The sequence below is a fragment of the Chelativorans sp. M5D2P16 genome (genome assembly GCF_034427935.1).
Classification (GTDB): Bacteria; Pseudomonadota; Alphaproteobacteria; order Rhizobiales; family Rhizobiaceae; genus Chelativorans.
In genome coordinates, this window is the sequence record NZ_JAXQNM010000038.1 from 1 (window position 1) to 56188 (window position 56188).

The window sequence follows — 56188 nt, forward strand, 5'->3', positions numbered from 1 at the left end:
CTAGGCCGCGTGGACAAACCCGGTTCCCATTTTATCTGACGCGTGATTCAAAGCTGCTCTTTGAGGAGGGCAGCTTTGATTCGAGGACTGATGAGTGATGCGGAATGGGCGTTCTTCGCGCCGTTCCTGATCGAGAACCGCTCTCGCGGCGGCCGGCGGCCGCAGGGCCACCGCAAGGTGCTGGACGGCATCTTCTGGATCACGCGGACGGGCTCGCCCTGGCGTGACCTGCCGGCCGATTTCGGCAACTGGAACTCAGTCCATCGCCAGTATCGCCGCTGGACGGAAGCCGGCGTCTGGGACGTGATGCTGGCAGCCCTTGCCGAAAGCGACGCGGCCGACACGGCGATGCAGATGATCGACAGCACGATCGTGAGGGCGCACCAGCACGCAGCTGGCGGAAAAGGGGGATTCAGAGAAATGCTGTTGGCCGTTCGCGCGGTGGGCTCACGACCAAGCTTCATACCCGAACGGATGCGCAGGGCCTCGCCATCGGCTTCTGCCTAACGCCCGGTCAGGCCTCGGACATGGCCGCCTACGAGGATCTGATGCAGGAGGAGGCGCCCGATCCGGCCGCGATGCTGGCCGACAAGGGGTATGACAGCGACGCCATTCGCGACGACCTTGAGCGGCGCGGCGCAGACCCGGTGATCCCGACAAAGTCGAACCGCAAAGTTCAGCGCCCGGTCGACAAAACCAAATACGCACTGCGCAACCGCATCGAGCGCTTCTTCAATCGCCTCAAGCACTCACGCCGCATCGCCACACGATACGACAAGCTGGCCGCAAGCTTCCTTGGGTTCGTTCAGATTGCTACGATCAGACAGTGGATCAGGTTTGTCCACGCGAACTAGATCGTTGCAGTACTATTTTTTCATAGGTTTAGTACCGATTAATTAGCTGTATTGTTGATTGATCGAAGCTGGAGCAACTTGGTCGACTCGTTTATTTGCAGTGCCCGATCTGTTTTGCATGCGGATGTCACTGGGTGATCACGACCTTCGTCCCCGGCTGGATCGGTGGTCCGGGCTTCGGCTCCGCGCGCGAGCCGAATTACCGCACGCTTGGCGGCGCGATGCAGGGTGTGCCGTCGGAGTATATCGTGCTCAATCAAGATTGGGCGGTGAAGGCGCCCGAGACCCTGAACAACGCTGACGCAAGACGCTGCCCTGCGCTGGCCTGACCGCGTGGATCGCGCTGGGTGTCGCACGGAGGTGCCCGGAATCGATCGGTCATACCAGATTGCGCGGGATTGCGGGGTTCCAGGCGACGTCCCTGATAAGGGTCTTGCCTTCCCAGGCACGCAAACGGGCATAGATGCGGAAATTTTCGGCGTCCCCGATAAGCCGTGTTTCGGTGACCGTCTTCACCGACCAGCCGTCACGCCGCATCTCGTGGGTCCACACCACTTCGCCTTCGGCGGAGGACGGGTCGCTCGGCAGGATGGAATAGCGTTCCTCTCCCTCCGACGAATGAAAGAATCCGTGCGGCACGATGTGCGCCGCGCCCTCATGGTCGCGGATTTCGACCGTTACGCGCCCCGTATCGCGGTCCTCGCGCACCTTCCATTCCGAACGGGGTGGCTCCTCGAAGGTCAATGGAAGCGGCGCGGCGGCGCGAGGCGGATCGAATTCCGGCTCTTCGCGCCCGTCGTCGGTGCGGATCGGCAGGATCAGGCGCGAGTCGGCCGGCCGGACCGTCATGCGCACCGGTTCGGGCGCGGGCCAGGCAAGCGGGAAATAGCTCGTCGAGAGTGCGAGCCTGATCCGGTGACCGGCCCGAAAAATCTGCGCCACATGCTTGAAGGGAACCTCGACCGTGTACAATCGGCCCGGTTCCATCGCCTCGGGCTGCTCGTGGCTGTCGCGATGCGTGAGGTTGAGCAGGCCGTAGCTAACGCGCGTCCCGGCGCCGTCCGGAGCCACGTCGACAAGCCGCGCGGCGATCTGTGCGATCGCGCGATCGACGCTGAATGTGAGTTTGAGCGACGCGTCGCCGACCATGTGCAGATCGTTTTGGAGCGGGACGGTCTCGAATGTCAGGCTGCCGGCATCTTCGCGCCTCTGATCGCCCGGTTGATCGCCGGGATGGGCATAAGAGCACCATTTGCCACCATGCACGCCGACCCAGAGCGGCGATGCGATGTCCATCGGTGCGTCCGGCAGATCGCCGTCGATCGCAAGCCGCCCGTCGGAGCCCAGCCTGAAGGTGGTTTTTGTCACGTTCGGGGATGGCCAGGACGGTTCGGTTATCCAGCGCCCTGCCCGCTCGGCATAGTGGGGTCGTGGTTCGGCGTGGTCCTGCAGGTAAAGCCGGAGGGGCGGCTCGTCCATAATGCCGGTGTCATGCCCTTTCAGCCAATGGTCCCACCATCGTGTCTCCTCGCTCAGCCAGTCGATCGCTGGCCCGGGCTTGGCAAGATGGGGGTATTTATGTGCCCATGGACCGACCAGTCCCTTGAACGGGGCTTTCAGGTTCTCCAACAGCCGGAACACTGATCGGCAGTAGCCGTCGGCCCAGCCGCTGACCGCGTAGACCGGAACATGAATATCGTCGAAGTTCTCGCAGACCGACCCATGTTTCCAGAAGGTGTCGCGCGTCTGGTGTCCGAGCCACTTTTCGAGCCACAGTCCGGACCCGTCCAGGCGTTCCTCCCACATCGCGCGCCAACGCTCCCCGACATGCGCCGGGTCGGGCGGCAGAGTGTTGATGCCGAACATGACGGACGCCCAGGAAAGCTGGTCGATCAGGAGGGTCCCGCCCATATAGTGGATATCGTCGGCATAGCGGTCATCGGTTGAGCAGATGGTCACGATGGCCTTCAGCGCCGGCGGGCGCAGTGCGGCGATCTGGAGGCCGTTGAACCCACCCCATGAAATGCCGACGATCCCCACGCCGCCATCGCACCACGACTGATCGGCGATCCAGGCAATGACGTCGCATCCGTCGCGCAGTTCGACCTCAGTGTACTCGTCCTCCAAAACACCTTCGGAGTCACCCGTTCCACGCAGATCGGCGCGCACATAGGCGTAGCCCTGTGCCGCCATCCAGGGCGCACGCGCATGGTCACGTTCCAGCGTCTTGTCGTTCTTGCGGTAGGGAATGTATTCGAGGATGGCTGGGACAGGGGTGGCTTCCGCATCGGCGGGTATCCAGATGCGTGCCGCGAGCCGTGTCCCGTCCGGCATCGGAATCTCGATATGCTCGATCTCCCGGACTGCTCGCGGCAGTATTTCGTCGATTACCATGGCGGGCACTGAGGCGTTTGAACGACAAGAATCTCGCACGGAATATCAGCGCCCGCGCGGGCGCTGTCCAGAGCCGGACTATTCTTCGATATCGGAAAACTCGTAGTTGAGCTTCTTGAGCACCTGTTCATAGTTCCAGAGCAGCTTCGACTGCTTGTTGGCGCCCATCCAGACAGAAGCGACAGCGTAGCTATAGGCGTCCTGCTCCGGCAGCTCCGACAGCCTCATGTTCTTCGACACGTGGGAGGTGATCCGTGTTCCATCCACCTGCTCGGCGGCGACCTCGATCTCGGCTCGCGAGGGCGCGCGTGCGACCGTCGCGTTTCGAAAGAAGACGCGATAGAAGAACTCTGCCGCAACCCTTTCCGGTCCCTCACCGCTTGGCATGTCCGGTTTGCGCCCGAGCCCGAGATCCACGGTCACCTGTTGATGGCTCACCCCGTCGACCATTTCGAACAGATCGCAATGGGACTGGGCGATGCGCGTGTTGATTTCCAGCAGCCAGATCCTGTTCTGGATTTCGTCCCAATAGAACTCGATGTTGAAACCTGCATTGTCGTAGCCGATATGCGCCATGATCAGGCGCGTGATCTCCCACATCGCGTTCTGCACACGGTCCGGCAGGGTCGACGGATAGAGGTAGTAAAAGAAGCTCAGTACCTGCGGGTAGCGAATGGAATCGACGGTGCCGTAGGGCACGACCGCGCCGTCGTGGACGTAACCCTCCACCGTGCATTGTCGCCCGCCGATGACCTGCTCGGCCATGCAGTAGTGGCCTTTGATGGCCTTGATGTCAGCGGGCAGATTGGCCTTGTCGAGAATAAAATTGAAGGGCTCCGAGATCTGGCCGATTTCCGCGCGCAATTTCTCGGTCGCGTAGTCGAAGTCCTCCGGGCTGTCGATCCGGAAACCCAGTCGCGAGCCGGAGGACTTGATTGGCTTGACGAAGAACGGAAAACGCAGGTCGGCTTCGCCGATCTTCGACAACGTGTCGTCGTCGAAGGGATCGAAGGCGGTGAACTTCGGAATGTGATCGGGAATCGCCTCGGCCATGACCTTGCGCGACCAGTACTTGTGCTCGCACTTAAGCAGACTCTCGAGCGAGGCGTTGCGCGTCCCGTACTTCTTGCAAAGCAGCGGCAGCATGGTCGACACGGGAAAGTCGATGTAGCCGACGATCGCGTCAATCGTGCCGTCGAAGGCGTCAAGCCCGGCTTCCGCCTCCTCCAGCATCGCCGGTATGTCGAATTCCTCGGTTTCGGAAACCTGCGCCGGTGTCAGGAGCTGGTGGAACTTGACATCCTCAACGCCCCGAAGCCGCTGCAGCCGTTCCGCGTTGTAATCGTTGAGCCCGACCACGAATACATTCTTGGTCATTCTCTCTCCCTGGTAAACCAACGTGCCAGGCGGGCGAATGGATCCATCCGCCCGTGCCGAAGCATCTTGCGGGGGTCAGCCCTGGGCGAGTTCGGCCCGTTTGGGAAAACTCCGTCCCTTGAGGCGCTCGGTCGTTCCCTCGATATCGTCGACCAGCAGGAGCAGGAAGTCGCCAGGCCCGGCCTCGTCGATGGCCCTGGCCACGGCTTCCTGCTCGCCCATGATGGTCTCGGCCTTGCAGGCTTCTCCTGCCCCTGCGGCGCCGTCATGGATGAGCTTGGCGGTCTCCCCCTCCGCTCGGCCCCGCGCATCGGTCTCGTAGACAAAGAGCGTGTCGCACATCTTCGCAAGTTGCGCGCCCAGCGCCACGAGGTCTTCCTCGCGCCGGTTGCCGGGGGCGGTCGCCACACCGATCTTGCGTTGCAGCCCGAGCCCGTTCACCAGTGGCTCCAGCGCCTGTAGCGCGGGTACGTTGTGGCCGTAGTCGATCAGGCACTTCACCCCGTCCGCCTCGAAATAATTGGTGCGGCCAGGCATCTGGGCCGGTGTGGGATGGAACGTCAGAAGGCCGGCGCGGATGTCGTCAATCTCGACGCCGTGGGCGATCGCTACCGCCGCAGCCGCCATGGCATTCTGGACATTGAAGGGTGCGTGCCCCTCAAACGCGATGGGCACATCATTGACCTCGACAATCTGGACGGTGACCTTGCCACGCAGCATGACGATCCACCCGTTCCTCACCGTCACTACCGTGCGGTGACGGGCCAGATGCTCGGCAAGCGCCGGGTTGTCCGGCTCCATGGTGAAATAGATGATCTCGCCACGGGCCCAGTATGTACCGTGCTCCATGACAAGCGGATCGTCCGCGTTGAGGACGCAGTGGCCGCCCTCCGGCTTCACCGCGTCGACGACGACCGTCTTGCAGCGGGCCAGTTCCTCCAGTGTGTGGATATCGCGCTCGCCCAGATGGTCCGAAGCGATGTTGAGCAGCACGCCGACATCGCATTCGTCAAAGCCGAGACCGCGGCGCATGATTCCGCCACGCGCAACCTCGAGAACAGCATGTTCCACCGTCGGTTCGCGCAGGACCGCCTGCGCCGCGGCCGGTCCGGAGTAATCCCCGCGCAGGATGATGTGGTTGTCGATCTCGACGGTGCCGGTACACCCCATGCCCACCGAATTGCCGGCTTGGCGCAAAATGTGCGTCGTCAACCGCGTGGTGGTGGTCTTGCCGTTGGTGCCGGTAATCGCGGTGATCGGGATACGCCCGTTGTCGGTCGGATCGGGAAAGAGCATGTCGACCACATGCTTGCCCACCGGCCGCGACGTGCCGTGGGTGGGCGACATGTGCATGCGGAACCCGGGTCCCGCGTTGACCTCGACGATACCTGCGGATTGCTGTTCGAGCGGGATCGACAGGTTCTCGGCCAAGAGGTCGATGCCGATCACGTCGAGACCGACAAGCCGGCCGATGCGCTCCATAGCGAACTTGACTTCCGGATGGACCTCGTCGGTCAGATCGGTCGCCGTGCCCCCGGTGGAGATGTTGGCGGTCGACTTCAGGAACGCGATCTCGCCCTTGGGCAGCACGGTATCCAGAGTATTGCCGGCCTGCTCCAGCATCCTATGGGTCTGTTCGTCCACCTTGATCTGGGTGAGCAGGTTTTCGTGGCCCACACCACGGCGCGGATCGGTGTTCTCCCTGTCGATGAGTTGCTGGATGGTGCTCTTGCCGTCACCTCTGACATGGGCGGGCCGTCGGCGTGCGGCGGCGACCAGCTTGCCGCCGATCACCAGCATTCGGTGATCCTCGCCCTTGAGGTAGCGCTCGACGATGACCGCCTGGGAATCCTCGCGCACGCGCGCAGACGCCGCGTCGTAACCGGACTTGAGATCCTCCATCGAGGCGATGCCTGTCGTCACGCCGCGCCCGTGGTTGCCCGAAAGTGGCTTGGTCACCACCGGCCAGCCTATCCATTCGGCAGCCGCCTGCGCATCCTCCCAGGAATAGCAGAGCTGCCCCTTCGGCACCGGGACGCCGGCGTCGTCGAGTATCTGCTTTGTCCATTCCTTGTCGTCGGCGATGGAATGGCCGATGATTCCCGATGCGTCGGTCACGGTCGCCTGGAAGCGGCGCTGCTTGATGCCGTGGCCGAGCTGGGTGTAGCTCGTGCCCTCGGTCAGGTTGTACCAGGGGATTTTGCGCGCCTTCGCGGCATCGACGATGGAGCCCGTCGAGGGGCCGAGCGCATTCGCGTCACGCACCTCTTTTAGGTGGTCGATATGCGCCTGGAGATCGATCTCCTCGCCGTCATAGAGCTTCTGGACGATGTCGACCGCCACCTCGCCGGCCGCCAGTCCTGTGGCTTCGTCGCGGTAGCGATAGACAATGTTGTAGATACCGCGCTCATAGCTGTCGACCGTCTTGCCGTACCCGACGGAGAAGCCAACCAAGTTCTGCAACTCAATGGCCACATGCTCGACCATATGGCCGGCCCAGGTTCCCGCACGGACCCGCTGCAGGAACCCGCCGGGCTCGCCGACCGAACAGCGATGGTCGTGGATGGACGGGATCAGATTTTCGAGTTCTTCGGCAATTCCGGAGACCTTGTCGCTCGGTCTCTTTTCCAGTTCGTCAATGTCAAGCCGCATGTAGATGGCCGGGTAGCGGCTGTAATAGTTCGGGCCCCGCAGGGCGCGGTGTTCAAGTATACGCAACCCTTTGCTCCAGGCTCTCGGCCCCGAGCTCTTCAGGCGTCAGGACCCGCCGGTCTTTGAGGCTGTAGCCGTAGCCTTCGACCAGCGCATGCATTTTGACGTTGTGGACGGTTACCGCCTCACCGTCTGCGAGGTCGAACACATTGGAGCCGGTTATCTCCGAACTGTCAACAATGATCACATGGCCCGGGCCGAAAGCATGAATCACCTCTTCAGCGAATAAAACGGCAGCATCCTCGCCTAGCCCGACGCCTAAATATTCGGGATTGGTCGCGCCGACTTCCATCAAACGAGAAAATCGCCCGCGCTGCAGAAAATGTGTGTCGATGATCACGCCTCCCATGAAGCCGAAACCCGCGCTCATCTTCACCGCGCCTTTCTTCAGCGAGTCGTCGGCTGGGCCACCATAAATCATGGTGGTCGCCTGGCAGGCGGCGCCTGCACTCGTGCCGGCGATGACCGCGCCCTCCTTGCGGCGTTCCCGAATTGCATCAAGTGCGCTCGATGCGCCGAGTATGTTCGTCAGACGCATCTGGTCGCCGCCCGAGAAAAAGACGACATCGCTGCGGCGGATCATGTCGAGTGCGTCCTGCGTCTCCGCGTCCTCGCGCTCGCGCATGCGCACGTCGAGCACCTCGCTCGCGCCAATCTTTGTAAAGACGTCGCGGTATCTCTCGAAGGTCTCCTCGGGAATGCTGCTGGCGGTGGTGACGACGCCGACGACAGGCGCCTCGCCCGGGGCCATCGATACGACCCTGCGAAGTATGCCCGCTCCCGCGGACTTGTCCTCGGCGCCGCCGATCGCGACAAGAGGCCCCAACAGCTTTGCTTTCAAAGTTCCATTCCCGCGCTTGGCGCAGACTCACCGCTACCATCGGCCAACATATCATCTATCCGCTCCGCGCAAACATTGTCTCGCACCCAATTGACGCCGAGGCCGCAGATCACACAAAATGCGGTCTCGTCGCGCGCACCCTCAGACGGGCAGTATGCCGGGATCTGACCGCCAAGTCTCTGAGTCGCGCTCCGTTGCAGCGAGCATGGATCTACGCCAGATCCAATGGCAGCTTTCAGGATGAGCGGATACCCGGCCAGCCGGCCAACTCGGGGCGCACAGCGGTCGTTCCTGAGGCATGGCGGGAACGACTGCACAGGGCTCGAACTGTGAACCACGCTCGCCGAACGAATTTCTGATCAAGATCGAGCTCTGCCCTTCCTGAGAGGCGGAAAAACCCTCGATCCCGCTCTTCATCGCATCGAGGCGATCGTGCGGTCGCAGGAGATAGGTCAGTAAGGTTGCCTCAAGGGCAAGATAGTGTCCAAAAAGGCAAAATAGCGTGGCAATTGACACCGGGTTTTTGTTGGCGATCCCGGCAGGATTCGAACCTGCGACCCTCAGATTAGGAATCTGATGCTCTATCCTGCTGAGCTACGGGACCGGAAACACGCCACTCATAACGCTTCATGGCCGTTTCGCCAAGCCGAAATGGCTCAGCCGGAAAGGGCTGTTTCCGCCAGCCGTACCCAATAGCTCACCCCGTGCGGTATGGCGTCGTCGTTGAAGTCGTATTGCGGACTGTGGAGGGGAGCGCTGTCGCCGTTGCCCAGGAAAATGAAAGCGCCGGGGCGCGATTCGAGCATATAGGAGAAATCCTCCGCAGCCATCAAAGGGCGTGCGTCGGTATCGACCCGCCCCTCACCGGCGATCTCCCGCGCCACATCGGCGGCGAACGCCGTTTCACCGGCGTGGTTGAAGGTGACGGGATAGTTGTTCCGGTAGCTTACCTCCACCTCGGCGCCATGGGCCGCGGCGACGCCCGCGCAAATGGCGCGCATCCTCTCCTCGGCGCGCGTGTTCGAGGTGCTGTCGAGCGTGCGCACGGTGCCGCCGAGTTCCACCTTGTCGGGGATGACGTTGTGCGTCTCGCCGCCATGGACCTGCGTCACCGATACCACGAGCGCGCCCAGCGGGTCGGCATTTCGCGAAGCGATCGTCTGCAGGGCGACGATGATCTGCCCGGCCGCCACGACCGGATCAACGGTTGTGTGCGGCATCGCCGCGTGGCCGCCCCGGCCATGGACAGTGATCGCGAATTCGGCAGTGGCCGCCATGATGGGCCCGGGCCGGATGGCGAACTGGCCGACCGGCAGGCCCGGCAGGTTGTGCATGCCGAAGACGCGCTCGATCGCAAAGCGCTCCATCAGGCCGTCCTTCACCATCTCGCGACCGCCGCCTCCACCCTCTTCCGCGGGCTGGAAAATGACCGCGACCGTCCCGGAAAAATTACGCGTTTCGGCAAGATAACCCGCCGCCCCGAGAAGCATGGCCATATGTCCGTCGTGACCGCAGGCGTGCATGCGGCCTAAGACGGTGGAGCGATAGGCAAACCCGGTCTCCTCCTCCATCGGTAGGGCATCCATGTCGGCGCGCAGACCGATGCACGGGCCTTGGCCGCGCTTTCCGCGGATCAGCCCGACGACACCCGTCCGGCCGATCCCGGAGATCACCTCGTCGCAGCCGAGCGCGCGGAGCTTCGCCTCGACGAAGGCCGCCGTCTCGTGCACGGCGAACAGGAGCTCGGGCGTGCGGTGCAGGTCCCGGCGCCACTCCCTGATCTCCCCATGCAGCTCGCCAGCGCGGTTCAGGATCGGCATGGAAAGTTTCTCCTTACTTGAAAATCACGGAAGAAGTGCAGCGCAATCGAAGCGGCGGCTTTGCCATCGTCGCGACATATGCGCTAGATATCGAAGCGGCCGGAAAGCCGGACGTCCGCGGCGGCCCGCCCGGCCATCTTACGGATATCGGCACCACACAGGCAACACATGGAATCGGGATAACCCCATGCGCTCTTGGCACAGCGGAAAACTGTTCATAGCGGCAGCGTTCATGCTGGCGCTCTCCTCAATGCACGCTCTCGCCGGTCCCTATCTGCTTTTCGATGTCGGCAGCGGGCGGGTCCTTGCTGAGGAGGATGCGTTCAAGCGCTGGTATCCCGCCTCGCTCACCAAGCTGATGACCGCCTATGTCGCCTTCCAGGCGGTCAGGAACGGCGAGATGCAGATGAACTCACCCGTGCGCATCTCGCAGAATGCGGCCAAGGAGCCGCCAAGCAAGATGGGCTACAAGCCCGGCTCGGCCCTCACACTGGACAACGCGCTGAAGATCATCATGGTGAAGTCGGCCAACGACATCGCCACGGCAATTGCCGAAAGCGTCGGCGGTTCGGAACAGGCTTTCGTCGCCCGCATGAATGCCTATGCCGAGCGGCTCGGCATGACCGGTACCCACTACGTCAACGCGCATGGCCTGCATTCCACCGGGCAATACTCGACCGCGCGCGACCTGGCGCTTCTGGTGCGTGCCATCCGCACCGAGTTCCCCGCCTATGCCGGCTATTTCTCCATCGAGGGCGTGCGCGACGGCGAGAGGGAGTTCACCAACTACAACTACCTGATCGGCCGCTTCCAGGGCGCCGACGGCATGAAGACCGGCTATGTCTGCGCCTCCGGGTTCAATCTCATCGCTACGGCCACCCGCGGCCGGCGCACGCTGGCAGCCATCGTCCTGGGCACCCGTTCGCAGGTGGAACGGGCTGAAAGGGCGGCCGACCTGCTGGCGCAGGGCTTCGAAAAACGCAGTTTCGCCGCGCAGACGCTGGCAAGCCTCCGCCCGTCTTCCCCCGATCGGCATGTCGCAACCGACATGCGGCCGGAAATCTGTTCTGCCGAAGCCGTCGCAAAACGCCGCGAGCACCGCGACGAGCAGGGTCGCCTCGTCTTCGGTTCGCCCCTGATCAGGCCGATGACGCGCGAGCCGCAGATCGTGGCAGTGGGCCTGGGCGGCGCCGACGGGCCGGAATCGACGGCGCCGCGCTATGCCGACGTGCCGATACCGACGCCGCGCCCGCCCTATCCTGCGCGGCAAGCCGTCGCCAGCGAAGGCGACTGAGATGGCTTTGCGCGCACCGATCGCTCTGACCGTTTTGACCGGCTTCCTCGGCGCCGGCAAGACGACGCTTCTCAACCGGCTTCTGAAGGACCCGTCGCTGGCCGGAACGGCGGTGATCGTCAACGAGTTCGGCGAGATCTCCCTCGACCATCTGCTGGTGGAGCGAGCCTCGGACGGGATCATCGAACTGGGCGACGGCTGCCTGTGCTGCACGGTGCGCGGAGCGCTCGTCGACACGTTGTCCGCGGTGGCCGAGCGGGGTGGGACCTTGCGCCGGGTCATTGTGGAAACGACCGGGCTGGCCGACCCGCTTCCCGTCCTGCAGGCGATCATGGCCCATCCGGCGCTTTCCCACCTCTACCGGATCGAGAGCGTGGTGACGGTGGTGGACGCCGTCAACGGCGCCGCCACGCTGGCCGCGCACGAGGAGGCACGTCGGCAGGTCGCCGTCGCCGATCGCCTGGTGCTGACCAAGTCCGACCTCGCCGATGCGGGCGAGCGGCAAGATCTCGTCCGCGCGTTGAGAGCCCTCAATGGCGAGGGCCCCCTTCTCGATGCGCAGGCCCCCGAGACGGTGTCCGCGGCCCTCCTGGCGGCAACGGGCCGAGACCGGGGAACTGACCTCGCGTCGGGCCATGGCGAAGACGGTCACGAACACCATCATCACGATGATCACGCGCACGAGACCGCCTTCCAGATGGTTTCGCTCAGGCACGACCGCCCGCTGCCGCGCGCGGCGGTCGAAAACTTTCTCGACCTCTTGGCCACCCAGCAGGGCGACCGCATCCTGCGCATCAAGGGACTGGTCGAGACGGCGGAAGATCCGGCGCACCCCATGGTGATACAGGGTGCGCAGAGGCTGCTCCACCGGCCCGAGTTCCTGGAGAGCTGGCCCGACGGCGACCGCGGCACACGGATCGTCGTCATCGGCCACGCGCTGGACACAACCTATGTCGAGCGCATCTTCGCCGCCTTCGCGGGGCAAGCGGCGGTCGATACGCCCGACCGTGCCGCCCTCGAGCAGAACCCGCTGTCGGTCCCTGGTGCCCGTTTCTGACCGACGCTTGCAGCCAAACGCACAGACTCCACGGCCGTGAGGCCGGACCTAGGCGATCCCGCGCCTTCGCCGCGTCGCCGCGACGGTGAAGGCGGTGAGCGATGCGGCCATGATTGTCGCTGCGCCGAAGCCGAAAGCGCTGGCGTAACCGCCCTGAGCCGAGAGCGGCTGGCTGATCAGCGGCGAGATGAACTGCCCGAAGAAGATGCTGGCCGTCAGCATGCCGGCCACCCGCCCGCGATGACGCTCGTCCGCGAGCCCCATCGCCGCCGAGTTGAGATTGGGCATGACGAGGCCGATGGCGCATCCCGCCAGCAGAGCGCCGGGCAGGACCGCCGTATAATCTTCTGCCAGCGCGACAATCCCGAGGCCGCCCGCCAGCAAGGCAAAGCCCACCGCAAACACCCCCGCCACGCTCACATGCCGGCGCACGCGGCCGTAATAGAAGGACATCAGCGCCGATGCGAGCGTCATAAGTCCCAGCGCCATACCGGCCAGGATGGGTGCGGCGGTGCCGAGTTCGCGCAGGTGGAACGGCAGCTGCGTCGGCATCAGGTAGAAGACGATGCTGTTGAGAACTGCGGCGACAAAGACGGCCATCAGCGGGATCGTGAACAGTCCCGCCGAGGCGGCGCGCGGTGAGGCAGTGTCCGGCCGTCTGTCCAGCACGGGCTCCGGAATGAAAAGGGCGATCGCCGGCAGGAGGCCAAATGCGATGGCGTAAATGAGGAAGGGTGCGCGCCAGTGCAGCTCCGCCAGGAGCCCGCCGCCGGTCAGGAAGACGAGCCCGCCCATGCCGATGAAAGCCGCCTGAAGGCCCATGAAGCGGTCCCGGCCGGCACCGCTGAAGAAGTCGCCCACCAGCGCGGTCGCGACCGTCATGACGCCGGCCACGGCGACGCCGAGCAGCGCCCGCCCGATGAGCAGCCCCGGAAGGCTGTCGGCGACGAGACCGGAACTGCCGGCGAGCCCATAGAGGACCACCGCCGCGATCGCCACCGGGCGGCGACCGTATCGGTCGGCCAGAACACCGGCGAAGGGCGCGCTCAAGGCGATGAAGAGCGCCGGAACGGTGAGAACGAGGCGGGTCAGAATGGCGGCTTGCGGACTGTCGGAGAAATGGGATTCGATCGCCGGCAGCGCCGGCGAGATCGTCGCGCCTGCCATAATGGTCAGTGCCGCGAGGAAGAGGATCGTGGCGTTGCGCGCCGCCGTTCCTTGCGGGTGTGACGCGAAGGCGGGGGAGATGTCGTCGACCGGCGTTCTCATGGAGAGACCTCCCGCCGCTCCACGGTTTCACGCCGCGGAAAATTCTTCGGCGCAAGGAGATTGCCTGTTCCTGGGAAAATCATATCGGATGGGCTCCTCATCAAACGGGAGCCACACCACTACAACCTCAAGGAAAGTTGAGGTCAACCGGAAAAGTCTGTTTCCGCCAGTCGGGCCGGGCCGCGCTCGATCAGGAAACTGTGGCCGCCCGAAACGGCCAGGGTTTCCAGTAACCTGTGTCCTTCCTGCGTACAGAAGGCCGGGATGTCTATTGCCGCGAGGGGATCCGTCGTTTCCACCCACAGACGGGCACCGGGGCGCATACCGGCAAGGCGCTTGCGCGCCTTCAGGACCGGTAGGGGGCAGTTGAGCCCTTTCAGATCGAAAGTATCCGCGGCGGTTTCCAAGGCGTGCGGGTCAGCGGTCGAAGAGGTTCATGAACCGGTCGACGACCTTCGGCCGGGAGGACGCTTCCGGTTCCTCCTGATTCTGGGTCCGGTTCGGATTCGGCGCGGGAACGGGCAGGGAGCCCGTGGTCAGCGGCGGTGCGCCCATCTGGCTTTGTGCACTGGATGCACCGAACGCCGAGGCATAGGCGGAAACCGGTGTCTGCTCCGCCGCGGGTTCCTCGCGCGCGGCCACGGCCACCGACGGCAGCGATGGCGGCTGCTGCGAGACCTTCTCACCCCTGGCCCGGCGCTGGCTCCAGTCTGCGACGAGCAGCGCCTCTTCCCGGCCCAGAATCGAGGGCAGCGGCTCCGGGTGTTTCTCGGTCTTCACGGCCTTGGCGAAGGCGATATCCTGCTGTGCCTTGTACTTCTGGTAGGCCCGCACCAGCGTCTCGGGCTGCGTGGAGGGCGGACACACCTCGTTCGCCTCGAAGGAATGTCCTTCCGCCGGCGCGCGGTTGAAGACGTAGCGCCTCTCGCAGACATCCACCCTCGGCGGCTGCTTCGTGATCTCGAAGTGGTCGTAGCCTTCCTTGAGCATCGTCCAGAACGGATAGTTCGGATCGTTGCGATAGCGCGCCATGTTCTGGGGCGTCATGCGGAAGGGAAAGGCCTGCACCTGGAACGCCTGCTGGCCGCCGCGGAAGGCATCACGCGCGAAGGCGTAGATCTCTTCCACCTGCTCGTCGGTCATCGAGTAGCACCCGGCCGAGGAGCAGGCGCCATGCACCATCAGGTGCTTGCCCGTCCGGCCGTTGACGCTGTCATAGGCGTTGGGAAAACCGATATTGAAGGACAGGTGATAGCTCGACCTCGGGTTCATTTGTGCCGGCCGCACCGAATAGAAGCCTTCCGGCGCCTGCCGGTCGCCTTCGGTGTATTTCGGCCCCAGCTCGCCCGACCATTTGCAGATGTCATAGCTGGTAACGAGGTCGTACCGGCCGTTCTGCTTCTGCTTCCAGACCTCCAGCACACCTTCTTCCTTGAAGATGCGCATCATGATGGGGGCGTCCTTGCGCATCCCCTTCGCCTTGATGGTCTGGACAAGTCTCGCCGGGAGCTCCCGCTCGGCCTTGGGAGCAATGTCTTCGAGCGACTGGCCACTGCAGGCGGCGAGCGCAAGTGTAGCGGTCAGCAGGGCAGCGCGTGCGATGCGGCTCATCATGCGAACGATCTCTGTTTCCCCTCCCTTGGCCGCAATGGCAAAGGGCGTCACCCCACAACTAAACACCCGTTAGGCTTGACAAAATGTTACCGGGAACGTGTGGACGCACAAATCGTGCTTACCATTGAAGCCGATGAGAAGGCAAGATTATGGCGTGGATGCGCCAAAGAAGGCCGTGCATTTAGAGATTGCGGCCGATGGCCAGGAACTTCTCGCGGCGGTGTTCACGATAGTCGCCGCCCCGCTCCGCCAACTCCCGGAAGCCTTTTTCGATGGTCTCTCCGGTCGCCGCGATGGCCGTTTCGCGCGCGCGGTGGGCGCCGCCCAGGGGCTCGGCGATGATGCCGTCGATCACCTTGAGCTGAAGAAGATCCTGGGCGGTGATCTTCATGTTGGTGGCCGCGTCCTTGGCACGGGTGGAATCGTGCCAGAGGATCGAGGCCGCCCCTTCGGGCGAGATCACCGAATAGATGGAATGCTCGAGCATGTAGACGAGATTGGCCGTGGCAATCGCGATGGCGCCGCCCGAGCCGCCCTCCCCGATGATGACGGAAATGTTCGGCACCGTCAGGCTCAGACACTTGGAGGTGGAGCGGGCGATGGCCTCGGCCTGGCCGCGTTCCTCCGCCCCGATGCCCGGATAGGCGCCTGCTGTGTCCACCAGGCTGACGACGGGGATTCCGTAGCGGTCGGCGAGATCCATCACGCGCACCGCCTTGCGGTATCCCTCGGGCCTGGCCATGCCGAAATTGTGCTTGAGCCGGCTCTGGGTGTCGTCGCCCTTTTCCTGGCCGATGACGGCGATCGGTTCGCCGTTGAAGCGCGCGAACCCGGTCACCACCGCCTGGTCCTCACCAAAGGCGCGATCGCCTGCCAGCGGTGTGAAGTCGGTGAAAAGCGCCTCCACATAGTCCATGCAATGCGGCCGGTCGGGATGGCGCGCGATCTGTGCCCTCTGCCAGGGGGTCAAGGCCTTGTAGATGTCGCGCAGCGCCTCTTTCGAGCGCTTCTCCAGCCGTGAAATCTCCTCGGCGACGTCGACGGCCTCGCCGCTGTCGGACAGCTTCTTCAGTTCCAGGATCTTGCCTTCGAGGTCGGCGACCGGCTTTTCGAAATCGAGATAGTTGTACATTCACCCGCCAAATCGACACGAGAACTCGGGTTCGGGCACTGAAAAGACAATGACGGCCCAGGATCGATGGCCTCACATAGCGGCCATAAGCCTAATCGGCAAGCGGATGATGCCTTTGCACCAGTTCCTGCAAGCGCTTTTCCAGAACGTGCGTGTAGATCTGGGTGGTCGAGATGTCCGAATGCCCGAGCAGTTGCTGCACGGCCCTGAGGTCCGCCCCGTTCTGCAGGAGATGGCTGGCGAAGGCGTGCCGCAGCACATGCGGTGAGACTTTCGAGACGGCAATGCCGGCGCGCGCGGCGAGCCCCTTGAGCTCACGCGCGAACACCTGCCGGGGCAGATGGCCGCTTTCCGATGCCGCCGGGAAAAGCCAGGGGCTTTCGGCGAGCTTCGGATGGCGCGCGCGTTCCTGAAGCCAAAGGGCGACCGCCGCCCGCGCCTTGGCCGATAGCGGCACGATGCGCTCCTTGCCGCCCTTGCCGCGGACGGTGAAGAAGCGCTCATCGCGCAAGGCCACCGTGACGGGCAGGCTCACCAGCTCCGAAACCCGCAGGCCCGAAGCATAGAGCACCTCGAGAAGCGTCGCGAGGCGCTGTGCAGCCAGCCTCTCGGGCGTGCCCTCGGGTGCGGCCTGCCCTTCCTCGGCCGCGCGCTCGAGCAGACGCTCCGTCTCCGCCTCGCTCAGCGTCTTCGGCAGCGGCCGGCCTTTCTTCGGGCTGTCGAGCACGCCCGTCGGGTCATCGCCGCGAAGACCTTCGGCATAAAGGAACTTGAAGAACTGCCGGAGCGCCGACAGCTTGCGCGCCTGGGTGGCGGCGGCGAAGCCGCGCGCCGTCATGTCGCTGATAAAGGCGCGGACACCCGCCGGGCTCGCGCCGGCAAGACCGCCTTCAACGCCGGTCAGAAAGGCATCCGCGTCCTCCAGGTCGCGGCGATAGGAGACAAGCGTGTTGTCGCTGGCCCCGCGCTCGGCGGCCATCATCTCGAGAAACGCTTCGATCTTCGCGCCGCTCGCCATGCCCGTTCAGCGCTGCTCAAGCCGGTCGGCCGGGACCTGGAGCATCATTTCCGCCCTGTTCGGTTCCACGAACGTAGCCAGCGCGAACATGGCACCGTAGACCATGCCGACCAGGATCGCGATCACCGTCAGAAGCCGAAAGAGGGTCGGCATGTCGCTCCCGCTTGCTCGTTGCCCAGCGGTTATGAAACGCGTCGAAGCGCAACGCAAGCCTCCGCTGTTTCGGTTCCAGCCGCTTGACGCGCCTTGTCTTTTGATGTCGAAACCTGCGCCATGACCATGTCCGGCAAGACAGATGCGCACGACGTCCCCGCCCTGCTCGAGCGGCTGGGGCGGCGCAGCATTGTCTTCGTCGGGCTGATGGGGGCCGGCAAGACCGTGATCGGACGCAAGGTGGCCGGACGGCTCGGCCTGCCTTTCATCGACAGCGATCACGAGATCGAGAATATTTCCCGCATGTCGATCCCCGACCTCTTCGCCAGCTACGGCGAGGCCGAGTTCCGCGCGCTGGAGCGCCGCGTGATCGACCGCCTTCTCGGGGAAGGTCCGCAGGTGCTGTCGACCGGCGGCGGCGCCTTCATGAACGGTCTCACGCGTGCCGCCATCGCCCATCACGGGGTGTCCGTATGGCTGAAAGCGGATCTGGACACGCTGATGCATCGGGTAGCGAAGCGGCAGAACCGGCCGCTCCTGAAGGCCGACGATCCGCGCGCCGTCATGCGGCACCTGATGGAGGAACGCTATCCGGTGTATGAAGAGGCCGACGTGATCGTGCAGACACGCGACGAATTGAAGGAAGTGATCGCCGCGGAGGTGATCGCCGGCCTGGCCGCATTCCTGGAGGACGGTGGAGAATGCAGGAAACCCGCACCATGAATGCCGAGGATGTCGTCACCGTACCCGTCGGCCTGGGCGAGCGCGCATACGATATTCTGATCGGTCCCGGGCTCCTTTCCCGCGCCGGGCGGGAAATCGCCGCCCGTCTTTCTGGCATCCGCGTCGCCGTCGTCACGGACGAGAACGTGTCCGCCACGCATCTGGACACGCTGCGAAGCGGTCTCGACGCCGCCGGGATCGAGAGCACCGTCGTCACCGTTGCCGCCGGCGAGCGGAGCAAGAGCTTCGAGACCCTTCAGGACGTGGTGGGTTCCGTCCTCGCCGCCCGCCTGGAGCGGCAGGACGCGGTGCTGGCGCTCGGCGGCGGGGTTGTCGGCGATCTGGCGGGCTTTGCCGCGGGAATTGTCCGCCGCGGCATGAACTTCGTCCAGATGCCGACCTCTCTTCTGGCACAGGTCGACTCTTCGGTCGGCGGCAAGACCGGCATCAACACCGCCCATGGGAAGAATCTCGTCGGCGTCTTCCACCAGCCGAGGCTGGTGCTGGCCGATACGGAGGCGCTCGACACACTGCCCCCGCGCGAGTTTCGTGCCGGTTACGCGGAGGTCGCGAAGTACGGCCTGATCGACCAGCCGGATTTCTTCGCCTGGCTGGAGGCCAACTGGCAGGCGGTCTTTTCCGGCGGCCCGGCGCGGGCGGAGGCGATCGCCCGCTCCTGCCGCGCCAAGGCGCAGATCGTCGAACGCGACGAGCATGAGGCGGGCGAGCGCGCACTGCTCAATCTCGGCCACACTTTCGGTCACGCGCTCGAGGCGGCGACCGCCTATGACAGCGCCCGCCTCGTCCATGGCGAGGGTGTGGCCATCGGCATGGTGCTGGCGCACCGCTTCTCCGCGCGCATGAACCTGGCGAGCCCCGACGATGCCGAGCGGGTGGAAGCACATCTGCGTGCCGTTGGCCTGCCGACACGGCTGGAGGATATCCCCGGCGATCTCCCCGACGCCGAGGCGCTGCTTTCCTATATCGCGCAGGACAAGAAGGTCTCGCGCGGCGCGCTCACCTTCATCCTCACCCGCGGCGTCGGACAATCCTTCATCGCCAGGGACGTGCCGGGCTCCGAGGTCCTCGCCTTTCTGAAGGAGTGCCAAGCGCAATGATGACAGAGATCCTGATCACCGGCGGCGTCATTCTGGCGCTGATCTTCCTGTCCTTCCTGTTTTCCGGCACCGAAACCGGCATGACCGCGGTTTCCCGGGCCAGGCTGCATACGCTGGAACGCGGCGGCGACAAGCGCGCCGGCGTGGTCGCCGAACTGATCACCCGGCGCGACCGCCTGGTGGGCGCGCTGCTGATCGGCAACAACCTCGTCAACATCCTTGCTTCGGCGCTGATGACAAGCCTCTTCCTGACGCTGTTCGGGGAGGCCGGGGTGGCTTACGCCACGCTCGTCATGACCGTCATGCTCGTCATCTTCGCCGAGATCCTGCCGAAGTCCTGGGCGCTCGCGCGGCCCGAGGGGTTTGCCCTTGTCGTGTCTCCCTTCGCACGTTTCGTCGTTCTCCTTTTCGGGGCGCTGTCCACGGCGGCGAACGTGACCGTGCGCTTCCTCCTGTCGATTTTCGGCGTCAATCTGGCCAGCGACACCCTGCTTCTGTCCGCGCACGAGGAACTGCGCGGCACCGTCGAGGTGCTGCACCGCGAGGGTGCGGTGGTCAAGCAGGACCGCGACCGCGTCGGCGGGCTTCTCGACCTTCACGAACTGGAGGTCTCCGACGTCATGATCCACCGCACCAACATGCGCTCGATCAATGCCGACGATCCGCCGGAAACGGTCGTGGCGGAGATCCTGCGCAGCCCCTATACGCGCCTGCCGCTGTGGCGTGGCACGATGGAGAACATCGTCGGCGTGGTGCACGCCAAGGACCTTCTGCGCGCCCTCCACGACCTGAACAACGACGCCTCGCGCATCGACATCATGAAGGTCGCTTCGAAGCCGTGGTTCGTGCCCGACACCACCACGCTTCAGGATCAGCTCAACGCCTTCCTGCGCCGCAAGGCGCACATCGCCATCGTCGTCGACGAGTATGGCGAGGTGGAAGGGCTGGTCACGCTCGAGGACATCATCGAGGAGATCGTCGGCGAGATCGCCGACGAGCACGACGTGGAAATGCAGGGGGTGAGACAGGAAGCCGACGGCTCCATCGTCGTCGAGGGTTCCGTGCCCATCCGCGACCTCAACCGCGCGCTCGACTGGGACCTGCCGGACGACGAGGCCACCACGATTGCCGGCCTGGTGATCCACGAGACCCAGACCATCCCCGAGGAACGCCAGGCCTTCACTTTCTTCGGCAAGCGATTCATCGTCATGAAGCGCGAGAAGAACCGCATCACCCGCCTGCGCATCAGGCCCGCGGTGGAGGAGACGACGACGGGCGGCAAGGTACAATAGGCATGTCCCGCCTCACTCCGGCGGTCATCCCTTTACCACCGCGTCTTCTCGCCCGGCGCGGCGGGCTCGATCGCCAGCGCGTGGACGGCGCCCTTCAGTTCTTCGGCCAGAGCGTCGTTGACGGCCCGATGGCGCTCCACGCGGCTCATGCCAGCGAAGGCCGGGCTGACGATGCGCACGCGAAAATGCGTCTCGCCCGTGCCGTCGAAGGTTTCCTCCTGGCCGGCCGCCGTGTGGTGATGGCCGGCATGCAGGTGGCTTTCGTTGATGATCTCCAGTCGTTCGGGAGAAAACCGGTCTTTCAGCTTGGCTTCGATGGCGGATTCGATGGACAATTGAGGCTCCTGACACCATATGGGGAGTGTTCCCCGCGACGATTAAGCTTCCGCTAGGTCCATCGGCGACGAAATGTCAATTCTTGTTTCGCGGCGAGCAACCGCCATAATCCCATCTGATTTGCCGATTCAGGTTAGGTATGAAGCCGAACTCGAAATATTTCGAGAAGATACGCATCCGCCCGGACGCCAAGCCGGAGACCGATGCGCACGCGCCGCGCTGCCAGTGGGACGGCTGTGAGGAGCCGGGCCTGCACCGCGCTCCCGTGGGCCGGCACAGGGAGGGCGAGTATTTCCGCTTCTGCTTCGAGCACGTGCGGCAGTACAACAAGAACTACAATTATTTTTCCGGCTTGAAGGATACCGAGATCGCCCGCTTCCAGAAGGAGGCGATGACCGGCCATCGCCCCACCTGGAAAGTCGGCTCGGCCGGGACCGGCCAGGCGGCGGCGGACTTTGCCCCCTTCCGTTCCGGCCATGCGGCGTATTACCGCCGCCTCGGCGACCCCTTCAATCTGTTCGGGGGTGCGGACGCCAAGCCCCGCAAACCGGCGCGCAAGCCGCTGCGCCCCCTTGAGGCCAAGGCATTCGAAACGCTGGGCCTGGACGCGAATGCGACTGGCGCCGACATAAAGGCGCGCTATAAAACACTGGTGAAGCGTCACCACCCCGATGCCAATGGTGGCGACAGGGGCTCCGAGGCCCGCCTGCGCGACGTGCTACAGGCCTACAGGCTCCTCAAGCAGGCGGGTTTCTGTTAGTCCCGGTCTCTGTTAAGAGGCCCACGGTTTGAAGACAAGCGGCGCGGACGAGGTCCGCCGCACGCTGGAGGTATGATGAACAAGATCGACCGCGACATCGCCAATTTGCCCGATACCACCGTCTCGGTGAAGGAGACCTTCGGCTTCGATTCCGACATGGTCGTTCCCGCCTACACCGTGGCCGACAACCATGTGCCCGACATCGATCCGGACTATCTGTTCGACAAGCAGACGACGCTCGCGATCCTGGCCGGCTTCGCCTACAACCGCCGCGTCATGGTCGCCGGTTACCACGGCACGGGCAAATCCACCCACATCGAGCAGGTGGCCGCGCGTCTCAACTGGCCCTGCGTGCGCATCAATCTCGACAGCCATGTGAGCCGTATCGACCTCGTCGGCAAGGACGCCATCGTCGTCAAGGAGGGCATGCAGGTCACCGAATTCCGCGACGGTATCCTGCCCTGGGCCTACCAGCACAATGTTGCGCTCGTCTTCGACGAATACGACGCCGGCCGTCCGGACGTGATGTTCGTCATCCAGCGCGTGCTGGAATCTTCGGGTCGCCTGACGCTGCTCGACCAGAGCCGCGTCATTCGCCCGCACCCCTCCTTCCGCCTGTTTGCCACGGCAAATACCGTCGGTCTCGGCGACACGACTGGGCTCTACCACGGCACGCAGCAGATCAACCAGGCGCAGATGGACCGCTGGTCCATCGTCACCACGCTCAATTATCTGCCCCATGACGAGGAAGTCTCCATCGTCCAGGCGAAGGCCAAGCATTACCAGAACGAGAAGGGCCGCGAGATCGTCGCCCGCATGGTGCGCGTGGCCGACATGACGCGCTCGGCCTTCATGAACGGGGATCTCTCCACGGTCATGAGTCCGCGAACCGTCATCATGTGGGCCGAGAACGCCGAGATCTTCGGTGATGTCGGCTTTGCCTTCCGGCTCACCTTTCTCAACAAGTGCGATGAATTGGAACGCGCCATCGTGGCCGAGTTCTACCAGCGCGCGTTCGGCGAGGAACTGCCCGAATCGGCGGCCAACGTGGTGCTGAGCTGAGGAAGAAGCGATGCAGTATCAGGGCGGATGCCATTGTGGGGCGGTGCGTTTCGATGTCGATGTCGACGTGTCGAACCCGATCACCTGCAACTGCTCCTATTGTACGCAGCGCGGCAGCATACTCGCCTTCACCCCGGCCGAAGCGTTGACGCTGGAACGAGGTGAGGAAAAGCTGACCGAGTACCGGTTCAACACCGGGCAGATCCGGCATCTTTTCTGCTCCCTCTGCGGCATGGAATCCTTCGCCCGAGGTGCGATGCCCGACGGAACGAAGATGGTTGCGGTCAACCTGCGCTGCCTTGAAGGCGTCGACCTCGACGATCTTGAGCCCGCGCAGGTCGACGGGCGCTCCCGCTGAGGACCAAGGACGACCGTGAGCCAGACGAACCGCAAACCAGGCCAGCCCTACGAGGCACCGCTCGATCCGTTCAAGCGGGCGGTGACGAGTTGCGTGCGCGCCATCGCCGGGAATCACGAGCTCGAGGTCACCTTCTCCAAGGACAAGCCGGCGCTGGCGGGAAACCGCGTGCGCCTGCCGGAGCCGTCGCGAAAGCCCACCGCCGAAGCCCTTCAGGTGACCCGCGGCCTGGGCGATTCCATGGCCCTGCGCCACGCCTGCCACGATGTGCGCCTGCATAGCCGCCTGGCCCCGCATGGCCAGCAGGCCCGCGCCATCTTCGACGCCGTGGAGCAGGCGCGCGTGGAAGCCATCGGCGCCCGCTCCATGCAGGGTGTTTCCGATAATCTCGCCGCCATGCTGGAGGACAAGTTCGCTCGCGCCAACCTCTCCGAGGTCAGCGACAGGGCCGACGCTCCGCTCGAAGAAGCGATCGCCCTCATGGTGCGCGAGAAGCTGACGGGCCGTGCCGCGCCGGAAAGCGCGGAGCGGGTGGTCGATCTGTGGCGTGCGTGGGTGGAGGAAAAGGCCGGCACCGATCTCGAAGCCCTTCTGCCCAATATCGAAGATCAGGACGCCTTTGCCCGCACGGTGCGCGATCTGCTCGGCTCCATCGAGCTGGGCGAGGAATACGAGGAGGAGGAACAGGCGGAGGAAAACGAGGAAGACGGCGACCAGCCGCAGGGCGAGGAGTCTTCCGAGGACGGCGGCGAGGACGAATCGGAGGGCGAACGCAGCCAGGCCGACGATGCCGACGAGGCCGGTGACGAGAACGAGGCGGGCGAAAGCGACGCCGCCGCCACGACCGCCGAGGAGGTCTCCGAGCAGGAGGACCTCGATACCGAGACGCCGGGCGAGGCACGCCGACCGGAGAGCCCCTTCGACCAGGGCCTGCACGATATCGACTACCATGTCTACACCGCCACCTTCGACGAGGTGGTGAGTGCGGAAGACCTTTGCGACGAGGAGGAATTGAACCGGCTGCGCGCCTTTCTGGACAAGCAGCTCGCCAACCTCCAGGGCGTCGTCGGCCGCCTGGCCAACCGCCTGCAGCGTCGTCTGATGGCGCAGCAGAACCGTTCCTGGGATTTCGATCTGGAGGAAGGCGTGCTCGACACGGCGCGCCTGCCCCGCCTTATCATCGACCCGATGCAGCCGCTCTCCTTCAAGCAGGAGCGCGACACCAATTTCCGCGACACCGTCGTCACGCTGCTGCTCGACAATTCCGGCTCCATGCGCGGGCGGCCGATTTCCGTCGCCGCCACCTGCGCCGACATCCTGGCACGCACGCTGGAGCGTTGCGGCGTGCGCGTGGAGATCCTCGGCTTCACCACCCGCGCCTGGAAGGGCGGGCAGGCGCGGGAGATGTGGCTTAAGGAAGGCAAGCCCGTAAGCCCCGGCCGACTCAACGATCTGCGCCACATCGTGTACAAGTCCGCCGACGCCCCCTGGCGCCGCGCGAGGCGCAATCTCGGCCTGATGATGCGCGAGGGGCTCTTGAAGGAGAACATCGACGGCGAGGCCCTCCTGTGGGCGCACCAGCGCCTGATCGCCCGTTCGGAACAGCGCAAGATCCTGATGATGATCTCAGACGGCGCGCCGGTCGACGATTCCACGCTGTCGGTCAACCCGGGCAACTATCTCGAGCGCCATCTGCGCGGCGTCATCGATCTCGTCGAAACGCGCTCTCCCGTCGAGCTTCTGGCCATCGGCATCGGCCACGACGTCACGCGCTACTACCGCCGGGCCGTGACCATCGTCGATGCGGAAGAACTGGCCGGTGCCATGACGGAACAGCTCGCCTCTCTCTTCGAGGAAGAGGGAAGCGGTCGCGGCCGGCAAGGCCGGCTGCGCCGGGCGGGCTGACAGGCCGTGCGAGCGACGGCCATCCTCCGGTCAGCCAGTCTGCTGCTCTTCCTGGGCTTCCTGCTGGCTCCGCCCACCCAGGCGGAGGAAGAAGAGTCCGCCGAAACCTACGAGATCGTTTCCCGCCCAATCACCGCGTTCCGCATCGGCTCCCCGGACAGGCAATTCGGGCCGCTGGAGTTCGTCGGCGGTCTGGAGATGACGTCACCTGGCCGCAATTTCGGAAGCCTGTCGTCATTCCGTTTTCTCACCCCCGGCGGCCACTTCATCGGCGTCGCCGACAGCGGCTTCTGGTTCTTCGGCACGCTGCGCCACGGCCCCGATGGCCGGCCGGCCGGGGTCGCCGATTTCACGATGGAGCCCATCCGCGACCCGGACGGCTCCTTGACCGGCGACAAGTCGACCACCGACGCGGAGGCCATTGCCGTCAGCGGCGAAGAGGTGACCGCCGGTTTCGAACGCGAGCACCGCCTCGCCACTTTCCGCCTCGCGCCGGGACGCATGGGCCCGGCCGTCGGCGAACTGGACTTCCTGGTTCCTGCCCGGGAGCTGCGCACCAATCGCGGCTTCGAGACCATCGCCTACGCGCCGGAGGAAAGCGCGCTCGCCGGCGCGCGCATCGCAGTTACCGAGCGCAGCCTCGACGGCCGACGCAACGTCTTCGCCGCCATTCTCGAGGGGCCGCTGAAGGGCATCTTCGCGATTGCGCGGCATGACGATTTCGACATCACCGACGGCGCTTTCCTGCCCGATGGCGACCTTTTGCTCCTGGAGCGGCGCTTTTCCCTGGCGAGCGGCGTCGCGATGCGCATCAGACGGATTCGCGCCGACGGGATCCGTCCCGACAGCCTTGCCGACGGACCGGTCCTCCTCGAGGCCGACATGGCCTACCAGATCGACAATATGGAAGCGCTCGATGTCTGGCAGCGCGCGGACGGCGCGGTCATGGTGTCGCTGATGTCCGACGACAACCATTCCATCCTGCAGCGCAACCTCTACCTGGAATTCCGTCTCCTCGAGGAATGAAGGCAGGCACCACCTGCCGGTCCGGGATCGAGGAGGGCTTTTACCGCACGGCCTCGGCCGGCCGCAGCACCGTGATCAGCGCACCGTAGGGCACGAGCATCGCCAGGCCGACCAGGAGCTTCACGACCAGGTCGCCCAGCGCCAGCGAAACCCACAGCGGCACGTCCATGTCCGAGCCGAACAGCGGGACGGCAAAGGCGAGCGAGCCGTCCTCGCGTCCCAGCCCCGTATCGAGGAAGGAGAAGACGGCGGCAAAGGCGAGCGAGAAGAAGATGACGGTGTCGAGCGTGGAGCCAATGACCGTCGAGATCAGCGGCGCCCGCCACCAGGCGCTGCGGCGCAGGCGGTCGAAAATGGAAATGTCGAGCAGCTGCGCCAGGAGAAAGGCCGACCCCGAGGCGAGCGCGATGCGCGGGCTGGCCAGCCAGACCGACAGCACCATCGCCATGACGAAGCCCACCACCACCACGCGGCGTGCGGCCTGCGGCCCGAAGCGGCGGTTCGTCAGGTCGTTGACGAGAAAGGCGATCGGATAGGTGAACGCACCCCAGGTGAGGATGTCACCGAGACCGAAATGGGCGAACGGGAACTGGACAAGCACGTTCGAGGCGGCGACGATCACCGCCATGGCGGCCACGAAAGGCCAGACTGCAAGGAAACGGTTCATTTTTTTAACCTGGGTGATGGAACCAGTGCGGCGGCCCGGTGACCGCCGCGCACGGGAGGTCTCAGGCGCTCGCCTGCTCGGCGAGCTTCTTGGCGACCTGCTTCTTCAGAAGACGCGCGCGCTGGGACAATTCGTTCGACTTCGCCTTCATGAGAAAGGCGTCGAGACCGCCGCGATGCTCCACCGTGCGCAGCGCCGCCGCTGAAACGCGCAGACGGAAATTCTGGCCGAGCGTCTCGGACATCAAGGTGACATCGCACAGGTTGGGCAGGAAGCGACGACGGGTCTTGTTGTTGGCGTGGCTCACATTGTTGCCGCTCATCACGGCCTTGCCGGTCAGTTCGCAAGCACGGGACATCTTTTTCTTACCTTATCTTTCGGGCCGAACCACTCGCCGCACCCGAACGGAACGGCGCGCAGTAGATCTCAGGCGGCCTCGTGGAAATTTGCCGTTCACATAAAGACATTTGTCCTTGCGGTCAAGCTGCGCCGCGCCCCTCCACACATCCGCCTGATTTAACGCTTTGCCTTCGGCTGAGAAGCGGCGGCGAGAAGGCTGCCGCCCGGAGGTGAGGCCATGGTCCGGTTCCGACCGCTTGCGCTTGCCGTCGCTCTTGCCTCGGCTGCCAACGCCGGCCTCTCCCCGGCGGCGGCGGAATCCTACCGCGTGCGCTACGATGCCTCCCTTTTCGGGCTGCCGATCGGCCGTGCGGTCATCGAGAGCCGCTTCGAAGGCCAGGGCTTTGCCATCGCCGGCCGTTTCGCCAGCGCCGGCATCGCACGCATCTTCGACCGCACCGACGGCACGGTGACGGTGAACGGCTGGCTGGGTCCCGATGCAAGCCGCCCGCATGCCTATACGCTCGCCTATGAGAGCGGCGAGGAAAAGAAGAAAACGGCGATCCGCTTCGAAAACGGCCGGGTGGCGGCGACGGAGAACCGGCCGGAGCCGAAGAAGCGCGGCGACGACTGGGTGCCGGTGGAACGGGAGCACCTGGCAGGCGTCGCCGATCCGCTTTCCGCCCTGCTCCTGCCGGCCAGGGACGCGTCGGAAGTCTGTCGGCGCAGGATCAGGGTCTATGACGGGGAGATGCGCACCGACCTCGTTCTCGAGCCCGCCGGCGACAGGAACGGTTTCCGGGATGCCACCGTCACATGCCGGGCGCGTTTCGTGCCCGTTTCCGGATACAGGAAAGACCGTTCCTCGATCCGGTATCTGCGCGACAGGTCCCGCATCTTTGTCGGGTTCGGGCCGGTGGAAGGCCGCAATCTCTATTCACCCGTCGAAGCCACTATTGCCACCAAGATCGGAACGGTGCACATCAAGGCGCGTCGCATCTGATTTCAACGGAGGGAACATGGCGCGCGCCACCCTGATCGGCTTTTCCGCCGTTGCCATGTGGGCGCTGCTGGCGCTTTTCACCGCCGCTTCGGGCCAGGTTCCGCCCTTTCAGCTTTCTGCCATGTCCTTTGCCGTGGGCACGGTGATCGGTCTTCTCGCCCAGAGCTTCTTCCCCACCTTCCGCCAGCGCGGATCCGTTCCCCCATCGGTCTGGCTGGTCGGCATCGGCGGGCTCTTCGGCTACCACTTCCTCTACTTCACCGCCCTGCGCAACGCGCCGGCCGTGGAGGCGAGCCTGATCGCCTATCTCTGGCCGCTGCTCATCGTCCTGGGCTCGGCCCTCATGCCAGGCGAACGGCTCGGCTGGCACCATGTCGCCGGTGCCTTTCTCGGCCTCTTCGGCACATTCCTCATCATCACCAAGGGAGGCGGCTTCGCCTTCGACAGCCGCTATACGGTGGGGTATGCGGCCGCCGGCGGCTGCGCCCTCTTCTGGTCCGGTTATTCGCTTCTGTCCCGCCGTTTCCAGGCCGTGCCGACCAGCATCGTCACCTGGTTCTGCGCCGCCGCGGCCGTCCTTTCCGCACTCTGCCATCTGGCACTGGAGCAGACCGTCTGGCCGGCCGGCACCGGCGAGTGGCTCGCCGTCCTCGGCCTCGGGCTCCTGCCCGTGGGTGCCGCCTTCTACGCCTGGGACCACGGCGTCAAGCACGGCAACATCCAGGTGCTCGGTGCCTCGAGCTACGCCGCCCCGCTCCTGTCGACCCTCATCCTGATCGCCGCCGGCCAGGCCGAGCCCACCGCCAACATCCTCGCCGCCTGCCTCTTGATCACCGGCGGCGCGGCACTGGCGGCGAAGAACATGCTGCGGCGCAAACCGGCAGTAGCAGGTGACGCTGCTATCTGATCCGCTGTTGTCATCCTGGGAACGATGGTGCGGCCTTCCCCTCGCCCTTCGACAAGCTCAGGATGAGGGGAAGGCAAGCCAGCCTGCTTTAAGCTTCGACATACGCGAATGAGCGCAAACGCCGGCCCTCATCCTGAGCCTGTCGAAGGACGAGGGCGGCCTGCCGCCCGCTTCTCCTCAAGCGACGTCCTTGCGCTTACGGATTTCCGCGAACACCGCCTCGTCGGAGGCGTCTTCCATACCCAGGTTGCGGCGGATGACGGGATCGTGCCAGCGCAGGAACGGATTCGTCGCCATCTCCTGCTTAAGGGTGGTGGGCAGCGTCGGCTTGCCCTCCTGCCGCAGCGTGTCGACCCCCTTGGCCCGCTCCTTCAGGGCGGAGTTCGTCGGATCGACCGTCAGGGCGAACCGCGCATTGGCCTGGGTATATTCGTGCCCGCAATAGATCACCGTCTCTAGCGGCAACACGGCGATCTTCTTCAGCGATCGCAGCATGTCCGCGGGCGTGCCCTCGAACAGCCGGCCACAGCCGAGGGCGAAGAGCGTGTCGGCCGTGAAGGCGATCCCCGCATCGGCGAAATGATAGCTCACATGACCGGCCGTATGCCCCGGCGTCTCGATAACGCGGGCAGCCTGCCGGCCGACACGCACCGTATCCCCCTCCTTCACCGTGCGGTCGATGCCCGGGATCCGGTCAGCCTCGGCCGCCGGACCGACAATGGTGAGCCCGAAACGCTTCTTCAGCGCCAGATTGGCCGCCACGTGGTCCTGGTGGTGGTGTGTGGTCAGGATCATTGTCGGCGTCCAGCCGGTCCGCTCCACGGCCTCCAGGATCGGCTGCTCCTCCGGCGCGTCGATCAGCGCCGTCTCCCCGGTTTCGGTATCGCGGGCGAGAATGCCGAAATTGTCGCTGCGGCACATGAATTGTTCGATTTCGAGCGTCATGGGAACCTCCGTTCTGCCGGAACGATAGGACCGTGCGAGGCCCTTGTCACCCACCTGAAAACATCTTGCGGCAGGCGCGAAGGGGACGTACCGTGCTCTTCATGAACGGCGATATCGTCGACCTAAGGGCATTCTACGCCAGCCTGCTCGGGCGGCTCGCCGAGCGTTCCATCGCCATGGCGCTCTCCTCCATCTGGATCAAGCTGCCCGAGGAGCGTCTGGTCGGGCTCGGCTACGCCGTACCGTGGCTCGACCGATTCGGCGCCGATGCCGAACGCGTCTTCGCTTTCATGCCCGCACGCCAGGGCGCCGTGCACTGGCCGCCGGGCAAGGCCTCGGCGACTGCCCTTGTCTTCGAGGAAGAGTTGCCGCTGCCCGACTCCTCGGTCGACCGCATACTCCTCGTCCACGCGTTCGAACACACGGAAAACCCGCGCCAAACGCTTCTGGAGCTCTGGCGCGTCCTGGCGCCGGGCGGCCGCCTCGTCATCGTCGTGCCGAACCGGCGCGGCCTGTGGGCGCGCTTCGAGCATACGCCCTTCGGCACCGGACGCCCCTATTCGCGCAGCCAGCTGGTCGAGGCGCTCCGGGAGGCGAACTTCACCCCCGGCGCCTGGGCCGACACCCTGCACTTTCCGCCTGCCAGGCGGCGCTGGATCATGAAGCTGCACCAATGGCTGGAGCGCGCGGGCCGGCGCTTCTGGCCGCTTTTTGCGGGCGTCCTGGTGGTCGAGGCGGAAAAGCGGCTCCAGCAGGGCATTCCGGCCATGGCGCGCCGGTCGCGCCGGGTGCTCGTGCCGGTCCTGACACCGCAAGGGGCAACGGGGTTCGGTGCCGGAAGGGCCTTCCGCAACGCCAGGCGAGAGAATGGAGTGTGACATGTGGCGCGACCGCCGCATCCTTGACCTTTTCGGCATCGAACGACCGGTTCTCCTCGCGCCCATGGCCGGTTCCGGCGGGTCGGAACTTGCCATCGCGGTGAGCGAGGCCGGTGGCCTCGGCGCGCTGCCCTGCGCCATGCTGAGCCCCGAGCAGATCCACACCGAACTCGGCATTATCCGCCAGCGCACCGACAGGCCCATCAATCTCAATTTCTTCTGCCACAGTCAGCCGGCGCCGGACGCGGCGCGCGAAGCCGCCTGGCGGGCCCGGCTCGCGCCGTACTATGCTGCCCTCGGTCTCGAAGCGGAAACCGTCCCTTCCGGCCCCGGCCGCAATCCGTTCAACGCGGAAGCCTGCGCCGTGGTCGAGGAACACCGCCCGGAGGTCGTCAGCTTCCATTTCGGTTTGCCGGACGGGCCGCTTCTCGACCGCGTGCGCGCGACGGGCGCCAAGGTCATCGCCTCTGCAACGACGGTCGCCGAAGCGCGCTGGCTCGCCGACCGGGGATGCGACGCCATCATCGCCCAGGGCGCGGAGGCCGGCGGTCACCGGGGCGTCTTTCTGGAAGAGGACGTTTCGACCCAGCCCGGCACCATGGCGCTGGTTCCCCAGGTGGTCGACGCCGTCTCCGTGCCCGTAATCGCCGCCGGCGGCATCGCAGACGCGCGCGGGGTGGCCGCCGCATTCATGCTCGGCGCCGCCGCCGTGCAGGTCGGCACGGCCTACCTCAGGTGCCCGGAAGCGCTGACCGCGCCGGTGCATCGCGAAGCGCTCGCCGCTGCGCGCGACGACCGCACGGTGCTGACGAACGTCTTCACCGGCCGCCCGGCGCGCGGACTCATCAACCGCATCGTCCGCGAAGTCGGGCCGATGAGCCCCGATGCGCCCGCCTTTCCCCTCGCCACCGCCGCCGTCATGCCGCTGCGCAAGGCGGCGGAAGGCACCGGCTCCGGAGACTTTTCGCCCCTGTGGGCAGGTCAGGCGGCGGCCTTGGGAACGCCGATGCCCGCTCAGGATCTGACGCGCAGGCTCGCCGAGGAGGCACGGACCCTGCTCGGCGGATAGCAAGACCGGTCGGCACAGCCTCCTGCTAGATCGCCATCAGGACCGGCCGATCTTCTCCAGGTCATAGGCGGTGGTCTGATAGACTTGGTTGATCCAGTTGCCGAAGAGCAAATGGGCGTGCGAGCGCCAGCGGTTGAGCGGCCTGCGGCTTGGATCGTCGTCGGGATAATAGTCGTGCGGCACCTGCATCGGCACGCCGGCGGCGATATCCCTGTCGTACTCCTCCTTGAGCGAGGTGGAGTCGTATTCGATGTGGTTGAACATATAGAGGCGGTTGCCGATCGCTTCCGTGACCAGGCAGGGCCCGGTCCTGTCCGATTCCATCAGCACCTCAAGGCCCGAATCGGGCGGAATGTCGGCGGTACGGACTTCGGTCCAGCGGGAGACGGGGATGGCGAAATCGTCGGAGAAGCCGGCGAGGTAGGGCGAGGCCGGCGCGTGATTGCGGTGACGGAAGACACCGAACGCCTTCTTCTCCAGCGTGTGTTTCGGAATGCGGTGGAAATGCCAGGCAGCCGCCATCGCCCCCCAGCAGATGAAGAAGGAGGAATGCACGTTGGTGGCCGTCCAATCGAAGATGCGCGTCAACTCCTCCCAATAGGTAACGTCCTCGAAGGGCAGAAGTTCGACCGGCGCACCGGTGACGATGAAACCGTCGAACTTGCGCGCCGCCACTTCCTCCCAGGTCTGGTAGAAGGTGATGAGGTGGTCCTCGGGGGTGTTCTTGGCTCGGTGATTGCCGATGCGCACCAGCGTCAGTTCCACCTGAAGGGGGCTGGCCCCGATCAGGCGGGCAAACTGCGCTTCGGTGCGGATCTTGTTGGGCATCAGGTTCAAAAGCCCGATCTGCAGGGGGCGGATGTCCTGGCGCAACGCCGTCTGCTCGTCCATGACGGCCACGCCCTCGCGCGCAAGCACATCGCGGGCGGGAAGCTGGTCGGGGATTTTGATCGGCATTGGTGCAGGCTCCAAAAACAAAAAAGACCGGCAGCGAAATCGCGGCCGGTCTCAGCGGATTTTACATCGCTCGGCCTTTTAGCGACTTGTTTTACGTGGCTGCAAGCCGACCGGCCAAATCACCACGAGCGGACGTTCTTTTAAGACGGGAGGCCCTTTGCGTCAATGGAAGACATGAGCTAAAGCAGGCGGCCTCGACTTTATGGGACCCATTCCGATGCATTCGCCCAACCGTCCGCAGCCCAAGCCCGGCATCATGGACATCGCCGCCTATGTTCCCGGCCGCGAAAGCGCGCCCGGCGCAGCCAAGGTGTGGAAACTCTCCTCCAACGAGACGCCGCTCGGTCCCTCGCCGGCCGCTCTCGAGGCGGTCCAGGCGGCAAGCGGCCATCTGGAAGCCTACCCCGACGGGGCCGCCGCCAGGCTGCGCGAGGCGATTGCAGAGGTGCACGGCCTCAACCCGGGCAACATCCTGTGTTCCAACGGCTCGGACGAGCTTCTGGGTCTCCTCGCCCAGACTTACCTGAAACCGGGCGACGAAGGGATCTTCACCGAGCACGGCTTTCTCGTCTACCGGATCCAGATCCTGGCGGCCGGCGCCACGCCGGTGGTGGTGAAGGAGAAGGACGAGCGCGCCGACGTCGACGCGATCCTCGCGGCGATGACCGAGCGCACGAGGATCGTCTTCCTCGCCAATCCCAACAATCCCACCGGCACCTACCTGCCTGTCGAGGAAGTCCGCCGCCTGCATGCGGGGCTGCCGGGGCACGTGCTTCTGGTGCTCGACGCGGCCTATGCGGAATATGTGCGCCGCAACGACTACGAAGCGGGCATCGAATTGGTGTCGTCCTTCGAAAACGTGGTGATGACGCGCACCTTCTCGAAGATCTACGGCCTGGCCGGCCTGCGCATCGGCTGGATGTATGCGCCGGCGCATGTGGTCGACGCGGTGAACCGGGTGCGCGGCCCCTTCAACGTGAATGCGCTGGCCATCGCCGCGGGAGCGGCCGCCATCCGCGATCGCGCCCATGTGGAGCGTGCCGCCGCCCACAACGAGGCGTGGCGGGCCTGGCTCAACGAAGAACTGACGAAGCTCGGGCTGCGTGTCACCCCCAGCATCGGCAATTTCCTCCTCGTCCACTTTCCGCAAAACGGCGGCAAGACGGCCGAGGATGCCGATGCCTTCCTGGTCGCGCGCGGCTTCGTTCTGCGCCGGGTCACCGCCTACGGCTTTCCGAACGCGCTGCGTATGTCGGTCGGCACGGAGGAGGCCAATCGCGGAGTCGTGGCCGCGCTTTCAAAATTCCTGAACGGTTGAGACTGTGACCGAACCTCTCTTTGCCAAAATCGCCCTGATCGGCATCGGCCTCATCGGCTCCTCGCTTGCCCGCGTCATCCGCCGCGAGGGCCTGGCGGAGCGGATCGCCATCGCCACCCGAAGCACTGGGACGCTCGCCCGGGCGGAGGCTCTCGGGCTAGGCGACGAATACCATCTCGAAGCGGCCGAAGCGGTGCGCGGCGCCGATCTCGTCATCGTCTCGGTGCCCGTCGGCGCGTCGGGCAAGGTGGCCGCCGAGATCGTCGCCGACCTGAAGCCCGGCGCCATCGTCACCGACGTCGGCTCCACGAAGAGTTCCGTCATGCGGCAGATGGCGCCCCACATGCCGCAGGGCGTCCATTTCATCCCCGGCCATCCTATTGCCGGCACGGAGCATTCCGGCCCGGATGCGGGCTTCGCCGAGCTTTTCGAGGAGCGCTGGTGCATCCTCACGCCGCTTCCGGACACCGACGAAAAGGCATTGGCGAAGCTCACGCGCTTCTGGGAACGCTGCGGTTCGCTGGTCGACACGATGGACCCGGAGCACCACGACATGGTGCTGGCCATTGTCTCGCACCTGCCGCACATCATCGCCTACAACATCGTCGGCACGGCAGACGATCTCGAGACGGTGACGAAATCCGAGGTCATCAAATACTCTGCCTCCGGCTTCCGCGACTTCACCCGCCTCGCCGCCTCCGACCCGACCATGTGGCGCGACGTCTGCCTGCACAACCGCGAAGCCATTCTGGAGATGCTGGCCCGGTTCTCCGAGGATCTTTCGTCCCTGCAACGGGCGATCCGCTGGGGCGACGGCGACAAGCTGTTCGATCTGTTCACCCGCACGCGCGCCATCCGCCGCTCCATCATCGAAGCGGGTCAGGAAGTGGACGTGCCCGATTTCGGCCGCCACGTGCTCGCACACCCTCCGAAAGCGGAGAAGGCCTGACGCAAGGCCGTGGAAACGCGGATACCGGGTTTCCGGCCGCGATCCGTAGCGCAAACGGTCAGAGCGGCGGAATCCTGCCGAGCGGGATGAATCCGGCAAAGACACGCCCCCGCGCAATTCTGATCTGCAGCGGCGTATCGCCGAGACCGGAGAAGGCCGCGGCCGCCGTCATGATGTTCTGGCGCTCCTCGGGAAAGGCTTCGGCAAGGATCCGCCCCACCGCAGCCGGCTCTTTCACCCGAACGGAGAGTTCGGCATCGATGAGCCCGTCCTCTCCCACGGAGACGGGGCCGGAAACGGAAAGTTCCGCCGCCTCACCCGTAACCCCGACGATCAGCTGCTGAATGGTTCCCGATCGGCCGCGCGGATCGAATGTGTGCTCGGCAAGCAGGGCGACACCGTTGTCCACCGTCAGGCGCGCGCGGCCTTCCAGAGCCGGCAGGCCAGGAACGAAGGCTGCACCAAGACGAAGGCCGCTGAATGCCGCCGCCAGATCCAGATCGGCCTCCGCCTGGCGCGCGTGCAGTTGCACGTCGTCGGCCGTCGCGAGCGGTGCGCCGTCACCGTCACGCGCAGAAAGGGCGAGTTGCCCTATCTCCAGGGAGACCCGTTCCGGCAGCGGCCGGGCCAGTCTGACGCTTGTGCGCAGGTTATCCCACTCGGCTTCCAGCGCTTCACCGAAGGGCAATAGGACGGTGGCCGGCCCGTCGAGCTCGCCCACGGTGCGGAACGGCTGATAGATTTGCGCGGCGGACCGGAAGGCGCCGGCGCGGAAGGAAACACCGGTGCGCGCGTTCTCGTAGAAGACGCTGCGGCAGAACAGACCGATACGGAAGGGATAGCCACGCGCCTCGGGTTCTTCGCAATGGGCGCGGACACCGCCGCCGTTCAGGGCCGCAAGGGTGGCCTCCGCCCTCTCCTCGAGCGCGCGGGCGAGATAGAACCACAGCCCGGTATAGGCCAGGGCCGCCACGACGATGGCCACCGCCAGCCACAGGATGCGGCGGCCGGAACGCGATTCCCCCAGCATGCTTGACGCCATCACCATCCTCCAGCTACCCCGAATCATCTTCTGCCCGAGGGGCGCATGCACAAGTCAGGTGGAAATGGACGATTTTTGGGTCTTTGGCTATGGCTCGCTGATGTGGCGCCCCGGTTTTGCCCATACTGAAACACAAAAAGCCCGCCTTTTCGGTTATCGGCGCGCACTGTGCGTGCACTCGCACGTCCACCGCGGCACGCCCGACAGGCCGGGCCTCGTGCTCGGGCTCGACCGCGGCGGCTCCTGCCTCGGCCTCGCCTTCCGTGTCCCCGGCGAGTTGGCGGCGGAAGTAACAGCCTATCTGCGCGAGCGCGAACTGGTCACCCATGTCTATCTGGAACGGCGGTTGCCCGTTCGCCTGCGGGATGGAGCGGAGATCGAGGCGCTCACCTATGTGGTCGACCGCCGCCACCCGCAATATGCCGGCCGCCTCGACGCGGAGCACGCCGCGCAAAGGGTCTCCGGCGCCATCGGCCAGTCGGGACGCAACGAGGAATACGTCCTCAACACGGTCGAGCATTTGAAGGCACTCGGTATCCACGACCATTGGCTGGAGACGGTGGCGGCCAGGATCGGCGCTTAGGCAAAATCAGCCCTTCGCCGCGTGGCTTTCTGTCTTGTACCGGATTTCGGCCAGCCGCTTTCGGGCCGTCTCAGGCAACGGCGGCGGGTTCGGGCCTTCCGCCGCCTCGACGAGCAGTGCGTCGCAGGCAGCCTCCGTCTCGCGAATCAGGCGCTCCTGGAATTCCTCCCGCGAAAGGCCCGGCTCGATCGGAGGCAGGAAGCGGGCGTGAATGGTGCCGGGATAGCGCAGGAATCTGCGCCGCGGCCAGTAGAGTCCCGCCACATGGGCGATCGGCACCACCGGCACGTTGAGCTGCGCGTAGAGCTCGACGATGCCGTATTTGTAGGCCGGTTCGGCGCCAGGCGGGCGGCGCGTGCCCTCGGGATAGATGATGAGCTGCCGGTTCTCGCTCATGCGCTCGCCGGCCAGCTTCACCGCCTGCCGCAGCGCCTTCGAGCGGCTACCGCGGTCGATGGGAATCATCCGCATCTTGGCGACGTACCACCCGAAGAAGGGGATCCAGACCAGCTCGCGCTTGAGGATGTAGAGCGCGTCGGGGATGAAGGGTAGGAAGGCGATGGTGTCCCAGAACGACTGGTGCTTGGGCGCAACGATGCACGGCCCCTCGGGCATGTTCTCCAGCCCGGATATTTTCACCCTGGCGCCCACCAGCACACGGTGCAGCCACAGGCTGGAGGCCGCCCACACCTTGGGCACGAACCAGGCCTTCTTGCGCGGAAGCAGGAAATAGAGAGGTGTCCAGAAGATCATCTGGACGATCAGGTTCAGATAGAACGCGGTGTTGAATGCGAGGGAGCGGACAAGCAGCATAGAAGAGTTCCGGGTCGAAGGCGCGGGCCGCGCCCTTTCCGGCCCGTGGTTACCTCAACAGCAGCTCTTGGCAAAGACCGCATGCGGTCTATTTGCTCGCGATCGAACCCGGGATGTCGCCGACAGGTGACGTCGGCTCGCCCAAGCCTGTCACATGACCGCGTATGACGGCGGCGACGTATTTCAGATATTCGGTGAACAGGACGCGCAGGGCATCGAGGTCGGTCATCCATGTGCCGTCCGTCAGGGGCGTGTTGACCACCGGATAAGGCTGCAGGTCGGCCGCTGGCAGGATGCGACGCATCTCCAGGAGGCTGCGCGGCATGTGATAGTTGTTGGTCACCACGATGATGCTGCCGTAGGTGTTGGCGCTCGCCCATTTCGCGCTTTCCTCGGCATTGCCGATGGTGTTCAGCGCCGCCCGATCGATATCGATGCAGCAGTCGAACAGGACGGGATCGCCACCGGTCGCAACGCGCAGATCGTCGACCCTGGCGATCGGGTTGACGCCGCTGATGAGCAGCCGTTTGCCCTTGCCGGCCTTCAGAAGGTCTAGTCCGGTATCAATGCGCGACTGGCCGCCCGTCAGCACGACGATCCCGTCCGCCGGGTGAAGTTCCCGCGGCACGTCGATCCTTGCCACATGCTCGATGAAGGCCACAAAGCCGACGACGAAAGCAATCAGGGCCAGCGTCAGGGCCGCCATCGCAAGACGCAGCAACGGTCTCCGCCGCCGGCGCTGCGTGCAATCCCCGGCCGGCCTGTCCGCGATGTCGCTCATGAAACCCATGGTTATCGCTTAAATGCGGCGACGAACAGGCCGCCGGAGCAGATCGGTGCAAAAAGAATTACATCGCGACACGAAGCGTGAATATGCGCCACGGCCGGTCCAATCAGGTATCGATCTGCTTGAGATGCCCGATCGCGGTAATATGCGAGGTCGCCGCCGTGAGAGCTGCGATGAGGAGCACGACTACCCCCACCCCCGCATAACCGGAAGCGCCGATCGCGAAATTGCCGAACAGAGCGGCTGTCTGGTCACCCTCGGGCGTGGCCATGTTGCGCGAGGACCACCAGGAAAAAAGAAGGAAGACCATCACGGCGGCCGCGCCCCCGGCGGCAGCGCCGCGCGTACCCGCCAGTAGGAAGTGCCTGCGGAACTCGCGCGCGACGAAGGACGCCTCCGCGCCGACGAAGTGCAGAACCTCGATCACATGGCCGTTGCCCGACATGGCGCCGCGGGTGGCGAAGATCACCGTCAGTGCCGTGGCCGAGAGCATGAGCACCAGGACCGCCATGCCGATCGTGACGGTGGTCCGCGCCATGGCGACGAGCCGGTCGACCCAGGTCCGGTGGTCGTCGAGAACCGCGCTCGGCACCGCCGCCGCCAGCTCCGCGCGCATGGCGGCGAAATCGGGCCGCTCCACCGGATCGATGGCGACGATGATCAGCCTCGGTACCGGGAGTTCCTCAATATCGAGGCCGGCGCCCAGCCACGGCTCCAGAAGGCGCGCCGTTGCCTGACGGTCGACGATCTCGGCGCTGCGCACGCCGGCATGACCGGCGGCGATACCGCGCGCTCTGCTCAGCGCCTCCTCCATGTCGAGCCCCTCGGCGGGCTTGATCTGAATCGTGGCTTCGCGAGCGATCTGCGTCTGCCAGGTGGCGGCAGTGTCGCGCACCAGCGTCACCGCCCCCAGCGTCAGGCAGGAAAGGAAGGTCATGATGGCGATGACCAGCACCATGGCGCGGTTGGCGATGCTGTCCGGTGGCACGATGGGCGTCTGCTTGCGCGCCAGCCGTCTGGCGGCCTGCCGCTTCACCTGTTCGCTGAGCTTCGCCTTTGCAGTCCCGGCGAGGGTACCGGCCTGTTTGGTGGCTTTGGCGTGCGGGCTAGTCATAGATGGTCAGCCTCCCGCCCGACAGGACCATGCGACGCGCGTCGACCTGCTCCATCAGGCCGATGTCGTGGGTGGCGATCACCACCGCCGTCCCCATGCGATTGAGTTCGATGAGCAGGCGAAGCAGGCGACGGGCAAGCTGCGGGTCCACGTTGCCGGTCGGCTCGTCGGCGAGCAGGATGCGCGGCTGCTCCACGAGCGCCCGGGCGATCGCCGCGCGCTGCTTCTCGCCGCCCGACAGGACCGGCGGCAGCACATGCATGCGGTCGCCGAGCCCGACCCATTTCAGAAGCTCCACGACATCGGCCCGGTAGCTCGCCTCCTCCCGCCCGCGCACACGCAGGGGAAGGGCGACGTTCTCATAGGTGGTCAGATGATCGAGAAGCCGGAAATCCTGGAAGACGACGCCGATGCGTCGGCGCATCAGCGGCAATTCCTGCCTGGTGACGCGCGAACGGTCCTTGCCGAAGATCGTGATGAGGCCGCGCGTCGGCTTGAGCGCCATGAACAGGAGGCGCAGGAGCGTCGTCTTGCCGGTGCCGGACGGTCCGCTCAGGAACTGGAAGGACCGCTCCGGCAGATGGAACGAGACGTCGCGGAGCACTTCCGGGCCCATTCCGTATCTGAGACCAACATTCTCGAAACGAATCACCTGGATCGACCTTGCGTGTCATGCATGAAGCGGATGATCGCCACGCGCGCCCTGCCGCACCCTCGAACTGCAGGCGTTATGGTTAACGGCCGGTTAAGACGGCCGCCGAAAGCCGTGTGGCGAAGCATTAACCATTATGCTTTACCGCCGATAAGGCGTCGGCGAAAGAACGGTTCTGCCCGGATGGTTGAAAAACCGATCTACGCGCCCCTTTCGGGCGATCTGCTCCCGCGGAAGTACCGCGGAGCCGAAGGTGCCGTGCGCGAAACACCGCGCCCATCGGAGGACGCCGAGACCATCGATGCCGACTACATGGCACTGTCTGGCGTCCCGGAGCGCGCGCCGTCGGCCGGTCGGTTTTTCCCCGCGCCCACGCCAGCTCCGCCGGGGCTGGAGATGCTGCGCGGCGTCGCCAGGCCTGCGGCTCCGGGAAGGCGTGGTCCGTGGGCGCTCGCGGCCGCCGCCCTCCTGGCGGCCTTCTGGTTCTCCGGCGGGCACACGCTGCTCGAAAGAACCGGAAGACCGATGGCGGAAGGCACCGCACTCGGCATCGTCAATCTTAAAAGCCGCATCGAGCCCGCTGCCGGGGGAGACCTGCTGATCATCGAGGGCGAGGCGGTGAACGATGGCAGGACACCCGGCCCGCTGCCGGATCTTGCCATCAACATATTGGGTGCAGACGGGCACATTACGCACTATTTTCTGGGGACAAACGGTGCGGCGCTCTCCGCCGGCGAGCGCCTCGCCTTCTCCAGCCGGCTGGCCGTGCCTAAGGATGGGGTGAGGTCCGTCTCGGTGACGTTCAGGGAGTAGTTCACGTCATGCCCGTGGTCCGCGGCAAGAAAATCGAGGTCCTGTTTTCGGCCTCGGCGATCGCACAGCGCAATCTCGAGCTCGCCAAGCAGGTCGCCGCGCGCGATTACCGCGATCTCCTGGTGGTTTCCGTCCTGAAGGGCTCCTTCATCTTCGCCGCCGATCTCATCCGCGCCATGCATGACGCCGGCATTTCGCCGGAGGTGGAGTTCATCATGATCTCCAGCTACGGCGCCGGCACGACGAGCGGCGAGATCAAGGTGCTGCGCGACATCGACAACGACGTGAAGGGCCGCGACATCCTTTTGATCGACGACATCCTGGAATCGGGCCGAACACTGAAATTCGCCCGCGACCTGATGCTCTCCCGCGGCGCCAACTCCGTTTCCATCGCGGTACTGCTCGACAAGCGCGCGCGACGCAAGGCAAGCCTGGAAGCGGACTTCGTCGGCTTCGAATGCCCGGACTATTTCGTCGTCGGCTACGGCATGGATGTCGGACACGCCTTCCGCGAACTGCCCTTCGTCGGTGTGGTGAAGGGCGATACTTGAAGTGCACCATCCAGTCGATTTGTTCAGCGAACCGTAAGAAATGACCGCGAGAATAGAGTCATGGCAAAGCTCCTGATCGTCGAGGACGACCTGTCCGTCCGCTCCTTCACCGCCCGCGCCCTGAGCGCCGCCGGCCACTCGGTCGAAACGGCCGAGGACGGCATGGAAGGGCTTCAAAAGATCGAGGACGCCGCAGGCGAATACGACCTCGTGCTGTCCGACATCCGCATGCCCGCCATGGACGGCATCGAGATGGCCCGCGCCGCGGCCAACACCTTTCCGGCCCTGCGCCTTTTGTTGATGACCGGCTTCGCCGACCAGCGCGAGCGTGCGGCGGAACTGGAAGGCACGGTCAAGGGCGTGGTGAACAAGCCTTTCACGCTCGCGGAGATCAGGCAGCGCGTGGGCGAGGCCCTGGCGGCGTAATCGGTATATTCTCAAACAACAAAAAGGCGCGGCCGTCGCCGGCCGCGCCACTCGTCATACGCCTGGAGCCGACGGTCAGAAATCCATGCCGGCGCCCGCGGGCATGGCCGGCTGGCTCTCCTTCTTCGGCCGTTCGGCGACCATCGCCTCGGTGGTGATCAGGAGGCCGGCGACGGAGGCGGCATCCTGGAGCGCGGTGCGCACCACCTTCAGGGGATCGATGACACCCATGGCATACATGTCGCCATATTCGCCCGTCTGCGCATTCCAGCCATGGCCGAAGTCCGGTTTCTCGCGCAGCTTGCCGACGATGATGGAGCCTTCGGCACCGGCGTTCTCGGCGATCTGGCGTACCGGCGCCTCGATCGCGCGGCGCACGATGTTGACGCCCACCTTCTGGTCGTTGTTATCGACCTCGACCTGGTCGAGCGTACCCACCGCGCGCAGGAGGGCGACACCGCCGCCCGGCAGAAGCCCCTCCTCCACCGCGGCGCGGGTGGCGTGCATGGCGTCGTCCACACGGTCCTTGCGCTCTTTCACCTCGACCTCGGTCGAGCCACCGACGCGGATGACGGCGACGCCGCCGGCAAGCTTGGCCAGCCGCTCCTGCAGCTTCTCGCGGTCGTAATCGGAGGTGGTCTCCTCGATCTGCGCCTTGATCTGGCTGATGCGGCCCTGAATTTCGTCCTTGGAGCCTGCGCCGTCGACGATCGTGGTGTTTTCCTTGTCGATCACCACCTTCTTGGCGCGGCCCAGCATTTCAAGCGTGACGTTCTCCAGCTTGATGCCGAGGTCCTCGGAGATGGCGGTGCCGCCGGTCAGGATGGCGATGTCCTGCAGCATGGCCTTGCGGCGGTCGCCGAAACCCGGCGCCTTCACCGCGGCAACCTTCAGGCCGCCGCGCAGCTTGTTGACCACCAGGGTCGCCAGCGCCTCACCCTCCACGTCCTCGGCGATGATGAGCAGCGGCTTGGAGGACTGGACGACGCTTTCCAGAACAGGCAGCATCGCCTGCAGGTTGGACAGCTTCTTCTCGTGGATCAGGATATAGGGTTCATCAAGCTCCACGCGCATCTTGTCCTGGTCGGTGATGAAATAGGGGGAGAGATAGCCGCGGTCGAACTGCATGCCCTCGACCACCTCGAGCTCGGTCTCGGCGGTCTTGGCTTCCTCGACCGTAATCACGCCCTCATTACCCACCTTCTCCATCGCCTGGGCGAGGAAGCGGCCGATCTCCTGGTCGCCGTTGGCGGAAATCGTGCCGACCTGGGCGATTTCGTCGTTCTTGGTCACTTGGCGGGCGTTCTTCCTCAATTCCGCCACCACGGCGTCGACGGCCTTGTCGATCCCGCGCTTGAGGTCCATCGGATTCATGCCCGAGGCGACCGCCTTGGCACCCTCCCTGACGATGTGCTGAGCCAGCACCGTCGCCGTCGTGGTGCCGTCGCCGGCCGTGTCGCTGGTCTTGGACGCCACCTCGCGCACCATCTGCGCGCCCATGTTCTCGAACTTGTCCTCGAGCTCGATCTCCTTGGCGACGGTCACGCCGTCCTTGGTGATGCGGGGCGCCCCGAAGGACTTGTCGAGCACGACGTTGCGGCCCTTCGGGCCGAGCGTGACCTTCACCGCATTGGCGAGAATGTCGACGCCCCTGAGCATGCGCTCGCGTGCGTCCGAATGAAACTTCACATCTTTGGCAGCCATTTCAATACTCCTCGATTAGGCAGCATAAACGACTTCTGGAAAGGCCCTCGTCAGGCGGCCTTCTTTGCCGAGGCGTTGGCCTCGAGAACGCCGAGCACATCGCTCTCCTTCATGATCAGGAGATCCTCGCCCTCAAGGCGAATCTCCGTGCCCGACCACTTGCCGAAGAGGATGCGGTCGCCCGCCATCACCTCCAGCGGCACGAGTTCGCCGTTTTCGGCGCGTGCCCCCGGCCCCACGGCCAGCACCTCGCCTTCCTGCGGCTTCTCCTTCGCGGTGTCGGGAATGATGACTCCTCCGGCGGTTTTTTCCTCCGCTTCGATGCGGCGAACAAGCAAGCGGTCATGCAAAGGACGGAACTTCATGTCTTCCTCCTGGGACGGTCTGTGAAGCACCTCCCGCGCCGGTCCTTCCGGCGCGGTACGCGGCCCGTCGCGGCGCCGCGCGCGGATGATTTGGGCGTGCCGAATCCCGTGTTCAAGTAGCAGGACGTGAAAATTTAGCACTCTTCCCTTGAGAGTGCTAAAACATTTCTCCGAGAGCGGCTTTCTGCTTGCAAGCGCGCTAGTTCAGTCCACCGTTTGGACTGAACTAGCCATTTGATTCCACGCAAATTCCGGACGGAAAATCGGCTGCCACTTTTCCTGGAATTGCTTAAGCGATCCGGGAAAGCCGGCACCCCCTTCGCCGACGTGCCGAGCGCGATCTGCATTGACCTCAAGCGGCAGCTTCACTGCATATCCAGCAGGCGCTCCAGATATTCGCGCTCGAGCTCCGGGCTCAGCGCGTCGCCCAGCCGGCGGCGGATCGCTTCCAGAATCTCGCGCGCCCGCTGGGTGTCGATCTCGTCGGGGACATCCACGGAATCGCCGAAATCCGGCCCCGTCGTCGCCCGCGGCCGGCCGAGCGGGTCACGGCCCGTCCGGCCATCGCGCGCGCCGGTCTGCCCCTGGCCCTGCTGACCCTGCATGGCCTGCTGCATCTGGTTCATCATGTCCTGGGCGCCACGGCGCAGCGCCTCCAGCGCCCGACCCTGTTCGCCAACAGCACGGTCGCCACGGCCTTCGCCAAGTGCACCCTCGGCTTCGCCCATGGCTTCGCCGGCCTCGCCAAATCCTTCGCCCGGCCGGATACCGAGTCCCTCGAGGCCTTCCATCAAGCTCTCCAGATCACCGCGCAGGCCGCCCTGTCCTTCCTGTAGATTGCGCAGGGCCTCGGCCAATCCCTCAGGCGACATTCCCTGGCCCTGGCCCTGACCTTGGCCCTGGCCCTGGCCCTGGCCCTGCTGGTTCTGCCCTTGCTGGCCCTGCCCCTGCCGGCCCTGACCTTGCTGGCCTTGTTGACCTTGCTGGCCCTGCTGCTGCTGGTCGAGGCGGAAGGTCTCGTTCATCAACTCCTGCTGCCGGCGCATGATCTCGCCGAGCTGATCCATCTGCTGGCGCATCTCGGATTGTTGGCCGCCTTGCCCTTGCTGGGGGCGGCCTGCCTGCAGATTGTTCATCATGTCTTCGAGCTGCGAGAGAAGTTCCTGCGCCTGATCACGCGCCCCAGAGCGGGCCAGTTCCTCGATCTGGTCGAGCATGCGTTCGAGATCGCTCTGGCGCATCGTCTCGCCGTCCTGGTTCTCGGCGAAATTCTGGTTCTGCATGGCGCGCTCGGCGAATTCCCGCAGGAACTCCTGCATCGCCGTGCGCAACTCGTCCATCAGCCGCTCGATTTCCTCGTCGCTGGCGCCGTTCTCAAGTGCCTGCCGGAGTGCTTCCTGCGCCTGGCGCAACCGCCGTTCCGCCGCCGTCAGGTCGCCATCCTCGATGATCAGCGCGACCTCCCAGAGGTCGTCGACGACGCCGCGCAGCGCATCGTCCGTTCCGGCCATGTCGAGGCGCGCGCGCACGGCGGAGATGAGCAGGTAGTGCGAAGGTTCGTCGAACGTTTCCTCCGGCCACAGAAGCAGGGCATCCATCAGCTCCAGAATGCGATCCTGCTGGTTGGCGTCGAGCGCAAGTTCCCGCCGCTGCTCGATCAGCGCCCTGGCGAGCGGGTTCGTGAAGGGGCGCTCGGGGAGCACGAAAGTCTTGATATCGCTTTCGCCCGTCTGCCCGGCGCCGTCGGTGGCCGAGAGCCCGAGGTTCACCGATCGACCGGCCCAGGGATGCTCGGTCAGGTCGCGGGATGTCTTCGCCGCCTTGTCATCGCCGCGGCGCGGCAGGGTCAGCGGCATTTCCGGCGCCTCGAAAAGGGGGCGCGCCTCCGGATCCTGCTCCGCCGGAGCGAACGATGCCTCCGCGCCCGTGGCGCCGTAGTCGTCATCGATCTCGTAGGCGAGCTCCAGCGCCCCGTTCACCGCCCTTTTCGGATCCTCGGTAAAGCGGATCTGCGGGGGCTGGTCGGGAATGATGACGAAGCGCCAATTGGCGATCTCGCGCCCGCGGTCCGACAGGCTGATGGCGCCATCGCCGGAGAGGGTTTCGGAAAAGCCGAGTGCCGTGCCGGCGCCGTCTTCCGCCGCCGCCTCCGGCTCGATGGCGTGCGGCTGGCCGTCGAGATCGACGAAGGACAGGGTTTCCTCGCCCGAGCCACCGCTCACGCGCACCGAGACGGTGCTGTTCTGCGGCACGGTGAAGGCCTGGTTCTCGCGATTGGCCTCGGCCGTCAGGAAGATGGGCGCGCGGCCGGTATAGGGCGGCGGCGTCACCCAGGCGTCCAGCCGGGCGGGCGCTGTGTCGGGGCCGGCCGGCGGCTGAAGCGCATCGGCGATTCGCCCGCCATAGGGACCGGTCGAATAGGCGAGCGCGACCACGAACAAGAGGGCGGCGATCGCCCGCAATCCCCACGGGTCTCGCTCCGGGACCGTGGTCTGCGGCAGATCGCCATGCAGCCGCGAAAGCCGCTCGGCCATGCGCCTTTGATGCTCGCGCCAAAGCGCGGCGGCAAAGGCGTCGTCGCCATCGCCAGACAGGCGGTCCGTCTGCGCCGACACGGGCGCATGTTCGAGCAGGTTGGCCCGCTCGATGCGCCGGTCGACTTCCGTCCGGGTTGGCATGCGCAAGTGCCTGAAGGGCCAGAGCGATGAGAGCGCGGCCAGCCCGAGCACCGCCAGGAGGCCGAGCCGCCCCCAGTCGGGCAGGATGCGGAACACGCCAAGCCATGCGAAGCTGAGAAACAGGCTGGCCACCACCACCATCGGCAGGAGAAGCGGCCACAGGCGCTCCAGCACCATTGCGCCATGCACCACGGCCCGCGTTCGCCCGAGGCGCGCGAAAAGTCCGTACATCGATCGGTCTCTGGTTCGGTTCTCGGCCATCATCCGCCCAGATTGCGGGGCGTGCGACGGCATGCGGCACGCCTTGGCCCCTCAACATAGCAACAAAGACGGCGAAGGCGAGGCATGCGGACCAAAGAATTTCCCCGCCGCGCTCACGAATCCGTCAGCGCCGGCACACGACCCTATTTGCGGTCGACGGCGCCGACGTCGAGCAGCGGGGATGCGTCGATGGCGCCGGCGTTGAGCATGGCACCGACGCGTTCCAGGGCCGCCACGATCATCGCCTGCTCCCAGTCCGGCAGGGCTTCGAATTGCTCGGAAAAGGTCCGCTGCAGCGGGTTCGGGGCGGCTTCCAGCATATCCCGTCCCGCCTGTGTCGGCGCCACCCAGACGACGCGTCGGTCCTGCTCGCCGCGCGTGCGCGTCACCAGCCCCCTCGCCTCCAGCTTGTCGACCAGTGCCGTGGCGGTCGCCTGCCCGACGCCGGCCCGGGAGGCGATGTCCTTCGGCGTGAGCCGGCCGGCGGCGGCGGCGATCTCCAGCACGATGAGCTGTGGCGTGGTCAGTCCGGTCGCGCGCGCCAGCGTGCGGGCGTTGAGTTCGGTGGCACGCAGGATGCGCCTGAGCGCTATGAGGCTGGTTTGGGTGCGGTTTTCCATGAGCGAGCCGAATGCAGGAGGGATTATCACCTTGATAACAGAAAAAATATGATTTGATTAGCGAATAAATTCGTCCGCAAAATCAGGTGGAAAGCGGGCTTTGCGCGGCATCGAAGCCAAAAATTCCATCTCACCTGTTGAAATATCCTTCGTCCATCGTAATATTCCGACCCGCAGAGAGGAGTGTCATGCAAAGCAACAACATCCAGCTTGTTCGAAAACGATCAGGCGATATTACCTTTCGCACCCCGCGCACCGAGGATGGTGCGGATGTCTGGCGCCTGATCAGAGCCTGTGAGCCCCTCGACGAGAATTCCCTCTACTGCAACCTTTTGCAGTGCGACCATTTCAGCGACACCTGCGTGGTCGCCGAACGCAAGTCGGACGGAGCCGTCGTCGGCTGGATTTCCGGCTATCTGATGCCGGATGACCCGACGACGCTCTTCGTCTGGCAGGTCGCCGTCGACGAAAGCGCTCAGGGCCAGGGCGTCGCCAAGAGAATGCTTTCGGCCCTTCTGGCGCGCGAGATCTGCGCCGATGTCCGCGGCCTCAAGACCACGATCACCTCCGAAAATGCGGCGAGCTGGGCGCTCTTCAAGTCTTTCGCCCGCAGCCAGGGGGGCAAGCTGAAGAGCGCGCCCTATTTCCGCAGGGAAGACCATTTCGACGGGGCCCACGCCACCGAACACATGGTGATGATCACCCTGCCCGAGGAGGCGCGCAGCGCGGCCTGATAGAGGCTCAGCCACGACGCCCCGACAATTTAATCCGAAGGGAAAATCATGACGACCGTACGAACGGACGATAAAGCTATCTTCGAGCGCCGCGAATCCGCGGCGCGCAGTTACTGCCGCAGCTTTCCGGTCGTGTTCGAAAAGGCTTCCGGCGCGACGCTGACCGGCAACGACGGCCGCGACTATATCGACTTCCTCGCCGGCTGCTCGTCCTTGAACTACGGGCACAACGACCCGGATATGAAGGCCGCACTCATCGAGCACATGCAGGCCGACGGCCTGGCCCACGGGCTCGACATGTATACGGGCGCCAAGGCGGACTTCCTGGACGCCTTCGAACGCATCGTGCTGAAGCCGCGTGATATGGACTACCGCATGATGTTCATGGGCCCGACGGGCGCAAACGCGGTCGAGGCCGCGCTCAAGCTCGCCCGCAAGGTCACCGGCCGCACCAACGTCATCGCCTTCACCAACGGTTTCCACGGCGTCACGCTGGGCGCGTTGGCTGCCACCGGCAACGGCTATCATCGCGGCGGCGCCGGGGTGCCGCTCTCCGGCGTCACCCGCATGCCCTTCGAAGGCGCGATGGGCGGCGACCTCGACACGGCCGACTTCCTGAATCGCATGCTGTCGGAGCCTTCGAGCGGCGTCGAGCCGCCGGCGGCGATCATCCTGGAGACGGTCCAGGGCGAAGGCGGGCTGAACGCCGCCTCGCGTGAGTGGGTGCGCCGCGTGGCCGAGATCGCGCGCAACCACGGAGCCCTGCTCATCGTTGATGACATCCAGGCCGGCTGCGGCCGCACCGGCCCCTTCTTCTCGTTCGAGGAGATGGGTGTCGAGCCGGACATCATAACCATGGCGAAGTCGCTTTCCGGCCTCGGCCTGCCTTTCGCGACACTGCTGGTGAAGCCGGAGTACGACATCTTCGGCCCCGCCGAACACAACGGCACCTTCCGCGGCAACAATCACGCCTTCGTCACCGCGCGGGTCGCGCTGGAGAAATTCTGGGCCGACAGCACGCTGCAGGAGGCGGTACTGAAGAAGACCTCCTATCTGAAGTCGCGCCTGGCGAAGATCGCCGATCGGCTGTCCGCCGCACGCCTCAAGGGCCGCGGCATGATGCAGGGCGTCGACGTCGGCTCCGGCGAACTGGCGAGCGAGATCTGCGCCCGCTGCTTCGAGAACGGCCTAGTTATCGAGACCTCCGGCGCCCATGACGAGGTGGTGAAGGTGCTCGCGCCGCTCACCATCGACGAAGAGACCTTCGCCCGCGGCCTCGACATTCTCGAAGAGGCCGTGAGCGAGATTGCCCAGTCCACGAAAATTGCCGCGGAGTAACAGAATGATCGTGCGTGATCTGAACGAAGCCAAGAACACCGAGCGCCACGTTTTCTCGAAGGGCTGGGACAGCGTCCGGCTGCTTTTGAAGTCGGACAATATGGGCTTCAGCTTCCATATCACCACCATTCATGCCGGCGCCGAACTGCCCATGCATTACAAGAACCACCTCGAAAGCGTCTATTGCGTCGACGGAACAGGCTCGATCGAGGACTGTGCCACCGGAGAGATTCACAAGATTCGTCCTGGTGTCGTCTATGCGCTGGACAAGCACGACAAGCACATCCTGCGCGCCGACGCGGAAAAGCCCATGATCATGGCCTGCGTCTTCAACCCGCCCGTGACGGGCAACGAAGTTCACCAGGACGATGGCTCCTACGCACTGGAGGCCGAGTCGGCGTGATCCCACGCCGACAAAACCAAAAGAAGAAGGAGAATAACCATGTCTGCGATCAATCAAGCACATGAACGAAGACCGGATCCCTATCCGACCCGCCTGCCACAGGAGCGTTGGCTGCCGCGCGCGGACAGGACCGTGTGGAGCCAGTGGCGCCCCGATGCCCCGCTGACGGCCCAGCAGGCCGACCAGTTCGACCGCGACGGCTTCCTCGTGCTCAAGGACCTCTTCTCGGAGGAAGAAGTGAAGGCGCTGATGGCCGAGTCCGCGGCGCTGCGCGGCGGCGAGCGCAACCTGGAAGAAGACAGCGTCATCACCGAGCCGAACTCGGACGAGGTGCGCACCATCTTCAAACTGCCCGAGCAGAGCCCGCTCTTCAACCGCCTCGCCTGCGACCGCCGTCTGGCCGGCATCGTCAGCTTCCTTCTGGGTGACAGCGTTTACGTCCACCAGTCGCGGCTGAACTACAAGCCGGGCTTCACCGGCAAGGAATTCTACTGGCACTCCGATTTCGAGACCTGGCACGCCGAGGACGGCATGCCGCGCATGCGCGCTGTCTCCGCTTCCCTGCTGTTGACGGACAACGACGCGCTCAACGGCCCGCTCATGCTGATGCCGGGCTCCCACAAGCATTTTATCGCCTGCGCTGGCGAGACGCCCGAGGACAACCACAAATCCTCGCTGAAAAAGCAGGAGGTCGGCGTCCCATCGCATGAGGCACTGAAGAAGCTCGCGGGCGAGCACGGCATCCACGCCGCCACCGGGAAGGCCGGCACGCTGGTGCTGTTCGACTGCAACACGATGCACGGTTCCAACGGCAACATCACGCCGTTCCCCCGCTCGAACGCGTTCTTCGTCTTCAATGCCATGTCCAACCAACTCGAGGAGCCTTTTGGCGCCAAGAAGCCGCGCCCGGATTTCCTGGCTCAGCGCGGCGAGGCCAAGGCCGTCGAGGTGGTGACCGGCAAGCTGGTTTGACCGAGGAGGCAAGGCCCCAAGCCATGACACGACTGCAAGAGGCAAGCGCCGCGCTGGATCGCGGCGCCCCGAAGGACGCGCGACCCGGCCATACCGTCGAGAAGATCGGCGGTACGTCCATGAGCCGGGCGCGCGAGCTCATCGACACCATTCTCATCGGCAAGCGCGAAGGCGAGGCGCTCTATCGCCGCGTCTTCGTCGTCTCCGCCTTCGGCGGCATCACCGACAAGCTGCTGGAGCACAAGAAATCCGGCGAGCCGGGCGTCTATGCGCTGTTTGCCCACGCGGACAACGAGCATGGCTGGATGGACGCGCTGAGCGATGCCAGCCGCGCCATGCGTGAGATCAACGCCGAAATGTTCGACGATGCCGGCGACCGGCACGCCGCGGACGATTTCGTGCGCGAGCGCATTGAGGGCGCGCGCGGCTGTTTGATCGACTTGCAGCGCCTATGCTCTTACGGGCACTTCCAGCTCGCCGAGCACATGCAAACGATCCGCGAGATGCTGTCGGCGCTCGGCGAGGCGCATTCGGCCAACAACCTCACTCTGCTTTTGCGCCGGCATGGCGTCAACGCGCGCCTGATCGACCTGACGGGCTGGCGCGATGAATCTCAGCCCAACCTTAAGGATCGCATCGAGACGGCCTTCGCCGAGGTCGATTTCGCGCGCGAGCTGCCCATCGTCACCGGCTACGCCCAGTGCCGGGAGGGATTGATGCGCGAGTTCGACCGCGGCTACTCGGAGGTGACCTTCGCCACGATCGCCGCCCAGACCGGCGCGAGAGAGGCCATCATCCACAAGGAGTTCCACCTTTCCAGTGCCGACCCGCGGCTGGTGGGGGCCGAGAACGTGCGCAAGATCGGCCGCACCAACTACGATATCGCCGACCAGCTTTCCAACATGGGCATGGAAGCGATCCATCCGAAAGCGGCCAAGAAGCTGCGCCAGGCCGGCGTTCCGTTGCGCGTGGCCAACGCCTTCGAGCCGCACGACCCCGGCACGCTCATCGACGCCGAGCCCGCCGACGGGCCGGGCGTGGAGATGGTGACGGGTCTCTCCGTCACCTCGCTGGAAGTCTTCGAGCAGGACATGGTGGGCGTGAAGGGCTACGACGCCGCCATTCTCGAGATGCTGACGCGCCACCGTGTGCGCATCGTCTCCAAGGTGTCGAATGCCAACTCGATCGTTCATCACGTGGAGGCGCCGTTGAAGGCAATCCGCCGCGTCGAACGGGATCTCGCCGCACTCTACCCTTCCGCCCGCATCACCACGCGGCGCGCGGGAATGGTCTCGGTCATCGGCCGCGACCTGAGGGGACTCGACATCATGCTCAAGGGGCTGACGGCGCTGTCGGAGGCCGGCATCAGGCCGATCTCGGCACAAGAGACCGGCCGCGGCGTCGACGTCCAGTTCGTCGTGGCGAGCGAGGATCGGGAAAAGGCGGTGAAGACGCTGCATCGCATCTTCGTCGAAGCGGGCGCGAAGGCCTCGCTGGCCGAGGCGGCTTGAGGCCGCCCGTTACGTATGTACTGGCAGCGCCCCTTCACGGTCCCGCAGTTCGGGTCCATCAAGGGGCGCTTTTTTCCGACCGGATAGGTTTTTAGAGCAATTCCAGGAAAAGTGGGGGCCGGTTTTCCGTCAGGAATTGCATGGAATCAAATGCTTAGATCAGTTCACCGTTTCCGTGAAACGGTGAACTGATCTAGCGCGCCAGCACGTCTTGCCATTCCGGGTTTCGGCGAAACTGCGACGCCGCGAAGGGGCAAAGCGGCGTAATCTTCAAGCCTTGCATCCGCGCGGTCTCCACCGCATGCGCCACAAGGGCCTGGCCAACACCCTTCCCCCGGAACGCGGTCGGCACTTCCGTGTGGTCAATGATGATCTGGCTCGTCCCGGCCTTGGTAAAGGTAAGCTCCGCCTCCTCCCCTCCATCGGCATAGACATAGCGGCCCTTCGTGCCGAGGTCGTGAAATTCGATGCGGGAGGCATCAATCATCGTCATTCCTCTCTTTTCCATAACCGCGCAGGAAACGCTCTGCGGTGTCCATCTCGCCTGGGCGCAACTCGTGACCGCCCTCATGCCAGAAAATCTCGGCCTCCGCCCCGCTGGCCTCCAGATGGGCCATAAGCCTCTCGGTCAACTCCGGCGGACAGATCGGGTCCCGCCGGCCGGCGGTAACGAGCAGCCGCATATCCAGCCGATCGCCCTTCAGGCGCGGTGCGAAAGGGATGAGCGGGTGCATCAGCACCGCCGCGTCGAACAGCGTCGGCGCGGCGAAAACGACCGTCGCCAGAATGTTGGCACCGTTCGAGTAGCCGAGGCCGAGCACGGCGCTCGGTCGCTCCCGTTCCACGTGCGCGCGCACGAAGCCCGCCATCTTCTCCGTCGCGCGCGCCAGATCCTCCATATCGTAGACGCCTTCGCCGGTGCGCCGGAAGAAGCGCGCCGCGCCGCCTTCGCTGACGTCTCCGCGCGGCGCCACGATGCCGGCTTGCGGGAGGACCCCTTGCCCGAGCGACAGGAGCTGGCGTTCGTCACCGCCGGTACCGTGAAAGAGGAAGAGCAGCGGCCGGCCCGGCCCCGCGCTCACCACATGGTGCACATAGGCATCGGTCGACATGGGCCTATTCCCCGATCGGCGGAAGGTGCTTTTCGAGATGCGCACGCAGATGCGCATGCTGCTCGGGCAACTTCAGCGCCTCGCCGAGATGCGCCGGGTCCTCATCGCGCGCAAACCCGGGTTCGTCGGTGGCGATCTCGAACAGAACGCCGCCCGGCTCGCGGAAATAGATGGACAGGAAATAGTCCCGGTCGATCACGGGCGTGACGCCGAACCCTTCGGCGACCAGCGCCTCGCGGACGCCCTTCTGCGCCGCCGCGTCGGCAACGGCAAAGGCGATGTGATGCACCGAACCTGCACCCTGGCGCGCCGGTGCGGCCGCGGGATCGCCTTCCAGGTCGATGATCGCGGCACCGTTTCCATCCGGCCGCACCAGACGGTGCATGCCACCCTCACGCGCCTCCTCGCGAAAGCCCATGAGCTGCAACAGATCCGCAGTCGGCCCAAGGTCCCGCAATGTCAGTTTGGCGGAATGAAAGCCGCGAATGGCATGCTCGTCCGGTATGCCGGCCGCCTGCCACGGCGCCCGCGTATCCTCGGCCGCTTCCGCAAGCGCAAAGCCGTCACCGTCCGGACCGTCGAAATAAAGCCGCGCCTCGCCCAGATATGTGCCGCGGCGAACACCGCTCACCGTGTTGGCGGCGAGATGCTTCTCCCAGAAAGCAAGGCTGCCTTCGGGCACGGAGAAAACGGTGGTGCTCACCTCCCCAGCCCCGTGCGTACCGCGGGCGATGTTCGGGAAGGGAAAATAGGTCATGACGGTTCCCGGCTGGCCGGAACCGTTCGCGTAATAGAGATGATAGACATCCGGCGCGTCGAAATTCACCGTCTTTTTGACGCGGCGCAAGCCTAGCACCCGGGTGAAGAACCCATCCGTCCTGGCGGCGTCCCGCGCCATTGCGGTGATGTGATGAATGCCCTGGATCGAGTCGAGCATGGTTGTATCCTTTCGACGTTCAGCCGACCGGTCTGGTCCCCGCCTCAGATGAGACGCCGTGCTCTGCCGCAACAGTCCCCATCCGATGGATGCACTGTTCGGCGAAGAAAGACAGTCTCACATTCTCCCGCCCCGGCACAGAAAAAACCCCGCACCGGTTGCCCGGTGCGGGGCTCTGGCTGCCTACCGAGGGACCTACTGCAGACGTTGCTGATCACGCTGCTCGGTGTAGCTCGCCTCGTCGTACTCGGGCTGCGCCTCGAGTTCTTCCTGGGTGTATTGGGTGTAGAGGTAAAGGTCGCCGTTCTCGTCGGTCATGAACGAGATGTTGTCCAGACCGACCGCAACCTCCTTCTGTCCTATCCCGAGGAAGCCGCCGACATCGATGATCACGGCATCGATCTCGCCATCCGGCGTCAGGATCACGTCGCCCACTTCGCCGATGTCCTCCTCATTGGCGCCGTAGACATTGGCACCGGTGAGGTTTTCGGCGCGGATCTGGTCTTGCCCGGCATTCTGCAACGAGTTGCGGTCGATCGCACCCGTCTGCGTCCGGTCGGTCGCGGCCTGGTCCTGGGTTGCCGCCGTGGTCTCCTCGGCGGGGCGGTCCTGACGATCCTCGGCAGCCGTCACGTCTTCGGCCGGCTCCTCATCGGTTGCGGCCGTCGTCGTCTGCTCGCTCATCCCTTCCTCGGGGGCGGCGGCCATATCATCACTCGGCTGCTGTTCGTCGGTGGCGGTGGCCATCGCATCGTCAGCACCGTCCGCCGGCGCGGTCTGGTCCGCAGGCGCGGTGGCTGTCGTCTCGCCGGCCTGGTCCATGCCCGCCTGATCGTCCGCGGGCGCCATCGCGGTTTCACCCGTAGCGTCCTCGGAACCCTCCTCAGGCGCCGGCGCGGCGGCCAGGTCGTCAGCGGTCGCCGGCTGTGTTTCGGCAACGTCGGCGTCCGCCGGCATCGGCCGGTAGGCCGCACGGTCGAACTCCTGCTGGTTCTCCAGCGCGTCGGCAGTGGTCTCGACCACCATATAGCGCTCGCCGTCGTCCCGCTCCGACCACTGTACGAGGTCGTATTCCAGCGCGACTTCCTTCTGTCCTATCCCGAGGAAGCCACCCACGCCGACGACGATCGCCTGGATGTCGCCCTCCTGATCGATGACCAGGTCGGTGACCTTGCCGATATTCTCGGCTTCTTCTCCGGTGCCGTTATAGACGCTCTCGCCCATCAGGTTCGAGGCAAGTCTTCCCTCGGCGTGGATGGTCATCGGCGTCTGCTGCTGATCTGTCGCCGCCGGATCCTGTGTCACGCTCGGATCGGCGGGCATCGTGTCCTGTGCAAACGCACCGCCTGCCATCAAGGTGGCAATTGCGGTGGTCGCCAAAAGATTGCGGATCATGATAAGCTCTCCATGTGCAGTTTTCTGTACATGGCCGCGCATCCGACCGAGCTTGGCAGTGAGGATCGGATGTGCGGCCATCACGTGGCTAGAACGTCGAGCCAAAGAAACGGTTCCGCATACGCCGGTATCGACAGACGGAACGAAACACGACCTGCCCTGTTTCTAGCGACACCGGACCACATTGGAAGAAGAACGTCCATGCACATACGCGCCGTGCTGAACCGAGA

The 56188-nt window shown here is 65.0% G+C and carries 57 protein-coding genes, 1 tRNA gene and 1 riboswitch (1 of these 59 cut by a window edge); of the genes, 28 read left to right on the forward strand and 30 right to left on the reverse strand.

Features of this window, described 5'->3' with window-relative positions:
- Positions 1–90 precede the first annotated feature (90 nt).
- Positions 91–854, forward strand: a protein-coding gene (locus tag SIN08_RS17705; RefSeq protein ID WP_322449402.1) for an IS5 family transposase whose coding sequence is annotated in 2 segments (ribosomal slippage) — positions 91–400 and positions 400–854 — 765 coding nt in all. Because the reading frame shifts where the segments join, the coding sequence is not laid out codon by codon here.
- Between the two features lie 134 nt (positions 855–988).
- Positions 989–1183: a hypothetical protein gene (locus tag SIN08_RS17710; protein ID WP_322452928.1), complete on the forward strand. Its 195-nt coding sequence runs from the start codon at positions 989–991 to the stop codon at positions 1181–1183.
- A 49-nt stretch (positions 1184–1232) separates the two neighbouring features.
- Here the strand turns inward: SIN08_RS17710 and SIN08_RS17715 are convergent, their stop codons facing one another.
- From SIN08_RS17715 to SIN08_RS17740, 6 genes are all read right to left on the reverse strand, one after another.
- Positions 1233–3248: a CocE/NonD family hydrolase gene (locus SIN08_RS17715; RefSeq protein ID WP_322452929.1), complete on the reverse strand. Its 2016-nt coding sequence runs from the start codon at positions 3246–3248 to the stop codon at positions 1233–1235.
- Between the two features lie 78 nt (positions 3249–3326).
- Positions 3327–4625 carry an ATP-grasp domain-containing protein gene (locus SIN08_RS17720; protein WP_322452930.1) on the reverse strand — a complete coding sequence of 433 codons (1299 nt, stop codon included), beginning with the start codon at positions 4623–4625 and terminating at the stop codon, positions 3327–3329.
- Positions 4626–4700: 75 nt separating this feature from the next.
- Positions 4701–7343 (reverse strand): cyanophycin synthetase, encoded by a 2643-nt coding sequence (gene cphA, locus SIN08_RS17725; protein WP_322452931.1) that lies wholly within the window; start codon positions 7341–7343, stop codon positions 4701–4703.
- Positions 7330–8178 (reverse strand): cyanophycinase, encoded by an 849-nt coding sequence (locus tag SIN08_RS17730; RefSeq protein WP_322452932.1) that lies wholly within the window; start codon positions 8176–8178, stop codon positions 7330–7332. The genes cphA and SIN08_RS17730 overlap by 14 nt, the downstream gene beginning before the upstream one ends.
- Before the next feature lie 527 nt (positions 8179–8705).
- Positions 8706–8782: transfer RNA gene (locus SIN08_RS17735), tRNA-Arg, on the reverse strand.
- A 52-nt stretch (positions 8783–8834) separates the two neighbouring features.
- Positions 8835–9998, reverse strand: a complete 1164-nt coding sequence (locus tag SIN08_RS17740; RefSeq protein ID WP_322452933.1) for a M20 aminoacylase family protein — start codon at positions 9996–9998, stop codon at positions 8835–8837.
- A gap of 187 nt (positions 9999–10185) precedes the next feature.
- Here SIN08_RS17740 and SIN08_RS17745 point away from each other — a divergent pair, with 187 nt between their 5' ends.
- A complete protein-coding gene (locus SIN08_RS17745) occupies positions 10186–11292 on the forward strand; it encodes a D-alanyl-D-alanine carboxypeptidase family protein (protein WP_322452934.1) in 1107 nt (368 codons plus the stop codon).
- A gap of 1 nt (position 11293) precedes the next feature.
- Complete coding sequence (locus tag SIN08_RS17750; protein WP_322452935.1) at positions 11294–12349, forward strand: GTP-binding protein; 1056 nt, start codon at positions 11294–11296, stop codon at positions 12347–12349.
- 48 nt (positions 12350–12397) lie between these two features.
- Here the strand turns inward: SIN08_RS17750 and SIN08_RS17755 are convergent, their stop codons facing one another.
- The 6 genes from SIN08_RS17755 to SIN08_RS17780 all read right to left on the reverse strand — a co-directional run bounded on the left by SIN08_RS17755 (position 12398) and on the right by SIN08_RS17780 (position 17535).
- Complete coding sequence (locus SIN08_RS17755; protein WP_322452936.1) at positions 12398–13618, reverse strand: MFS transporter; 1221 nt, start codon at positions 13616–13618, stop codon at positions 12398–12400.
- A gap of 143 nt (positions 13619–13761) precedes the next feature.
- Complete coding sequence (locus tag SIN08_RS17760) at positions 13762–14025, reverse strand: sulfurtransferase TusA family protein (protein ID WP_322452938.1); 264 nt, start codon at positions 14023–14025, stop codon at positions 13762–13764.
- Positions 14026–14035: 10 nt separating this feature from the next.
- Complete coding sequence (locus tag SIN08_RS17765) at positions 14036–15232, reverse strand: murein L,D-transpeptidase family protein (protein ID WP_322452939.1); 1197 nt, start codon at positions 15230–15232, stop codon at positions 14036–14038.
- A 181-nt stretch (positions 15233–15413) separates the two neighbouring features.
- The gene (locus tag SIN08_RS17770; RefSeq protein WP_322452940.1) at positions 15414–16364 is read right to left on the reverse strand and encodes an acetyl-CoA carboxylase carboxyltransferase subunit alpha; all 951 of its coding nucleotides are present in this window, start codon (positions 16362–16364) and stop codon (positions 15414–15416) included.
- A gap of 91 nt (positions 16365–16455) precedes the next feature.
- Positions 16456–17382, reverse strand: coding sequence for a site-specific tyrosine recombinase XerD (locus SIN08_RS17775; protein WP_322452941.1), 927 nt, complete (start codon positions 17380–17382; stop codon positions 16456–16458).
- Positions 17383–17388: 6 nt separating this feature from the next.
- The gene (locus tag SIN08_RS17780; protein ID WP_322452942.1) at positions 17389–17535 is read right to left on the reverse strand and encodes a histidine kinase; all 147 of its coding nucleotides are present in this window, start codon (positions 17533–17535) and stop codon (positions 17389–17391) included.
- Between the two features lie 120 nt (positions 17536–17655).
- Here SIN08_RS17780 and SIN08_RS17785 point away from each other — a divergent pair, with 120 nt between their 5' ends.
- From SIN08_RS17785 to SIN08_RS17795, 3 genes are read left to right on the forward strand one after another with little or no spacing between them, the layout of a single operon-like run.
- Entirely contained in the window at positions 17656–18258 is a 603-nt protein-coding gene (locus SIN08_RS17785; protein WP_322452943.1) for a shikimate kinase, read from the forward strand.
- On the forward strand, positions 18255–19376 hold the full coding sequence (gene aroB, locus SIN08_RS17790; RefSeq protein WP_322453287.1) for a 3-dehydroquinate synthase: 1122 nt from the start codon (positions 18255–18257) through the stop codon (positions 19374–19376). The genes SIN08_RS17785 and aroB overlap by 4 nt, the downstream gene beginning before the upstream one ends.
- Complete coding sequence (locus tag SIN08_RS17795; RefSeq protein ID WP_322452944.1) at positions 19373–20668, forward strand: HlyC/CorC family transporter; 1296 nt, start codon at positions 19373–19375, stop codon at positions 20666–20668. Before aroB ends, SIN08_RS17795 begins: the two co-directional genes overlap by 4 nt.
- Before the next feature lie 32 nt (positions 20669–20700).
- Here the strand turns inward: SIN08_RS17795 and SIN08_RS17800 are convergent, their stop codons facing one another.
- Positions 20701–21003 (reverse strand): BolA family protein, encoded by a 303-nt coding sequence (locus SIN08_RS17800; protein ID WP_322452945.1) that lies wholly within the window; start codon positions 21001–21003, stop codon positions 20701–20703.
- A gap of 140 nt (positions 21004–21143) precedes the next feature.
- On the opposite strand from SIN08_RS17800, the gene SIN08_RS17805 reads away from it, so the two are divergent.
- From SIN08_RS17805 to SIN08_RS17825, 5 genes are all read left to right on the forward strand, one after another.
- A complete protein-coding gene (locus SIN08_RS17805) occupies positions 21144–21764 on the forward strand; it encodes a J domain-containing protein (protein ID WP_322452946.1) in 621 nt (206 codons plus the stop codon).
- Between the two features lie 75 nt (positions 21765–21839).
- Entirely contained in the window at positions 21840–22826 is a 987-nt protein-coding gene (gene cobS, locus SIN08_RS17810) for a cobaltochelatase subunit CobS (RefSeq protein WP_322452947.1), read from the forward strand.
- Between the two features lie 10 nt (positions 22827–22836).
- The gene (locus tag SIN08_RS17815) at positions 22837–23184 is read left to right on the forward strand and encodes a GFA family protein (RefSeq protein WP_322452948.1); all 348 of its coding nucleotides are present in this window, start codon (positions 22837–22839) and stop codon (positions 23182–23184) included.
- Positions 23185–23199: 15 nt separating this feature from the next.
- Complete coding sequence (gene cobT, locus SIN08_RS17820; RefSeq protein ID WP_322452949.1) at positions 23200–25089, forward strand: cobaltochelatase subunit CobT; 1890 nt, start codon at positions 23200–23202, stop codon at positions 25087–25089.
- 6 nt (positions 25090–25095) lie between these two features.
- Complete coding sequence (locus SIN08_RS17825; protein ID WP_416208101.1) at positions 25096–26115, forward strand: esterase-like activity of phytase family protein; 1020 nt, start codon at positions 25096–25098, stop codon at positions 26113–26115.
- 40 nt (positions 26116–26155) lie between these two features.
- Here the strand turns inward: SIN08_RS17825 and SIN08_RS17830 are convergent, their stop codons facing one another.
- Positions 26156–26782, reverse strand: coding sequence for a queuosine precursor transporter (locus SIN08_RS17830; protein WP_322452950.1), 627 nt, complete (start codon positions 26780–26782; stop codon positions 26156–26158).
- A gap of 61 nt (positions 26783–26843) precedes the next feature.
- Positions 26844–27140: a 50S ribosomal protein L28 gene (gene rpmB / locus SIN08_RS17835; protein WP_322452951.1), complete on the reverse strand. Its 297-nt coding sequence runs from the start codon at positions 27138–27140 to the stop codon at positions 26844–26846.
- Positions 27141–27359: 219 nt separating this feature from the next.
- Between rpmB and SIN08_RS17840 the strand changes: the two genes are divergently transcribed.
- Entirely contained in the window at positions 27360–28124 is a 765-nt protein-coding gene (locus SIN08_RS17840) for a DUF3108 domain-containing protein (RefSeq protein WP_322452952.1), read from the forward strand.
- A 16-nt stretch (positions 28125–28140) separates the two neighbouring features.
- The gene (locus SIN08_RS17845) at positions 28141–29031 is read left to right on the forward strand and encodes a DMT family transporter (RefSeq protein WP_322452953.1); all 891 of its coding nucleotides are present in this window, start codon (positions 28141–28143) and stop codon (positions 29029–29031) included.
- 177 nt (positions 29032–29208) lie between these two features.
- Here SIN08_RS17845 and gloB read toward each other — a convergent pair whose 3' ends face one another.
- Positions 29209–29976 (reverse strand): hydroxyacylglutathione hydrolase, encoded by a 768-nt coding sequence (gloB, locus tag SIN08_RS17850; RefSeq protein ID WP_322452954.1) that lies wholly within the window; start codon positions 29974–29976, stop codon positions 29209–29211.
- Positions 29977–30077: 101 nt separating this feature from the next.
- Between gloB and SIN08_RS17855 the strand changes: the two genes are divergently transcribed.
- Together SIN08_RS17855 and SIN08_RS17860 are read left to right on the forward strand one after the other, a co-directional pair.
- A complete protein-coding gene (locus SIN08_RS17855) occupies positions 30078–30854 on the forward strand; it encodes a class I SAM-dependent methyltransferase (RefSeq protein ID WP_322453289.1) in 777 nt (258 codons plus the stop codon).
- 1 nt (position 30855) lies between these two features.
- Positions 30856–31923 carry a nitronate monooxygenase family protein gene (locus SIN08_RS17860; protein WP_322452955.1) on the forward strand — a complete coding sequence of 356 codons (1068 nt, stop codon included), beginning with the start codon at positions 30856–30858 and terminating at the stop codon, positions 31921–31923.
- Between the two features lie 36 nt (positions 31924–31959).
- Here the strand turns inward: SIN08_RS17860 and metA are convergent, their stop codons facing one another.
- Positions 31960–32880 (reverse strand): homoserine O-acetyltransferase MetA, encoded by a 921-nt coding sequence (metA, locus tag SIN08_RS17865; protein WP_322452956.1) that lies wholly within the window; start codon positions 32878–32880, stop codon positions 31960–31962.
- A 58-nt stretch (positions 32881–32938) separates the two neighbouring features.
- A riboswitch (SAM riboswitch) is annotated at positions 32939–33016 on the reverse strand.
- 81 nt (positions 33017–33097) lie between these two features.
- On the opposite strand from metA, the gene hisC reads away from it, so the two are divergent.
- Both hisC and SIN08_RS17875 read left to right on the forward strand, forming a co-directional pair.
- On the forward strand, positions 33098–34198 hold the full coding sequence (gene hisC / locus SIN08_RS17870) for a histidinol-phosphate transaminase (RefSeq protein ID WP_322452957.1): 1101 nt from the start codon (positions 33098–33100) through the stop codon (positions 34196–34198).
- 4 nt (positions 34199–34202) lie between these two features.
- On the forward strand, positions 34203–35147 hold the full coding sequence (locus SIN08_RS17875) for a prephenate/arogenate dehydrogenase family protein (RefSeq protein ID WP_322452958.1): 945 nt from the start codon (positions 34203–34205) through the stop codon (positions 35145–35147).
- A gap of 58 nt (positions 35148–35205) precedes the next feature.
- On the opposite strand, the gene SIN08_RS17880 is transcribed toward SIN08_RS17875, so the two are convergent.
- Positions 35206–36189, reverse strand: a complete 984-nt coding sequence (locus SIN08_RS17880) for a DUF2125 domain-containing protein (protein ID WP_322452959.1) — start codon at positions 36187–36189, stop codon at positions 35206–35208.
- A gap of 64 nt (positions 36190–36253) precedes the next feature.
- Between SIN08_RS17880 and SIN08_RS17885 the strand changes: the two genes are divergently transcribed.
- Positions 36254–36772, forward strand: a complete 519-nt coding sequence (locus SIN08_RS17885; protein WP_322452960.1) for a gamma-glutamylcyclotransferase — start codon at positions 36254–36256, stop codon at positions 36770–36772.
- Between the two features lie 6 nt (positions 36773–36778).
- Here SIN08_RS17885 and SIN08_RS17890 read toward each other — a convergent pair whose 3' ends face one another.
- From SIN08_RS17890 to ftsE, 4 genes are all read right to left on the reverse strand, one after another.
- On the reverse strand, positions 36779–37585 hold the full coding sequence (locus tag SIN08_RS17890; RefSeq protein ID WP_322452961.1) for a 1-acyl-sn-glycerol-3-phosphate acyltransferase: 807 nt from the start codon (positions 37583–37585) through the stop codon (positions 36779–36781).
- Positions 37586–37673: 88 nt separating this feature from the next.
- The gene (locus tag SIN08_RS17895; RefSeq protein ID WP_416208102.1) at positions 37674–38306 is read right to left on the reverse strand and encodes a YdcF family protein; all 633 of its coding nucleotides are present in this window, start codon (positions 38304–38306) and stop codon (positions 37674–37676) included.
- A gap of 172 nt (positions 38307–38478) precedes the next feature.
- Positions 38479–39486: an ABC transporter permease gene (locus tag SIN08_RS17900; protein ID WP_322452962.1), complete on the reverse strand. Its 1008-nt coding sequence runs from the start codon at positions 39484–39486 to the stop codon at positions 38479–38481.
- Positions 39479–40138, reverse strand: coding sequence for a cell division ATP-binding protein FtsE (gene ftsE / locus SIN08_RS17905; protein WP_322452963.1), 660 nt, complete (start codon positions 40136–40138; stop codon positions 39479–39481). The genes SIN08_RS17900 and ftsE overlap by 8 nt, the downstream gene beginning before the upstream one ends.
- A gap of 183 nt (positions 40139–40321) precedes the next feature.
- Between ftsE and SIN08_RS17910 the strand changes: the two genes are divergently transcribed.
- The 3 genes from SIN08_RS17910 to SIN08_RS17920 are packed head-to-tail and all read left to right on the forward strand — an operon-like array spanning position 40322 to position 41928.
- Positions 40322–40951, forward strand: coding sequence for a hypothetical protein (locus SIN08_RS17910; protein WP_322452964.1), 630 nt, complete (start codon positions 40322–40324; stop codon positions 40949–40951).
- 8 nt (positions 40952–40959) lie between these two features.
- On the forward strand, positions 40960–41502 hold the full coding sequence (hpt, locus tag SIN08_RS17915) for a hypoxanthine phosphoribosyltransferase (protein ID WP_322452965.1): 543 nt from the start codon (positions 40960–40962) through the stop codon (positions 41500–41502).
- 60 nt (positions 41503–41562) lie between these two features.
- Positions 41563–41928: a response regulator gene (locus SIN08_RS17920; protein ID WP_322452966.1), complete on the forward strand. Its 366-nt coding sequence runs from the start codon at positions 41563–41565 to the stop codon at positions 41926–41928.
- A 75-nt stretch (positions 41929–42003) separates the two neighbouring features.
- Here the strand turns inward: SIN08_RS17920 and groL are convergent, their stop codons facing one another.
- From groL to SIN08_RS17940, 4 genes are all read right to left on the reverse strand, one after another.
- On the reverse strand, positions 42004–43632 hold the full coding sequence (groL, locus tag SIN08_RS17925) for a chaperonin GroEL (RefSeq protein WP_322452967.1): 1629 nt from the start codon (positions 43630–43632) through the stop codon (positions 42004–42006).
- A gap of 50 nt (positions 43633–43682) precedes the next feature.
- Entirely contained in the window at positions 43683–43997 is a 315-nt protein-coding gene (locus SIN08_RS17930; protein WP_322452968.1) for a co-chaperone GroES, read from the reverse strand.
- Between the two features lie 365 nt (positions 43998–44362).
- Entirely contained in the window at positions 44363–46906 is a 2544-nt protein-coding gene (locus tag SIN08_RS17935) for a TIGR02302 family protein (RefSeq protein WP_322452969.1), read from the reverse strand.
- A gap of 173 nt (positions 46907–47079) precedes the next feature.
- A complete protein-coding gene (locus tag SIN08_RS17940; protein ID WP_322452970.1) occupies positions 47080–47556 on the reverse strand; it encodes a MarR family transcriptional regulator in 477 nt (158 codons plus the stop codon).
- A 188-nt stretch (positions 47557–47744) separates the two neighbouring features.
- On the opposite strand from SIN08_RS17940, the gene ectA reads away from it, so the two are divergent.
- Genes ectA through SIN08_RS17965 form a run of 5 tightly spaced genes read left to right on the forward strand, consistent with a single transcriptional unit; the run spans position 47745 to position 52514 of the window.
- On the forward strand, positions 47745–48290 hold the full coding sequence (ectA, locus tag SIN08_RS17945) for a diaminobutyrate acetyltransferase (RefSeq protein WP_322452972.1): 546 nt from the start codon (positions 47745–47747) through the stop codon (positions 48288–48290).
- Between the two features lie 48 nt (positions 48291–48338).
- Positions 48339–49628 (forward strand): diaminobutyrate--2-oxoglutarate transaminase, encoded by a 1290-nt coding sequence (ectB, locus tag SIN08_RS17950; protein ID WP_322452973.1) that lies wholly within the window; start codon positions 48339–48341, stop codon positions 49626–49628.
- Between the two features lie 4 nt (positions 49629–49632).
- Entirely contained in the window at positions 49633–50031 is a 399-nt protein-coding gene (locus SIN08_RS17955) for an ectoine synthase (protein ID WP_322452974.1), read from the forward strand.
- Between the two features lie 39 nt (positions 50032–50070).
- On the forward strand, positions 50071–51003 hold the full coding sequence (gene thpD / locus SIN08_RS17960) for an ectoine hydroxylase (RefSeq protein WP_322452975.1): 933 nt from the start codon (positions 50071–50073) through the stop codon (positions 51001–51003).
- 23 nt (positions 51004–51026) lie between these two features.
- Positions 51027–52514 (forward strand): aspartate kinase, encoded by a 1488-nt coding sequence (locus tag SIN08_RS17965; RefSeq protein WP_322452976.1) that lies wholly within the window; start codon positions 51027–51029, stop codon positions 52512–52514.
- A gap of 193 nt (positions 52515–52707) precedes the next feature.
- Here SIN08_RS17965 and SIN08_RS17970 read toward each other — a convergent pair whose 3' ends face one another.
- The 4 genes from SIN08_RS17970 to SIN08_RS17985 form a co-directional block, all read right to left on the reverse strand.
- The gene (locus tag SIN08_RS17970) at positions 52708–53001 is read right to left on the reverse strand and encodes a GNAT family N-acetyltransferase (RefSeq protein ID WP_322453291.1); all 294 of its coding nucleotides are present in this window, start codon (positions 52999–53001) and stop codon (positions 52708–52710) included.
- Positions 52994–53626 carry an alpha/beta hydrolase gene (locus tag SIN08_RS17975; RefSeq protein WP_322452977.1) on the reverse strand — a complete coding sequence of 211 codons (633 nt, stop codon included), beginning with the start codon at positions 53624–53626 and terminating at the stop codon, positions 52994–52996. Before SIN08_RS17975 ends, SIN08_RS17970 begins: the two co-directional genes overlap by 8 nt.
- Before the next feature lie 4 nt (positions 53627–53630).
- The gene (locus SIN08_RS17980) at positions 53631–54563 is read right to left on the reverse strand and encodes a VOC family protein (protein WP_322452978.1); all 933 of its coding nucleotides are present in this window, start codon (positions 54561–54563) and stop codon (positions 53631–53633) included.
- Positions 54564–54758: 195 nt separating this feature from the next.
- On the reverse strand, positions 54759–55958 hold the full coding sequence (locus SIN08_RS17985) for a PRC-barrel domain-containing protein (protein ID WP_322452979.1): 1200 nt from the start codon (positions 55956–55958) through the stop codon (positions 54759–54761).
- Positions 55959–56159: 201 nt separating this feature from the next.
- Here SIN08_RS17985 and SIN08_RS17990 point away from each other — a divergent pair, with 201 nt between their 5' ends.
- Positions 56160–56188 carry the beginning of a diacylglycerol kinase family protein gene (locus SIN08_RS17990; protein WP_322452980.1) on the forward strand. 883 nt of this gene lie beyond the right edge of the window, so only the first 29 of its 912 coding nucleotides appear in the window; the start codon lies at positions 56160–56162; the stop codon falls past the right edge of the window.

Bases quoted from the DNA above. Each gene is read 5' to 3' on its own strand.
- SIN08_RS17715 (WP_322452929.1), bottom strand. From the start codon at position 3,248: ATGGTAATCGACGAAATACTGCCGCGAGCAGTCCGGGAGATCGAGCAT.
- SIN08_RS17720 (WP_322452930.1), bottom strand. From the start codon at position 4,625: ATGACCAAGAATGTATTCGTGGTCGGGCTCAACGATTACAACGCGGAA.
- SIN08_RS17740 (WP_322452933.1), bottom strand. From the start codon at position 9,998: ATGCCGATCCTGAACCGCGCTGGCGAGCTGCATGGGGAGATCAGGGAG.
- SIN08_RS17745 (WP_322452934.1), top strand. From the start codon at position 10,186: ATGCGCTCTTGGCACAGCGGAAAACTGTTCATAGCGGCAGCGTTCATG.
- SIN08_RS17750 (WP_322452935.1), top strand. From the start codon at position 11,294: ATGGCTTTGCGCGCACCGATCGCTCTGACCGTTTTGACCGGCTTCCTC.
- SIN08_RS17755 (WP_322452936.1), bottom strand. From the start codon at position 13,618: ATGAGAACGCCGGTCGACGACATCTCCCCCGCCTTCGCGTCACACCCG.
- SIN08_RS17765 (WP_322452939.1), bottom strand. From the start codon at position 15,232: ATGATGAGCCGCATCGCACGCGCTGCCCTGCTGACCGCTACACTTGCG.
- SIN08_RS17770 (WP_322452940.1), bottom strand. From the start codon at position 16,364: ATGTACAACTATCTCGATTTCGAAAAGCCGGTCGCCGACCTCGAAGGC.
- SIN08_RS17775 (WP_322452941.1), bottom strand. From the start codon at position 17,382: ATGGCGAGCGGCGCGAAGATCGAAGCGTTTCTCGAGATGATGGCCGCC.
- SIN08_RS17780 (WP_322452942.1), bottom strand. From the start codon at position 17,535: ATGCCGACCCTCTTTCGGCTTCTGACGGTGATCGCGATCCTGGTCGGC.
- SIN08_RS17785 (WP_322452943.1), top strand. From the start codon at position 17,656: ATGACCATGTCCGGCAAGACAGATGCGCACGACGTCCCCGCCCTGCTC.
- aroB (WP_322453287.1), top strand. From the start codon at position 18,255: ATGAATGCCGAGGATGTCGTCACCGTACCCGTCGGCCTGGGCGAGCGC.
- SIN08_RS17795 (WP_322452944.1), top strand. From the start codon at position 19,373: ATGATGACAGAGATCCTGATCACCGGCGGCGTCATTCTGGCGCTGATC.
- SIN08_RS17805 (WP_322452946.1), top strand. From the start codon at position 21,144: ATGAAGCCGAACTCGAAATATTTCGAGAAGATACGCATCCGCCCGGAC.
- cobS (WP_322452947.1), top strand. From the start codon at position 21,840: ATGAACAAGATCGACCGCGACATCGCCAATTTGCCCGATACCACCGTC.
- SIN08_RS17815 (WP_322452948.1), top strand. From the start codon at position 22,837: ATGCAGTATCAGGGCGGATGCCATTGTGGGGCGGTGCGTTTCGATGTC.
- SIN08_RS17830 (WP_322452950.1), bottom strand. From the start codon at position 26,782: ATGAACCGTTTCCTTGCAGTCTGGCCTTTCGTGGCCGCCATGGCGGTG.
- rpmB (WP_322452951.1), bottom strand. From the start codon at position 27,140: ATGTCCCGTGCTTGCGAACTGACCGGCAAGGCCGTGATGAGCGGCAAC.
- SIN08_RS17840 (WP_322452952.1), top strand. From the start codon at position 27,360: ATGGTCCGGTTCCGACCGCTTGCGCTTGCCGTCGCTCTTGCCTCGGCT.
- SIN08_RS17845 (WP_322452953.1), top strand. From the start codon at position 28,141: ATGGCGCGCGCCACCCTGATCGGCTTTTCCGCCGTTGCCATGTGGGCG.
- gloB (WP_322452954.1), bottom strand. From the start codon at position 29,976: ATGACGCTCGAAATCGAACAATTCATGTGCCGCAGCGACAATTTCGGC.
- SIN08_RS17855 (WP_322453289.1), top strand. From the start codon at position 30,078: ATGAACGGCGATATCGTCGACCTAAGGGCATTCTACGCCAGCCTGCTC.
- SIN08_RS17860 (WP_322452955.1), top strand. From the start codon at position 30,856: ATGTGGCGCGACCGCCGCATCCTTGACCTTTTCGGCATCGAACGACCG.
- metA (WP_322452956.1), bottom strand. From the start codon at position 32,880: ATGCCGATCAAAATCCCCGACCAGCTTCCCGCCCGCGATGTGCTTGCG.
- hisC (WP_322452957.1), top strand. From the start codon at position 33,098: ATGCATTCGCCCAACCGTCCGCAGCCCAAGCCCGGCATCATGGACATC.
- SIN08_RS17880 (WP_322452959.1), bottom strand. From the start codon at position 36,189: ATGGCGTCAAGCATGCTGGGGGAATCGCGTTCCGGCCGCCGCATCCTG.
- SIN08_RS17885 (WP_322452960.1), top strand. From the start codon at position 36,254: ATGGACGATTTTTGGGTCTTTGGCTATGGCTCGCTGATGTGGCGCCCC.
- SIN08_RS17890 (WP_322452961.1), bottom strand. From the start codon at position 37,585: ATGCTGCTTGTCCGCTCCCTCGCATTCAACACCGCGTTCTATCTGAAC.
- SIN08_RS17900 (WP_322452962.1), bottom strand. From the start codon at position 39,486: ATGACTAGCCCGCACGCCAAAGCCACCAAACAGGCCGGTACCCTCGCC.
- SIN08_RS17910 (WP_322452964.1), top strand. From the start codon at position 40,322: ATGGTTGAAAAACCGATCTACGCGCCCCTTTCGGGCGATCTGCTCCCG.
- hpt (WP_322452965.1), top strand. From the start codon at position 40,960: ATGCCCGTGGTCCGCGGCAAGAAAATCGAGGTCCTGTTTTCGGCCTCG.
- SIN08_RS17920 (WP_322452966.1), top strand. From the start codon at position 41,563: ATGGCAAAGCTCCTGATCGTCGAGGACGACCTGTCCGTCCGCTCCTTC.
- groL (WP_322452967.1), bottom strand. From the start codon at position 43,632: ATGGCTGCCAAAGATGTGAAGTTTCATTCGGACGCACGCGAGCGCATG.
- SIN08_RS17930 (WP_322452968.1), bottom strand. From the start codon at position 43,997: ATGAAGTTCCGTCCTTTGCATGACCGCTTGCTTGTTCGCCGCATCGAA.
- SIN08_RS17935 (WP_322452969.1), bottom strand. From the start codon at position 46,906: ATGTACGGACTTTTCGCGCGCCTCGGGCGAACGCGGGCCGTGGTGCAT.
- SIN08_RS17940 (WP_322452970.1), bottom strand. From the start codon at position 47,556: ATGGAAAACCGCACCCAAACCAGCCTCATAGCGCTCAGGCGCATCCTG.
- ectA (WP_322452972.1), top strand. From the start codon at position 47,745: ATGCAAAGCAACAACATCCAGCTTGTTCGAAAACGATCAGGCGATATT.
- ectB (WP_322452973.1), top strand. From the start codon at position 48,339: ATGACGACCGTACGAACGGACGATAAAGCTATCTTCGAGCGCCGCGAA.
- SIN08_RS17955 (WP_322452974.1), top strand. From the start codon at position 49,633: ATGATCGTGCGTGATCTGAACGAAGCCAAGAACACCGAGCGCCACGTT.
- thpD (WP_322452975.1), top strand. From the start codon at position 50,071: ATGTCTGCGATCAATCAAGCACATGAACGAAGACCGGATCCCTATCCG.
- SIN08_RS17965 (WP_322452976.1), top strand. From the start codon at position 51,027: ATGACACGACTGCAAGAGGCAAGCGCCGCGCTGGATCGCGGCGCCCCG.
- SIN08_RS17970 (WP_322453291.1), bottom strand. From the start codon at position 53,001: ATGATTGATGCCTCCCGCATCGAATTTCACGACCTCGGCACGAAGGGC.
- SIN08_RS17975 (WP_322452977.1), bottom strand. From the start codon at position 53,626: ATGTCGACCGATGCCTATGTGCACCATGTGGTGAGCGCGGGGCCGGGC.
- SIN08_RS17980 (WP_322452978.1), bottom strand. From the start codon at position 54,563: ATGCTCGACTCGATCCAGGGCATTCATCACATCACCGCAATGGCGCGG.
- SIN08_RS17985 (WP_322452979.1), bottom strand. From the start codon at position 55,958: ATGATCCGCAATCTTTTGGCGACCACCGCAATTGCCACCTTGATGGCA.